This is a genomic window from Alsobacter sp. (assembly GCF_059501845.1).
The window spans coordinates 53,952-94,858 of record NZ_JCACDK010000009.1 but is presented as its reverse complement, the minus strand read 5'-3'; the positions used below and the strand labels follow the sequence as shown (position 1 = coordinate 94,858).

General features: G+C 67.9%; 38 protein-coding genes and 1 pseudogene. 16 read left to right on the top strand and 23 right to left on the bottom strand.

The genetic code is table 11. From position 1 onward, the window contains the following. From AC5JCN_RS07425 to AC5JCN_RS07375, 11 genes are all read right to left on the bottom strand, one after another. On the bottom strand, positions 1 to 544 hold a 544-nt coding region (locus AC5JCN_RS07425), incomplete at its 3' end, for an AAA family ATPase (protein ID WP_495754401.1). Positions 545 to 653: 109 nt separating this feature from the next. Then, positions 654 to 1,550 carry a hypothetical protein gene (locus tag AC5JCN_RS07420; RefSeq protein ID WP_495754400.1) on the bottom strand — a complete coding sequence of 299 codons (897 nt, stop codon included), beginning with the start codon at positions 1,548 to 1,550 and terminating at the stop codon, positions 654 to 656. A gap of 370 nt (positions 1,551 to 1,920) precedes the next feature. Next, complete coding sequence (locus AC5JCN_RS07415) at positions 1,921 to 2,043, bottom strand: hypothetical protein (protein ID WP_495754399.1); 123 nt, start codon at positions 2,041 to 2,043, stop codon at positions 1,921 to 1,923. A 1,093-nt stretch (positions 2,044 to 3,136) separates the two neighbouring features. Next, positions 3,137 to 3,385, bottom strand: a complete 249-nt coding sequence (locus AC5JCN_RS07410) for a hypothetical protein (protein ID WP_495754398.1) — start codon at positions 3,383 to 3,385, stop codon at positions 3,137 to 3,139. 149 nt (positions 3,386 to 3,534) lie between these two features. Continuing rightward, the gene (locus AC5JCN_RS07405; RefSeq protein ID WP_495754397.1) at positions 3,535 to 4,242 is read right to left on the bottom strand and encodes a hypothetical protein; all 708 of its coding nucleotides are present in this window, start codon (positions 4,240 to 4,242) and stop codon (positions 3,535 to 3,537) included. Between the two features lie 438 nt (positions 4,243 to 4,680). Then, a complete protein-coding gene (locus AC5JCN_RS07400) occupies positions 4,681 to 5,223 on the bottom strand; it encodes a hypothetical protein (RefSeq protein WP_495754396.1) in 543 nt (180 codons plus the stop codon). Beyond that, entirely contained in the window at positions 5,220 to 5,834 is a 615-nt protein-coding gene (locus tag AC5JCN_RS07395; protein ID WP_495754395.1) for a DUF6074 family protein, read from the bottom strand. Before AC5JCN_RS07395 ends, AC5JCN_RS07400 begins: the two co-directional genes overlap by 4 nt. Continuing rightward, positions 5,831 to 6,049, bottom strand: a complete 219-nt coding sequence (locus AC5JCN_RS07390; RefSeq protein ID WP_495754394.1) for a hypothetical protein — start codon at positions 6,047 to 6,049, stop codon at positions 5,831 to 5,833. The genes AC5JCN_RS07395 and AC5JCN_RS07390 overlap by 4 nt, the downstream gene beginning before the upstream one ends. Next, positions 6,046 to 6,420, bottom strand: coding sequence for a hypothetical protein (locus AC5JCN_RS07385; protein ID WP_495754393.1), 375 nt, complete (start codon positions 6,418 to 6,420; stop codon positions 6,046 to 6,048). The genes AC5JCN_RS07390 and AC5JCN_RS07385 overlap by 4 nt, the downstream gene beginning before the upstream one ends. Beyond that, positions 6,420 to 6,641: a helix-turn-helix domain-containing protein gene (locus AC5JCN_RS07380; protein ID WP_495754392.1), complete on the bottom strand. Its 222-nt coding sequence runs from the start codon at positions 6,639 to 6,641 to the stop codon at positions 6,420 to 6,422. The genes AC5JCN_RS07385 and AC5JCN_RS07380 overlap by 1 nt, the downstream gene beginning before the upstream one ends. Positions 6,642 to 6,813: 172 nt before the next feature. Next, positions 6,814 to 7,953, bottom strand: coding sequence for a site-specific integrase (locus AC5JCN_RS07375; protein ID WP_495754391.1), 1,140 nt, complete (start codon positions 7,951 to 7,953; stop codon positions 6,814 to 6,816). A 399-nt stretch (positions 7,954 to 8,352) separates the two neighbouring features. Here AC5JCN_RS07375 and AC5JCN_RS07370 point away from each other — a divergent pair, with 399 nt between their 5' ends. The 9 genes from AC5JCN_RS07370 (at position 8,353) to AC5JCN_RS07330 (ending at position 17,781) form a co-directional block, all read left to right on the top strand. Next, positions 8,353 to 9,819, top strand: coding sequence for an aldo/keto reductase (locus tag AC5JCN_RS07370; RefSeq protein ID WP_495754390.1), 1,467 nt, complete (start codon positions 8,353 to 8,355; stop codon positions 9,817 to 9,819). Positions 9,820 to 9,831: 12 nt separating this feature from the next. Then, positions 9,832 to 10,944 (top strand): ATP-NAD kinase family protein, encoded by a 1,113-nt coding sequence (locus AC5JCN_RS07365; RefSeq protein WP_495754389.1) that lies wholly within the window; start codon positions 9,832 to 9,834, stop codon positions 10,942 to 10,944. Between the two features lie 75 nt (positions 10,945 to 11,019). Beyond that, positions 11,020 to 12,444 (top strand): aminomethyl-transferring glycine dehydrogenase subunit GcvPA, encoded by a 1,425-nt coding sequence (gene gcvPA / locus AC5JCN_RS07360; protein ID WP_495754388.1) that lies wholly within the window; start codon positions 11,020 to 11,022, stop codon positions 12,442 to 12,444. Then, the gene (gcvPB, locus tag AC5JCN_RS07355; protein WP_495754387.1) at positions 12,441 to 14,033 is read left to right on the top strand and encodes an aminomethyl-transferring glycine dehydrogenase subunit GcvPB; all 1,593 of its coding nucleotides are present in this window, start codon (positions 12,441 to 12,443) and stop codon (positions 14,031 to 14,033) included. Before gcvPA ends, gcvPB begins: the two co-directional genes overlap by 4 nt. A 180-nt stretch (positions 14,034 to 14,213) precedes the next feature. Further along, complete coding sequence (locus tag AC5JCN_RS07350) at positions 14,214 to 15,023, top strand: transporter substrate-binding domain-containing protein (protein ID WP_495754386.1); 810 nt, start codon at positions 14,214 to 14,216, stop codon at positions 15,021 to 15,023. A gap of 250 nt (positions 15,024 to 15,273) precedes the next feature. Next, positions 15,274 to 15,951: an amino acid ABC transporter permease gene (locus AC5JCN_RS07345; protein WP_495754385.1), complete on the top strand. Its 678-nt coding sequence runs from the start codon at positions 15,274 to 15,276 to the stop codon at positions 15,949 to 15,951. Continuing rightward, positions 15,951 to 16,646, top strand: coding sequence for an amino acid ABC transporter permease (locus AC5JCN_RS07340; protein WP_495754384.1), 696 nt, complete (start codon positions 15,951 to 15,953; stop codon positions 16,644 to 16,646). Before AC5JCN_RS07345 ends, AC5JCN_RS07340 begins: the two co-directional genes overlap by 1 nt. After that, a complete protein-coding gene (locus AC5JCN_RS07335) occupies positions 16,618 to 17,355 on the top strand; it encodes an amino acid ABC transporter ATP-binding protein (RefSeq protein WP_495754383.1) in 738 nt (245 codons plus the stop codon). The genes AC5JCN_RS07340 and AC5JCN_RS07335 overlap by 29 nt, the downstream gene beginning before the upstream one ends. Positions 17,356 to 17,424: 69 nt before the next feature. Next, positions 17,425 to 17,781 (top strand): MmcQ/YjbR family DNA-binding protein, encoded by a 357-nt coding sequence (locus tag AC5JCN_RS07330; protein WP_495754382.1) that lies wholly within the window; start codon positions 17,425 to 17,427, stop codon positions 17,779 to 17,781. Between the two features lie 151 nt (positions 17,782 to 17,932). Here the strand turns inward: AC5JCN_RS07330 and AC5JCN_RS07325 are convergent, their stop codons facing one another. Next, the gene (locus AC5JCN_RS07325; RefSeq protein WP_495754381.1) at positions 17,933 to 18,745 is read right to left on the bottom strand and encodes a GntR family transcriptional regulator; all 813 of its coding nucleotides are present in this window, start codon (positions 18,743 to 18,745) and stop codon (positions 17,933 to 17,935) included. A 97-nt stretch (positions 18,746 to 18,842) separates the two neighbouring features. Beyond that, the gene (locus AC5JCN_RS07320; protein WP_495754380.1) at positions 18,843 to 20,006 is read right to left on the bottom strand and encodes an NAD(P)/FAD-dependent oxidoreductase; all 1,164 of its coding nucleotides are present in this window, start codon (positions 20,004 to 20,006) and stop codon (positions 18,843 to 18,845) included. A gap of 121 nt (positions 20,007 to 20,127) precedes the next feature. Between AC5JCN_RS07320 and AC5JCN_RS07315 the strand changes: the two genes are divergently transcribed. After that, entirely contained in the window at positions 20,128 to 21,087 is a 960-nt protein-coding gene (locus tag AC5JCN_RS07315; protein ID WP_495754379.1) for a dihydrodipicolinate synthase family protein, read from the top strand. A 106-nt stretch (positions 21,088 to 21,193) separates the two neighbouring features. Here AC5JCN_RS07315 and AC5JCN_RS07310 read toward each other — a convergent pair whose 3' ends face one another. Then, positions 21,194 to 21,958, bottom strand: coding sequence for an SDR family NAD(P)-dependent oxidoreductase (locus AC5JCN_RS07310; protein WP_495754378.1), 765 nt, complete (start codon positions 21,956 to 21,958; stop codon positions 21,194 to 21,196). A 51-nt stretch (positions 21,959 to 22,009) separates the two neighbouring features. Here AC5JCN_RS07310 and AC5JCN_RS07305 point away from each other — a divergent pair, with 51 nt between their 5' ends. From AC5JCN_RS07305 to AC5JCN_RS07290, 4 genes are all read left to right on the top strand, one after another. Beyond that, complete coding sequence (locus tag AC5JCN_RS07305) at positions 22,010 to 22,993, top strand: 3-hydroxyacyl-CoA dehydrogenase (RefSeq protein WP_495754377.1); 984 nt, start codon at positions 22,010 to 22,012, stop codon at positions 22,991 to 22,993. Continuing rightward, positions 22,990 to 24,756, top strand: a complete 1,767-nt coding sequence (locus AC5JCN_RS07300; RefSeq protein WP_495754376.1) for an FAD-dependent oxidoreductase — start codon at positions 22,990 to 22,992, stop codon at positions 24,754 to 24,756. The genes AC5JCN_RS07305 and AC5JCN_RS07300 overlap by 4 nt, the downstream gene beginning before the upstream one ends. Before the next feature lie 132 nt (positions 24,757 to 24,888). After that, positions 24,889 to 25,413 carry a hypothetical protein gene (locus AC5JCN_RS07295; RefSeq protein WP_495754375.1) on the top strand — a complete coding sequence of 175 codons (525 nt, stop codon included), beginning with the start codon at positions 24,889 to 24,891 and terminating at the stop codon, positions 25,411 to 25,413. A 45-nt stretch (positions 25,414 to 25,458) separates the two neighbouring features. After that, positions 25,459 to 28,041 (top strand): methyl-accepting chemotaxis protein, encoded by a 2,583-nt coding sequence (locus AC5JCN_RS07290; RefSeq protein ID WP_495754374.1) that lies wholly within the window; start codon positions 25,459 to 25,461, stop codon positions 28,039 to 28,041. Here the strand turns inward: AC5JCN_RS07290 and AC5JCN_RS07285 are convergent. The 9 genes from AC5JCN_RS07285 to AC5JCN_RS07245 all read right to left on the bottom strand — a co-directional run bounded on the left by AC5JCN_RS07285 (position 28,038) and on the right by AC5JCN_RS07245 (position 38,816). After that, positions 28,038 to 28,370, bottom strand: coding sequence for a hypothetical protein (locus AC5JCN_RS07285; RefSeq protein WP_495754373.1), 333 nt, complete (start codon positions 28,368 to 28,370; stop codon positions 28,038 to 28,040). The two genes, AC5JCN_RS07290 and AC5JCN_RS07285, sit on opposite strands and share 4 nt — an antisense overlap. Positions 28,371 to 28,473: 103 nt before the next feature. Next, positions 28,474 to 29,577, bottom strand: coding sequence for a DUF1513 domain-containing protein (locus AC5JCN_RS07280; RefSeq protein WP_495754372.1), 1,104 nt, complete (start codon positions 29,575 to 29,577; stop codon positions 28,474 to 28,476). Continuing rightward, positions 29,567 to 30,613: an imelysin family protein gene (locus AC5JCN_RS07275; protein ID WP_495754371.1), complete on the bottom strand. Its 1,047-nt coding sequence runs from the start codon at positions 30,611 to 30,613 to the stop codon at positions 29,567 to 29,569. Before AC5JCN_RS07275 ends, AC5JCN_RS07280 begins: the two co-directional genes overlap by 11 nt. A gap of 8 nt (positions 30,614 to 30,621) precedes the next feature. Continuing rightward, positions 30,622 to 31,803 (bottom strand): di-heme oxidoredictase family protein, encoded by a 1,182-nt coding sequence (locus tag AC5JCN_RS07270; protein ID WP_495754370.1) that lies wholly within the window; start codon positions 31,801 to 31,803, stop codon positions 30,622 to 30,624. Next, the gene (locus AC5JCN_RS07265; protein WP_495754369.1) at positions 31,800 to 33,281 is read right to left on the bottom strand and encodes a multicopper oxidase family protein; all 1,482 of its coding nucleotides are present in this window, start codon (positions 33,279 to 33,281) and stop codon (positions 31,800 to 31,802) included. The genes AC5JCN_RS07270 and AC5JCN_RS07265 overlap by 4 nt, the downstream gene beginning before the upstream one ends. Before the next feature lie 17 nt (positions 33,282 to 33,298). Further along, positions 33,299 to 34,585: an imelysin family protein gene (locus AC5JCN_RS07260; protein WP_495754368.1), complete on the bottom strand. Its 1,287-nt coding sequence runs from the start codon at positions 34,583 to 34,585 to the stop codon at positions 33,299 to 33,301. 301 nt (positions 34,586 to 34,886) lie between these two features. After that, a complete protein-coding gene (locus tag AC5JCN_RS07255; protein ID WP_495754367.1) occupies positions 34,887 to 35,876 on the bottom strand; it encodes a ketopantoate reductase family protein in 990 nt (329 codons plus the stop codon). A 15-nt stretch (positions 35,877 to 35,891) separates the two neighbouring features. Then, positions 35,892 to 37,439 carry a malonate--CoA ligase gene (locus tag AC5JCN_RS07250; RefSeq protein WP_495754366.1) on the bottom strand — a complete coding sequence of 516 codons (1,548 nt, stop codon included), beginning with the start codon at positions 37,437 to 37,439 and terminating at the stop codon, positions 35,892 to 35,894. A gap of 33 nt (positions 37,440 to 37,472) precedes the next feature. After that, a complete protein-coding gene (locus AC5JCN_RS07245) occupies positions 37,473 to 38,816 on the bottom strand; it encodes a malonyl-CoA decarboxylase (protein WP_495754402.1) in 1,344 nt (447 codons plus the stop codon). 154 nt (positions 38,817 to 38,970) lie between these two features. Between AC5JCN_RS07245 and AC5JCN_RS07240 the strand changes: the two genes are divergently transcribed. Next, positions 38,971 to 39,510, top strand: a complete 540-nt coding sequence (locus AC5JCN_RS07240; RefSeq protein WP_495754365.1) for an isochorismatase family protein — start codon at positions 38,971 to 38,973, stop codon at positions 39,508 to 39,510. Between the two features lie 333 nt (positions 39,511 to 39,843). Continuing rightward, positions 39,844 to 40,907 (top strand): annotated as a pseudogene (locus tag AC5JCN_RS07235) (hypothetical protein); the annotation flags it as partial.

The window sequence follows — 40,907 nt, the reverse complement described above, 5'->3', positions numbered from 1 at the left end:
CCATGAAGGCCACGACAAGCGGATGGACTCCGGCGCCCTCCGCCCACGCGCGCCATGCATCCGGATCAGCGTCCAGTGTGAAATGAGCGAAACGGTTTGCCAGTGCGAGCGGCATGCGGCCCGCACTGGAGCGGTCCGCCATGCGGTTGCCAGCCGCCACGATATGCCAGCCGGCCGGCTTGACGTAATCGCCGAGTCGACCGTCAAGCACGAGTCCGTAAAGGGCCGCCTGCATGGACGGCGCCGCATTGACTATCCCGTCAATGAAGAAAATTCCCTCCGGACCGTCGCGCGTGGCGTCCGGCAAATCCTCCGGCTGCAACCATACCGTGCGACGGGCCGCCATGTCCGGAGCCGGGAGTCCGCGCAAGTCGACCGGCTCCCGCAGGTTCGCTCGCCAGTCAATCAAGGGGAGGCTGCGGCCCGCAGCGATGGCGCGCATAAGGTCAGATTTGCCGACTCCGGGCGCCCCCCAAAGCATGACGGGAATGCCAGCATCAATGCAGGATTCGATATCGGAGCGGACTGTTGAAAACGTGGCCATGGTCGAGTCTCCAGAGTGCGCCCGGGCATGCCGGGCCGTTGAGGGCCGCCGACTAGCGGTCCGCCACGCCTCCCGCACCATGTGGCACGGGAGGCGGAACGGGCCGCCGCTAGGCCAGGAAGTCTGAAACCTCAGCTAGGATCGCCGCAGCCGCTTTCGCAGTGTCGCGGCGCAGTGCGTCGGAGTCGCGCAAGTCCGCCGCATCGTGCTGGCAAAGGTCGGACTCCATCCGTTCGGCGATACGTGCAAGGGCCGGATCGTTCGTGAGGTTCAAGCCCGGGAGGATGCTCGCAAGCTCCCGGACGTTCTCGACAAGGGAGTCGCGAAACACGTTCTCCGCCCGTCCGTTCGGGCCGCCCGGCTTGAACGCGTTCAACCTCTCAACCATCCGGCCCGTCACCTCTGCAACGCGTTGCCATGCGTCGCGCGTGGCGTTGGCGAGTGCGTCCCGTGCGGCGGACTCGATGGCGGCCCGAATCTCCGCCGCTTGCGCGTCCGCCAAATCAACCCGGAAGTCCGCCGCATCCGGAACCGGGAGAATGCGCACTCCGAACGCGAAACGGTCCGCTATCTCGGAGGCTTCCGGATAGTCCGCCGGATCAAACATGCCATTGAGGCGGACTCGAGCATCGTCCACATAGGACGGATAAGCCGCAACGAACGCCGCGACGGCAGCCTCGAATGCGTGGCGGAGGTCACGCATGGCGTTGCTGTACGCCTCGAATCCGGCAGCCGGGAGGATGCGGGCGCCCTCGTCAAGCCACGGGAGAGTCCGGGCATAGTGGAGCGAACGGGCCGCATTGGCGGCCGTGACGATTCCCGCCAACGCGTCTTTGGCCACAAGCGCCTTATTGTAGCGGCCCGCATCCGCTGCGGCGCCGTGCGAGGCGTTGACCTCGTCAGTAACCTTGCGGTCAAGGCGACGAGCGGACCATTGCCGGATTGTGAGTCCGCAAAGCATGGCACGGGAGGCGAGAACGGACCGGGAGGGAACATGCATCGACATGGTGACAGTCTCCAGTGTGTGCCCGGGCAAGCCGGGCATGGTTTCAAGGGTTGAGTGCGAGGGCCGCGACAAGCACGGCCGTGAGGAAGAGGAGGAGGGCCGCCGCATCGAAGGCGGCCCGGAAGAGGTCACGCGCGGTCACGCCATGGACTCCCCGTTTGCGGCCCGGGCGGAGCCGACAGCTCAGGCGAGAAGCCGGGCCGCCTCCCGGGAGTCGCCATGGCGAACGGCCGTGCTGGCGAGGCGAATGCAGCGCAACGCGTGGCGGAGAAGCACGGACTCGTGCTCGCACGTGGCCAGCTGGAGTCGACGCAAGGCAAAGCCCTGGAGTCGAGCGATAGCGGACGGATTCATGGTCAAGCCCTCCCGGTCACGCGTTCAAAAACGCGTGCTTTTCAGCGATGCGGATGCGACGGGCGGACCGCGTCAAGCGGCGCCGTTCTTCGCGCACGGCCCGGCGGACCTTGCGAGTTTCCTGCGGAATCGTCGTCATGGGAGTCCTCTCCGAGAGTGCGCCCGGGCATGCCAGGCGGGAACGCACCGTGCGTTCCGAGGGCCGCCCGGAACCGGGCAACCGTCGCAGCGCACATGCGGGAGAGGAGGGCGCCGGCGGAGCGGGCCGCCCGGGAGAGGAAGGAAGCGGACCGTGCCGCCTCAGAGGAGAGGGCCGGACCGGCAACGGCCGGAGCGGCATGCTGCACAACGGCGTGCTGCACTTCGGCCGCAGCGGCGGACCGGACCGGAGCGGCGGGAACGGAAGAGGCGGGAACCTGCCGGGCCGCAACCCGGGCCGCCACACTGGCGACAAGGGCCGGAACCTGCCGGGCCGCCGCAGAAGCACGCGCCACCAGCTGGCGACGGGCGAAAGAGAGGGCCGCAAGAATGCGTCCCCGTGCGCTCCAGCAATGGCGGTTAGCGAGGGACAGGGCACGGCTGAAGCAACGGATAGCGAGACGCGTCCGCCCTGCATGCAGGGCGCGCCTCCCGGTCTCCATCAACTCCGCAATCCGTTCCATCGGCCCGCCCTGTCCTCTCGCTCCGGAGGCTGGACCCGTGTTCCACCGGGCCGCCTCCCTTCTCCGCTTCCTGCCTCCGCCTCCCGCCCTAGACCCGTGTTCCACCGGGTCGGAGGGGAGGGGCTAAGCCCTGTCACGCAGGGCCGCCACGTCGGACGACGTAGGAAGAGGAAGGCGACTTGAGAGAGCAAAAGCAAAGTATCTTTAGATGTAATTCAGCGTAATCAAAGTAAGTATATCTAGTGTAGTGCGAAGACATCCGAGTAAAGTACAATGAAGCAGTGGGGATGGCCCCTTCGACTTAAAAAGATCTGCGGATAAGAGAGGACCGATGGGGTCGGTGAAATTCCTATATTAGGGAAAAGGCGAAATCCGCTTTGACGGTCGCTGATGATATCTGACGCCGGGCAAACTTCGACTGGTAGCCAGAGCCTTGGCAAGCCTCGCGCATACATCCCCAACTAGGCCGCAGCCGAACAAGTTTGGGGAGTAACGGTGGAATAAGTTTAGGTGCTTGTGGGCGAGCACGAGCAGCACGGGCTGCCGTTGCTTGGCAGGCCGCTGCGGATCCTATGTGGCGCCGATACCGGTGCAGATTGCACCGGTCTGTGGGGCTGCCCTGAGGGTCGTGGGGCCGCCGTCGCGGGCGTCGTCGAGCCTCTCGGCGGCCTTGATCAATCCGAGCGCCAGAGCCTTCAGGCGGTCCGCCTCTGCCGTCATGCCTGGTGCGTCGGCGTGGCGCTCGGCGAGCTCTTCGATCGCATAGGCGATGCTGCACAGCTGTTCGTCGGGCGTGGTGCGGGTGCTGATGATGATCACGGTCTCGTCTCCTCGACTTGGGAAATTCCCAAGTTGATCCTGCCACCGTCCGCGCTCGGAGTCCCGCGAAAAACGCTAGCAATATCAAACGCATAAGCGCGCATATGCGTGGGCAGGAAAGTGCCCCAGCCTGGGGCACTTTGAGGCGGTCATAGCGGCAGCACCGCACAGAGGTCGACCTCGTCGCGTCGTTTGTACGAGGCCAACTCCGCCATCATCGCCTCGCGCTTCTCGCGCTCGTACTTGTCGTGCGCGGCCTGCGTGGCAGCACCCGCCGGGATATGCGTCCATCTCCTCGGTGCGCGATTGAACACCACCTCCTGCTCGCTGCGGCCGTCGCAGAAGTAGATCACGCTCGCCCGCGGCATCTCGGCGGAGATGACGAGCGGCCGGTGCTTGCCGGCGAACCGATGCGCGAACCACGCCGCCACCTCAAAGGAGAGCGTCCAGGAGAGCCCCCGGACAAGAAGGCGAGGGTCGTCGCCGAGCCCACCACGATAGACCGTGATGGTTTCCGGCAGATCCGGGATCGGCACCTCAGCCGCTTTCAGCACGCTGCGCACGAGCGACACGCGCTCGCCCGCCGCCTGCATCAGATAACGATGATCATGGCCCCAGGCTGTCGAGACGATCGCCCGCAAGACTGGCGCCGGCATCCTGGCGAAGTAGGCCACAACCGCGAGCAAGCCGCGATGATGGTTCTGGGCAGCCGTGACCAGGAAGCGCGCAGCCTCTTCGTCGCCCGCGAAAGCGGGGTCAAAGTACTGTGCTGCCCAAGGTGCGTCGGCAAGCACCTGCCGGCGGGCGTACTCGACCATGGGATCTTGCCGGGTGTCCGGCTTCTCTGCGAACGTCATGATTGCTCTCCGCTCTGGTCTGCCCGCGGCCGAAGCCGCTCGCCGCGTCTGGGTGTGTTGGGTGCGAGAACGTCCCGCATGGGCTGGCCTCGCGCGTACCATTGACGCTCCGAGAGCCCGAGCTTGAGCCACGGCTTGATTGCCCTCAGGCTGTTCGCGCGCCAGAGCTCCAGAGGGATTGCACCGGCGGCACGTCGACGGCGTTGCAGGCACTGGCGGTCGCGCTCGCGCTTTTGCTCTGGTGTGAGGGGAGGGCGCCTGCTCATGCCGCGGCCCTCCCTTGTCCGAGGAGCCTGGTCCGGTGGCGGATCCGCCACCGGGGAAGGGCTGTTGCGAGCCCTCCTGAGGGCGCCGGACCTAGTACGTTTTCTGAACTAGGTTCCAGTTCGAAAAACGAACTGCGGCAGGAAAGACACACCTGCAAGTGGTTGATTTTGCTCATCCCGCTTTCCTCTCGCGGGACGTTTTGCTGGTTCGATTTTCGAACCCCTTATTATATCTTCCCTGTGGGTCTTCGCTTTCGGCCGTATCAGCTTCCCGCTCTAGCCGTGCCGAGACCGTCTTCCACTCGTTCGTTGGCCCTTGCTCCAGGGTACCTGCGAAGGTGAGCCGATAAACCGAGGGGATGGTGATCCCGCCTTCCCCTCGGCCTCCTTCCGATACGATGACGAGGAACCCGTTCTTGCAGCAATCATCGATCCCTTTCCGGATCGAGCTCCGCGCGATACCCTGCTCCTCGAAATCGTCGTAGGTGCGCTTGAGGTGCCCGTTCTTCTCCAGGCGGCCGTGAATGTTCTCGATCACGAGTCCGTCCAGGATCCTGCGGCCCACATGCGATAGGGTCTGCCACGCTTTCGAACCGAGCATCTCAGCCGAAAAGCCCTGCCAGGGTGTGTCAGGAGGTCCGATGTTCTTCCGGACGCGCTTTCCCCGTGGCGTAGCCGTGGAGCGTCCGGTCTGGTCATGCTTGCGCCCGGTCATGCGGCGCCCCCATTGCCTGACCGGCCCCGTCGAAGCGCGAGCTCCATCCTAACGGCCGCCTCCATTGCGTGGACCTCCGCCGCGATGACGGCCGGATCCATGTCTCGGACGGCGAGGGTCTCGGCGAGGCGATCGAGACGGGCCCGGAGGATGTTCTCTGCGCCCTTGGGCGTGACGCTCTCCATCTGGTCCGCGAGCCGCCGGATGATCCCGACACGGTGGACCGTTGGGAACGGCACCACCTTGGCCGAGCCGCCGATGGGCGCCTTCCGCTTCGTCAGGCCCTGGGCCTCGGCGAAGAGCTCGGCCGTGGCGTCCGCCATAGCGGCGGCCTTGACGAGCTCCATCCCGAAGAGCGGCAGGAGGTAGCGGAGAGCGTTCTGGACGGTGACTGGCGGGAGAGGTTCCCCGTCGCTGTAGGACCATATGAAGGCGGAGCGGAGCCGCTTGATCACTGGAGCAATGTGCGGCTCGCGTCGGGCCTCCGGATGGATCTTCCGGCCGGCCGTGTCGAAGGCCTCCATGAAGCGCGGGCTCCCGATCTTGTGGCCGGCGCGGACCGTCAGGAGGGCGGCCCGGCAGGCGGAGAGGAGGTGCTCGGCGTTCGTCATGCTGCCCTCCGCTGCGTTGCCTGCCGCGCCTCGGCGAGGAGGATCGCGGCCGCCCTTGCGCCGATCTGGGCCAGCGCCTGGGCGTCGTGGCCGAGGCCGGCGCTGGTGGCCTCTGCGATGAGGATCGCCTCGCTGCGCCAGGGATCCGCGGCGGCCCGCTCGCGCTCGATCCTGGCGGCCGTGCGGCGGGCGATGATGTCGATGGGGATGGTCATGGGATGGTCTCCTCCAGCCTATCGGCGGGGTGCGGATGATCGGCCGGACGGCCCTCGGCCTCCTCGGCCGCTGTCGGTCGATCTGGACGGTCGGAATCGCCATTCCGGTCGGAGGGCGTCCACGGCACCAGACGTGGCCCGTTGGGCGTCTCCTTCACCGTCAGCTTGGCGAAGCCTCCAACCGTGCCGCGCATGGCGATGATGTCGGAGCCCTTGTGCCTCGCGATGAGCTCCTCGTCAGGCGGGACGCCGAGCTCCAGGAGAGCCCGAGCGCCGGCCGTGATCGCGGCGCTGGCGGTGGCGATGACGGCGCCGCTCCATATGGCGCTGTATCTGCCACCGCCGGCAGGATGGAGGATGATCTCCGCCATCACCGCTTGCCCCTGATGGGAGCCGGCTTCATCACGTTCTGGACGTTGGAATTGACGTAGGCTTCGAGGTCGGACTGGCGGTAGCGGATCAGCCGGCCGAGCTTGACGAAGTTGGGGCCCCTGCGCTGGTAGCGCATGAACTCCAGGGTCTTCTTCTGGAGCCCAAGAAACTTGGCGGCGCCAATGGTGTCGAACAGAGGGTTGTCAGGAGAGCCGTACATGGCGGAAGCACCTCACGGTAAGTGAAAGTGCTGCCCATCATGTTCACGGGAGACCATCTAACAACAACAGATTTGTATTCGCAACGGCATATGCGCATGCGCGGAAGAATGCGCAACGACTATATCGATGCATACACAAAGCAGGTCAGCGACTTAGCCTCAATTTTTCTTGTCAATCCTTCCTGTGGATAACTTTCGCGCCGAACGCTGCGGCGCCCTCTGCGGCGGCCCTCTTCCTGCTCGCTGAGGCGTGCAGATAGCCCTGCGTGGTCCTGATGTCCGTGTGCCCGAGAAGGCTCTGGACGGCCCTCAGGTCGACGCCAGAGGCGAGCGCACCTGTCGCCGCCGAATGTCGCAGGTCGTAGACTCGGAACCGTTCCACGCCGGCCTCGGCCTGGACGCGTAGCAGCTGCTTGTTGAGCCCCACGAGCGGCTCGCCGAAGCGACGGCCAGGGAACACGTAGGGCTGGCCCTGCACTCGGGGCAGATTGGTCAGCACCTCTATCGCGGGCTTGCTCAGGTAGATTTCCCGTGGGCCGGTCTTGCCGACCACCGTCATCTTCCCGCGCGCAACGTGGACGTTCTCCCACTCCAGCGTGCGCACCTCGCCGGGCCTCAGGCCGCAGATGAGCGCGAGCCGGAAGAGGCCTGCCAACCAAGGCGACACGCTGCCAGCGGCCTCCAGCTTTGCGAGAGCCTCGCCGAAGGCGACGATCTCCTCCACTTCCAATGCGCGCGCGGTTGACTCCCGCTTCTTGAACTTGATGCCCGCGGCAGGGTTGCGATGGGTGACAGGGAGCTTCCGGTCGGACACGGCATAGTTGATGGTCTTCTTGATCAGCGCGACGACGTATTGCTTGTTCCGCTCGCCGGGAGTGGCAGCAACGATGCGTTGCACATCCGCTTCGCTCACGTCGGCGACGAGCTTCCGCCCGATCTTCGGCAAGATCAGCCTGTCCGCGCGGTCGCGGTAGTCCTCCAGCGTGGCGGGTGAGAGCTTGAGGGCGTCGACCTCCGAGAGCATGCGCTCCCAAACCTGAGCAAACGACTCCATGCCCTTCCGCTCATCAGCTGTGGCGTCCTCTCCCGCGCGGCCGGCGAGGATGATGTCTGCCGCCCGACGCCGTGCCTTGTCCAAGGTCCAGAGGGACGCGGCGCCGATCGCCACCCGCCGCCGCGTCGCGCCCACTTTGAAGTCGACGATGTAGGTGACGGCGCCTTCGGTGATCCGGATCCCGAGGCCCTTCACCTTGTCATCCCAAACGATGCGGCGAGGGCCAGGTTCGAGGGCGTTCACATCAGTCTGCTTCATGGCTCAACCCCTTGTGACACGAGATCGCGAGATCAATGGACTCCGGCCCTCAGAAGGCCCGTGTCACAACCGTGTCACTGCGAGGGTCGGAAAACAACAGAACATTAGGGTATGTCGCCAGGAGAGATGAAACGCTAAGTCATTGAAAATACGAATATGACGGGAGAAGGCAGAACGCTATGGGAGTAGATCCATCGGACTCTGACTCCGTTAATCTTGGTTCGAATCCAGGTCCCCCAGCCAAAATCTTCTTGATCAGCCGGGCTTCCCTGCCGCCTCCAGCGTCCACGTTGGGCGTCGAGCATTCTGTGCAGGCGCCGCTCGCCTCGCGTTCGAACTGGACTGCGAGCCGCTGTTCGTTCCACCCTTACGCGAGAACGGCAGGGTGAAGGGCGGCAGATGATCCAGAAGTACAGGCTCACGGACGGGCTCGAGATCCCTCGTATCCTGACCGGCCTCTGGCAGATCGCGGACATGGAGAAGGACGGGAGCACGGTCGATCCGGTGGCCGCCTCGTCCGAGCTCGCGGCCTATGCGCGCGCGTCCTTCAGCGGCTTCGACATGGCGGAACACTACGGGAGCGCGGAGGAGATCGTCGGCGAGTTGCAGCGCCGGCGGGCCGCGGGGACGGTGGATCTGGGCGGCGCGCGGCCTTTCTTCGCGACGAAGTGGTGCCCGTCGCCGGGCGTAATGGATGCCGCGGCGGTGGAAGCGGGCGTCGACCGCAGCCGTCGCCGGATGGCGATGGACCGGCTCGACCTGCTCCAGTTCCATTGGTGGACCTTCGAGCATCCCGGCTACCTCGACGCCCTCGCCGAGATCGGCAGGCTCCGCGATCAGGGCTGGGTCGGCGAGATCGGCCTCACCAACTTCGATACGGATCACCTGCGCCTCGTGCGGGGCTGGGGCGTGCCGGTGGTCACCAACCAGGTCTGCTTCTCGCTGCTCGACAGGAGGGCGGCCGGTCGCATGTCCGAGTTCTGCCTGCAGAGCGGCGTGCGGCTGCTGTGCTACGGCACGCTCGGAGGCGGCTTTCTCAGCGAGCGCTGGCTCGACAGGCCGGAGCCCGAAGGCGTCGGCGACTGGAGCAAGATGAAGTACGCCCGGTTCATTCGCGAGGTCGGCGGATGGGACGCGCTGCAGGGCGTGCTGCGCGCCGCGGCGCGCGTGGCGAAGCGGCATGGCGTCTCCATCGCCAACGTCGCGACACGCTGGGTGCTGGACCAGCCCGCTGTGGCGGCCGTCATCGTCGGCGCGCGGCTGGGGGAGAGCGAGCACCGGGAGGACAATCTGCGGACGTTCTCCTTCGCGCTCGATGCGCAGGACCATGCGGTTCTCGACGAGGCACTCGCGGCCACGACGCCGATACAAGGCGATTGCGGCGACGAATATCGCCGCCCACCCTTCCTCACCGCCTCCGGCGACCTCAGCCATCACCTCGCCGCGCTGCCGAAGGTGTACCGCGCCGAGGAGGTGCCCGGCCGGCCGGGCCGGCAGCGCCTCGACACCGGCAGCATCTGGGAGCCGGTGTGCGGTTACTCCCGCGCCGTCCGGGTCGGGGACAGGATCCTCGTCAGCGGCACCACGGCGACGCATGGGGCCGGCGCGGTGGTCTGCCCCGGCGATGCCGCATCCCAGGCCGTCTACGTGCTCGACAAGATCGCCGCCAGCCTCTCCTCGCTGGGCGGGAGCCTTGAGGACGTGGTGCGCACGCGTATCTTTCTGCGCGACGTGTCGAGGTGGGAGGAAGTGGCTCGCGTGCACGGCCGCTACCTCGGCGCGGTCCGCCCGGCGAACACGCTGGTGCAGGCGCAACTCGTCGGCGAGTACGAGGTCGAGATCGAGGCCGAGGCGCTGCTCGGCTGAGGGGCGGGCCCGATGCGTAGGATCGCCTTCGTCGTCAACCCGGTCGCGGGCCTCGGAGGCCCGGCGGGGCTGAAGGGAACGGACGGCCCCGGCATGGCCGAGCTCGCCCGGTCGCGGGGTGCGCACCCTGTTGCCCACGCCCGGGCCGCGACGGCGCTGGACGCCTTTCGGCAGGCGGGGGGGAGGGGGCTCCTGCTGACCGCCGCCGGTGGGATGGGCGAGGACATCACGAGGGAGGCGGGGCTGCCGCTGGAGGTGGTCCACCGGCATCCTGCCGCCGTCTCGGAAGCCCGCGACACGCAAGCTGCCGCAGTTGCTGCCGTCTCAAGCGGAGCCGACGCGATCGTCTTCGCGGGCGGCGACGGTACCGCGCGCGATATTCTCGCCGCCGTCGGTGGCGATGTTCCGCTGATCGGCATCCCGTGCGGGGTGAAGATGCAGTCCGGTGTCTTCGCGACGGGCCCGGCCGCGGCCGGACGCCTGCTCGCCGCGTGGCAGGCCGGCATGGCCACCCGCCAGGTGGAGGTGATGGACATCGACGAGGATGCGCTGAGGGCAGGGCACCTGTCGCCGCGTCTCTTCGGCTATGCGCGGGTCCCGGCCGTGCGGGACGGGTTTCAGCATCCCAAGGCCGGGCGTCCGCGCGACGACGATGCGGCACTGGCGGCAGCAGGCCGCGAGGTCGCGGCGGCGCTGGAGCCCGGCACGGCCGTCGTCATCGGCCCGGGCACGGCGGCGAAGGCCGTCTGCGCCGCCCTGGGCGTCGGCGGCACCCTCCTCGGGGTGGATGTGGTCCTCGACGGAGCGCTGCTCGCGGCGGACGTGTCGCGCGACCATCTGGCATCCTGCGTGGAGGGGCTGCCGCTGCGAATCGTCGTCGGCGTCACCGGCGGGCAGGGCTTCGTCTTCGGGCGCGGAAACCAGCCCATCGGACCCGAGATCGTGCGCCGGGCAGGGCGGACCGGGCTGACGATCCTCGCCGGCCGCCGCAAGCTCGCGCTGCTCCCCGATCCCTGGCTGCTCGTCGACACGGGCGACCCTGGTCTGGATCTCGAGCTCGCCGGATATTTGCGGGTGGTCACGGGTCCCGGCGAGAGCTGCATGATGCGCCTGATGGCCGCCTGAACGTGTAGACACGTTGTGTCCAAGCGGAGCGGATGCCAAACTTCCGCTGTCGACCACATGCATGACGAGGGTCCGGTGACCGCGAACCGATCGACCGCCCACCCCTGGATGGCCAACTCCGTCCCGGCGCTGAAGGAGGCCATGCTGGCCGAGATCGGCGCCGGCAGCATCGCGGAGCTGTTCGAACAGATCCCGGCCGGCCACCGGCTGAAACGTCCGCTGGATCTTCCGCCCGCCCTGCGGTCCGAGGCGGAGCTGAAGCGGCACCTCCTCCAGCTGCTCGCGCGGAACGAGACCTGCGAGCAGAACCTGAATTTTCTCGGTGCAGGCGTCTGGCAGCATCACGTTCCCGCCGTCTGCGACGAGATCGTCGGGCGCACCGAGTTCACCACCAATGTCTGGGGCTCGCCCCAGTCCGACCATGGCCGCAACCAGGCCTGGTTCGAGTATGCCAGCCAGCTCGGGGAGCTTCTCGAACTCGATGTCGTCGGCCTGCCCGTCTATTCCTGGGGCTGCGCCATCGGCCATGCCGCGCGCATGGCGGCCCGCATCACCGGGCGGCGCAAGGTCGTCGTGCCGGCCATCATGGACCCCGAACGCATGGCGGTGCTGCGCACCTATTGCGAGCCGGACGGCATGCACGGCCACATCGAGATCGTCACCGTGCCCCATGAGCCGGCGACCGGGTTCCTGGATCTCGCAGCCCTGCAGGCCCTGCTCGGGCCGGACGTAGCCGCGCTCTATCTCGAGACGCCGTCCTATGTCGGGATCATCGAGGCGAGGGCAGCCGAGATCGCGTCCATGGCGCGTGCCGCCGGGGCGCTCGTCATCGCCGGGTGCGATCCGATCTCGCTTGGCGTGTTGCGCCCTCCCGGCGACTGGGGCGCCGACATCGCTGTCGGACCCACGCAACCGCTCGGCGTCCACATGAACTGCGGCGGCGGCGCTGGCGGATACGTCGCCTCGCGCGACGGCGAAGCGTTCGTGGCGGAGTACAACGGCTTCCTGATCGGCATCGCCCAGACCGCACGGCCCGGGCGCTTCGGCTTCAACCTCGCCAACGGCCACCAGACCTCCTACGGCATGCGCGAGCACGGCAAGGACTGGACGGGCAACTCCGTCTATCTCTGGGCCATCGCCAACGCCGTCTACATGGCGCTGCTGGGTCCACAGGGATTCCGTGAAGTGGGCGAGCTCATCCTCGCGCGGGCGCACTACGCCGCGAGCCGGCTCGGCGAGATCCCGGGCGTGCGCATCGTCCACCCCTGCGGGTTCTTCAAGGAGTTCCTGGTCGACGTCACGGGGACCGGCCTCACCATGGCCGAGGTCAGCCGCCGGCTCCGGCCACACCGGATCTTCGGCGGCAAGGACGTCTCGGCGGAGTTCCCGGAATGGGGCCAGGTGGGGCTGTGGTGCGTCACCGAGATCCATACGAAGGACGACATTGACCGGCTCGTCGAGGCTTTCCGCAAGGCGGTGATCGAGGGAGGCGCGGCATGAACGAGCATCCGAAGAACGCCGGTATCGCCGCGCAGGCAAACACCGCCGGGGGGCGCGACTACCATGCCGCGCGCTGGGACGAGCCGCTGGTCATGCAGCTCGGTCATCCCGGGCGGCGCGGGCAGGTGTTTCCGGCGCCCGAGGCGGGGGTCGAGGAGACGGTCGGCGATCCCGCCGCCCTGGTCGCCCCGGCCATGCTGCGACGCAACGCGCCCGCACTTCCCGAGATGACGGAGCCGGAGGTGCAGCGGCATTACCTGCACCTCTCGCAGGAGACGCAGGGGATGATGAATGTCAGCCTCTTCGGCACCTGCACGATGAAATACAATGCCCGCGTCAGCGAGGCCGTCGCCCAGCGTCCGGAGGTGGCGGAGATCCACCCCTACCAGCCGCAGGACACGCTGCAGGGCATCCTGGAGGTCATCCACCGGTTCGACCTCATCCTGCGCGAACTGTCGGGGATGGACAGGTTCGTGTTCCAGGCCGGCGGCGGGGCCGACGCTGCCTACACACATTGCGCGGTGACGCGCGCCTGGTTGCAGCACCGCGACGAGATCGGCGTCCGCGACGAGATCGTCACCTCCATCCAGGCTCATCCCTGCAATGCCGCTACGGCGGCTGCCGCCGGGTTCAAGGTGGTGACACTGATGCTGGAGGAGGACGGGCTTCCGTCCCTCGACGCGTTGCGCGCCGCCATCGGCCCGCGCACCGCGGCCCTGATGATCAACAATCCCGACGACATGGGCCTCTACAATCCCCGGATCCGGGAGTGGGTGGAGGCCGTCCACGACGTCGGCGGGCTTTGCTTCTACGACCACGCCAACTTTAACGGCGTGATGGGCAAGATCCGCGCCCGCGAACTCGGGTTCGACGCCTGCATGTACATGCTGCACAAGACCTTCGGGTCTCCGAAGGGCGGCGGCGGTCCGGCCGTCGGCGCCTATGGTTGCTCGGCGGAACTGGCGCCCTATCTGCCGACGCCTCTGGTCGCGGAGGAGGGAGGCACTTACCGGCTCGACCAGGACCGGCCGCTCTCCTGCGGCAAGGTCCGGGAGTTCTGGGGCAACGTCCCGCAGGTGCTGCGCGCCTATGCCTGGGCACGGGCAATGGGGGCCGAAGGCATCCAGGAGGGCTCGGACATCTCCGTGCTCGCCAACAACTACATGGACGCCCGGCTCTCACGGTTGAGAGGATTGCAGAAGTCCCACCCGCACCTGAAGGGCTGGCGCATGGAGATGACCCGGTGGGGCCTCGGCCCTCTGAAGGAGGACACCGGCATCGGCACCGTCGAGGTGGCCAACCGCATGGCCGACTACGGCATCGACCCGTACTGGATGAGCCACGAGCCCTGGGTCGTTCCCGAGCCCTTTACGCCCGAGGCGGGCGAGATGTACGGCAAGGAGGACATCGACGCCTGGATCGACGCGCTTGCCGCGATCGTCGAGGAATCCTACGCCGATCCGGCGCTCGTCCGCGACGGGCCGCACCGCCAGCCCATCCCCAAGCTCGATGGAGCCTGGCTGGCCGAGCCGAAGGACTGGGCGACGACCTGGCGGGCGTACCGGCGCAAGCACGCGGGCAACACCTGAGCCGCGCAAAACGGCACGCGATCAAACTTGCATACACGCAGTATGCTATTGACCGCGCGCCATCCGCGGATGACGATGGCTCCGCTCGAGGATGCAAGGACGGCCGCGGTCGCGACGCGAGACGGGGCCGCGAGGGCGCAAGGCGCGCCTGCCTTCGAGCGCTGGCGAGGGGAGATGAGCATGGTGAGAAGATTGCTTGTGCGCTGTGCGGCCGTGGTGATCGCCGCGGGCGCGATGCTCGGTATCGCGGAGGCGCGTTCGCTCGACGACATCGTCAAGCAGGGCGTGATCCGGATCGGCATCAACCCGAACTTCCCGCCCAACAGCTCGCGTAACGCGAACGGCGAGTGGGAAGGCTTCGACATCGACGTCGGCAACAAGATCGCCGAAACGATGAAGATCAAGGTCGAGTGGGTGCCCACCGAGACGCCCCAGCGCGTGCCCTTCCTCGTCGCCGACAAGATCGACATTTCGCTCGGCGCGCTGACGCGCAACTCCGAGCGCGCCAAGCTCATCGAGTACACGGTTCCGCTGCATACCGAGGTGCTGGCAGTGCTGACGACCGACAAGGTCGACATCAAGAGCTGGAAGGATCTCGACGACGGCAAGTACACGCTGGCCAACATGCGCGGCAACTGGTCGGTCGACTGGCTGAAGCAGCAGCTGCCCAAGGCCAAGCTCGAGCTCGTCGACACGATCGCCGACACCGTCCGCCTCGTCGGGCAGGGCCGTGCCGACGCCATCGTCGAGAACATCGACTTCTTCATGGCGCAGACGAAGAACTATCCGGACATCAAGTGGAAGGTCCTGCCGGACCCGATCGACGTCTCCTACGACGCGATCGGCGTGCAGCGCGGCAACTACCCTCTGCGCGACCTCCTGAACATCGCGCTGTACAACATGCACTCGTCCAACTTCGTGAACGAGCGCTGGGAGAAGTGGTACGGCGCTCCGATGCTCGTGAAGATCGTCCCGAACCCGTACTTCTGAGAACGGGCTTCGACCGGACCAGGTCGAAGGCTAGTCCGTCCTTGCGAGCGTAGCGAAGCAATCCAGGAGTGATCGCCTTGTCCGGCGACGATCCTGGATTGCCTGTCCGCTCCGCCCCGCAGATGCGCTTTAGACAGCCCGCACGCAGAGCCTGCGCCTGTCGATCCTTCCATTCCCGGCGTGCGGCTCCACAGTCCGCCGGGCATGACATTTCAACGGCAATCGCACGCGGATCCGAGGGCGGAGGCGGATGAACTACACCTTCCAGTTCGGCGTCGCGCTCCAGAGCCTGCCGCAGCTGTTGCAGGGGGCCGTGGTCACCTTCCAGCTCGGCCTGCTCGCCTTCTGGGGCGGCGCCCTGCTCGGCCTCCTCTTCGCGGCCCTGAAGACCTTTGGCGGCCCGATCCTGAAGAGGCTGGCGGGCGTCTACGTGGTGTTCTTCACCAACACGCCGGCGCTGATCCAGATCTACTTCCTGTATTTCGGGCTGCCCGAAGTGGGGATCCGCTGGGACTCGTTCACCTGCGTGCTCATCGGGCTCACGCTGAACGCCGGGGCGTACCTCACAGAAATCATGCGGGCGGGCTTCATCTCCGTGCGTCCCACCGAGATGGAGGCGTCCGAGACCCTGGGCTTCTCGCGCCTGCAGCAGATCCGCCACATCGTGGTGCCGCACATCGCCAAGACGATCTACCCCGCTTTGGCGAACTTCTTCATCGTCGTGCTGGTGATGGGCACCTCCATCGGCGCCGTCGTGGGCGTCAATGAACTCACCGGCGAGGCCATCACGCTCGCCACCGAGAATTACCGCTGGCTGGAGATGTTCATCATCGTGGCCGCGATCTACGTGGTGCTGACCTTCGTCGCGAGCGTCTCGCTCGCTCTCCTCGGCCGCTGGGCCTTTCGCGTGCAGGCGAAGATCTTCTGATGCTGGAGCGCCTCGCCCGAGAAATCCCGCGCTTCTTCAGCGGACCCAACGTCAGGCTGCTCGCCGAGGCGATGGGCACGACGCTGACCATGACCCTGATCGGCACCGTCCTCGGATTCCTGCTCGGTTTCCTCGTCGTCTATCTCAGGCAGACGCCCGGGCTGTGGGCGACGCCGCTGCGGATCGTGGCGGTGGCCTATGTCGAGATCTTCCGGCGCATCCCGTTCCTTGTCGTCACCTACCTCGTGCTGTTCCTGGTGTCCGCCCTGCTCGGCGACGTCTCGCTCTTCGGCATCGCGGTCATCGCCATCACCATCTACGCGACGGCCTACACGGCGGACATCATTCGCGGCGGCGTCGAATCAGTGCCTCGCCAGCAGATGGAGGCTGCCGTCGCCATGAACTTCACCCGCTGGCAGACCATGACGAAGGTCGTGCTGCCGCAGGCCTGGCCGGTGATACTGCCGCCGGCCGTCGCCTTTGCGGTGAGCTTCATCAAGGATACGTCGCTGGTCTCGCAGGTCGGCGTCTTCGAGCTCACCTTCCGGGGCAAGGAGCTGAACAACATGGGCTTTTCCGGCCTGCTCGTGTTCGGCACCATCGCCCTCCTGTACTTCGTGATGTCCTATCCCCTGAGCCGCTTCGGTCTGTGGCTGGAGAGACGCCTTGCCCCATCTCACCATCGCCGGGCTTAACGCCAGCTACGGCACGGTCCCCGTGCTCCGCGACGTCTCGCTTTCCGTGGAGAAAGGCGAGGTCGTGTCCCTCGTCGGCCCATCGGGATCCGGCAAGTCGACGCTGCTGCGCGTCCTGATGGGCCTGACAGCGCCGTCCTCCGGCAAGGTCAGCGTGGCCGGCGAGCCGATCGACTACGCCAGCAAGGCGAGCCTGCGCCGCGCCCGCGACCGCATGGCCATCGTGTTCCAGCAGTACAATTTGTTCCAGAACATGAGCGTGCTGCGCAACGTCACCATCGCGCCGGTCGAGATCCGCAAGCGACAGCGCCGCGAGGTCGAGGAGGACGCCAAGACGATCCTGCGCCGCATGGGACTCGCCGAGAAGCACGCCGCCTACCCCGACCAGCTCTCCGGCGGCCAGCAGCAGCGCGTCGCCATCGCCCGCGCGCTGGCCCTGAAGCCCGAGATCCTGCTGCTCGACGAGGTGACGTCCGCCCTCGACCCGGAACTCGTCAACGAGGTTCTGGACGCCATCCGCGGCCTCGCCGCCGAGGGCATGACCATGCTCATCGTCAGCCACGAGATGGCCTTCGTGAAAGAGGTCTCGAGCAAGCTCGTGATGATGGACAAGGGCCAGGTGGTAGAGGTCGGCTCGCCCCGCGAGATCATCGATGGCCCCACGACGGACCGGGCCCGGGAGTTCTTCGGCAAGATCCTCAGGCATTGAGCGGCGGAGCGCGTGTCTTGTGCAGAGCGGGTCTGTAGACCTGCGGTCCGTGGGAGGACACGCCACCGCATGACGCCGGAACAGTTCAACGCCTTTTGCGCGGCCCTGCCTCATGCCACCCACGTGGTGCAGTGGGGCGGGGCCGACGTCTGGAAGGTCGGGGGCAAGCTGTTCGCGGTGATGTGGGCAGGTGACGACAAGCATGCCGGTATCACCTTCAAGCCGACACCGATGAGCTTCGACATCCTGAAGACCCAGCCGGGGCTTCGGCCCGCCCCCTATCTCGCCTCGCGCGGGATCCGCTGGATCCAGCGCTTCTCCGACGAGAGCATGGGCGACGACGACCTGAAGCTCTATCTCCGGCGCAGCTACGAGCTGGTTTGGGCGAGCTTGCCGAAGCGCATCAGGGCTGAACTCAGGGGATGAGGGCCTGCGCTCCTTGCGGAGACGCGCGCGCTTTGGCCCGAAACACAGCCGTGCGGGTCTGAAGACCCGCGGTCCGGCGCCTTGGACCGCGCGTCTTCAGACGCGCTTTTTCGAACCGGGCAATGGCGGGTCCGGAGACCCGCGGTCCCGCTCAGTCCAGTGCCAGCTTCGTCGTGGGCCGTTCCGAGAGGATCTGCAGGACCTCTCCGATGAGGTTCTGGGCGTCGGCGCGGCCTGCTTCCTCGGCAGCCTCGGCGTCGCCCTTCTCGATCGCGGCGATCATGGCGTGGTGCATGTTGAGCTTCGGCAGGGGCACGCGGTCGCCATAGTGGAGCATGTAGAAGCGCAGCACGCGCTGGCCCTGGTCGAGCAGGCCCTTCATCCAGCTGGCGACGAAAGGATTTCCTCCCATCGCGGCGATCTTGCCGTGAAACTCCCGGTTGAGGCTCACGACACCGAGCACGTCCATGCGCTCGTGTGCGACCTCCAGCTTCTTCTCGATGTCCTTGAGGACTGCCACCTGCGCCGGGCTGGTGTTCAGCGCGGCAAGGCGCGTGCTCAGCCGGTAGAGCAGCTGCATCGCGTCGAAATAGGCGGGCAGGGTCGAGAAATCGAACTGCGACACCATCGAGGTGCGATTGCGCGGCGTGTCGACCAAGCCCTCCGCCGAGAGCCGGATCAGCGCCTCGCGCACCGGGGACCGCGACAGGTTGAACTGCCGGCTGAGCTCGGTCTCGTCGAGCAGCGTGCCCGGCTTGAGCTCGAGATTGAGGATCTTCGCCTTCAGGCTCTCATAGACGAAGTTCGCGCCGGTGCCGCGCGGGCGCTTCGCCGAGCCGGCGCGCTTGGGCTTCACGATGGCGGGCTTTGCCTCCCGCGCGGCCGGTGAGGCCAGCGGATCGCCCTTGGACGCAACCCGGGCTGCGCGGCGCTGCACCGCTGTCTTGGCGCTCTCTCTGGGCAAGATGATCGGTCTCCGCCGGCCCTTGTTCCTCTTGGTGTGATAGCCGAGTTCGGGAGCGCCGCAAGCGCCGCACCGATCCCGGAACGCCGCTGCCCGCTCAGGCGGCGAGCAGGAAGCGCTCGAAGCCCCGCTCCCGGCTCCGGCCGAGAAGCTGGTCGGTGACGACCCGAGCCGCGCCCGGTCCGGCGCTGAAGCCGAGCCAGGGGAAAACGAGCATGTGGAAGCCGGGCATGCCGGGGACCTCGCCGAGCACCGGGCTCCAGTCCGCCGTTCCGTTGACCGTCGCGACCCATGTCCGCAGCAGGTGCACATGGGCCAGCGCCGGGACCACGCCGATGGCGCGCGCAAGATTGGCGCGCAGCGAGTCCTGGTCGACCTCGGTGCGTCCGTCGGGCAGGCGCCGACCCGGCCACCCGCCGCCGATGAGGAAGCCGCCCGCCTTGGCCTGCTTGAGGCTGAGCTTGCCCCCGGCGTGATAGACGAGGTGCGGAATGAGAGGCGCCACCGGCTCGGTGACCGAGACCTGGATGGCGAAGCCGTCGATGGCGAAGGTGAGCCCCAGCATCGCGGCGACCTCCGCCGCCTGGGCGCCGGCGGCGTTCACCACCCGGGACGCCCGGATCGTCCCGGCGGACGTCTGCGCCGAATATCCCTGGCCGTCCCGCTGCAACCCCGTCAGGGCGGTTCGCTGGACGATCCGCGCACCGAGTTTCTGCGCGGCGCGGGCCAGCGCGGGTGTCGCGACCAGCGGGTCGGCCTTTCCCTCCTGCGGGCAGAACGTTCCGCCCACCATGCGGGGGTCGACATAGGGAGCGAGCGCGCGAAGCTCGTCACGGCCGATCACGCGGATGTCGAGGCCCTGCACGCGTTCCAGCGCAGTCTTCGTCTCCAGCGCCCGCATCTGCGCTTCCGTCTCGGCGACGGCGAGCGCGCCGCCGAAATGCACGCCGAGGTCGGCGCCCATCTCCTCACCGAGCGTGCGCCACAGGGCGAGCGAGTCGATGAGGAGCGACACCATGGGCGCGTAGAACCGGGCCCAGTCCTCGCCGAGCTGATGGAACTCGGCGTGCGGGATCTGCGCATGCAAGCTGCCGGCATTGGAGCCGGATGCGAGCGTGTTGAGGCCCCTGGCCTCGACGAGAACCACCTCGACCCCGGCCCGCGCGAGCATCCAGGCCGCGCAGCAGCCGGCCAGGCCGCCGCCCACGATCAGCACGTCAGTGCGTGAGGGAAGGTCACTCCTGGCGGGGATGTCCGACATGCGTTCCGTGCGGCGGCCGAGGCTGGAAAGCTTGTATACGTGGTGCTAGCATCATGTCGACACAGTGTTCGCACGTTTCGCGCCGCGGCGTCGGACACCCCCTCCAGCGAGGACAGCGCCCATGGTCGAGACCTTCCGCGGCAGCTACGCCGTGACCATCACCCCGTTCACGGAAGATCGCAGCCGCATCGACCTGAAGGCCTGGCGCCGCTTCGTCGACTGGCAACTCGCCAACAAGGTGCCGGGCATCATCATCCTTGGCACGACGGGCGAGTTCCTGACGCTGACCGACGACGAGCGGGCCGAGTTCGTCTCCGAGACCGTGAAGTATGTGGACCGCCGCATGCACGTGCTGGTCGGCACGATGAACGCCTATACGCCCCGAGCCGTACGCTACAGCCGCGAGGCCGAGGAGATGGGCGCGGACGGGCTGATGATCATCCCGCCCTACTACTACACCCCCACCGAGGACGAGATCTTCGCCTACTACAAGGCGATCTGCGAGAAGGTCTCGATCCCGATCATGCTCTACAACAACCCGTACACGTCGAACGTCGACATGTCGGCGAAGTTCGTGGCGCGCCTGACCCGCTCCTTCGAGCAGATCCGCTACATCAAGGAGGCGAGCCAGGAGATGGCCCGCGTCTACGACATCGTCGAGGAGACGGAGGGGGTCATGAACGTCTTCGCCGGCCAGCGCATCGTGGAGAGCTACCTCTACGGCGCCGTCGGCTATGTAAACCCATACGGAAACTACATCCCGCGCGCCTCCACCCGCATCTGCGACCTCATCGTCGAGGGCCGGGTCGAGGAGGCCAAGAAGATTGAGCGCCTGATCAACAAGATCTACGGCATCATCCAGGAAGGGCACCCGACCTACGGCCACCAGTGCTATTCCAAGGCGCTCTCGGCCGCCTGCGGCTACCCCGTCGGCGACGTGCGCGAGCCGCTAACCACCTTCGCCGAGCTGGGCAAGGATGGCGAAAAGCGGGTGCAGGAGGTGATGGCCGTCATCGGCGAGCTCGACCGGCTGATGGACCGGATCGACGGCAAAGCCGCCTACGAGGACGCTGCCGAGTAAGCCTCCGTCCAGGCGAGGATTGGAGCGACGAAGCAATGCCGTAGCCGAACGAGGCCGGATTGCTCCGCTTCGCTCGCAAGGACGCGGGGGCGGCTCAGCTCGCGCCCTATCGGATATAGCTCGAGCCGTTCACGTCCAGCGTCGCGCCGGAGAGATGCCGGCAGGCGCCGCTGACCAGGAAGGCGACGAGCTCCCCGATGTCGGACGGCGGCACCCACTCCTTCATGGCGAGGCCCGCTGCCACGGCCTGCGCGCCGCCCATCGCCTCGGCAGCGACCTCCGACATCCGGGTGTGCACCACGCCCGGCGCGATGACGTAGCAGAGGATGCCGCGGTGGGCGTAGTTGCGCGCCATGGTCTTGGTCGCAGCCATCACGGCCCCCTTCGAGGCCGAGTAGGCCAGCATGCCGGGATTGCCGGAGCCACGCTGTGCCGCCCAGCTCGACAACGTCACGACAGTGCCGCCATCGCGGTCGAGATAGTGCCGCGCGGCGTGACGCATGAGGCGCATGGGCGCCGCGACGTTGACGGCCATGGCGCTCTGCCAGGCTTCATCCCAGTCGGCGTCGCTGTCCTCCACGCCTCCCTTCATCCCCATGACCGCGGCATTGTTGACGATGGCATCGACCCGGCCCCTCCACGAGACGGCCTCGTCCCAAAGCCGGTCGACCTGGGCGAGGTCGGCGAGGTCGGCGCCGACGATCAGCCTGCGCCCTTCCGCCGCACCGGCGGTCGCCTCCTCGGCGCCGGCCCGGTCGCCGCCGTAGTGGGCGATGACGTGGGCGCCCTTCGCGCACAACGCCTGGGCGATGGCCGCACCGATCCCCTTCGACGCCCCGGTGAGCAGGACGGTCTTCTCAGAAAGGTCCATGATGCGCTCCTTCGCCATTCCAGACGGCGATTATTCTCGTATACTTGTTGAATGCAAGATCGCAGCGCCGACCATCCGCAAGCCGTGCCGCCCGTCTCGGGGTCCATCGCCGTCGTCGGCGCCGGGTCGATCGGGACCGCATGGGCGACGGTCTTCGCGGCTGGCGGCTTCCCCGTAAAGCTATCGGATCCCGATCCGGAGCGCCTGGAACGCGCACTGGCCGAGGCGACCGGCGGACTCCACAGGCTGTCGGAAGCCGGCCTCCTCGACGGCGATCCCGCGCGGGCAGCCGCGCGGATCACGGGCGAAAGCCGCATGGAGGATGCCGTTCGGGACGCGAGTTACGTGCAGGAATGCGCGCCGGAGGACGTCGCGCTGAAGGCCAGCCTGTTCGCCGCGCTGGACGAGGCCTCGCCGGCGGACGCGGTGCTCGCCAGCTCGTCCTCCTTTCTTCCGGCATCGGCCTTCGCGTCGGAACTGCCCGGCCGGGCGAGGATGCTGGTCGTCCATCCCGGCAACCCGCCGACCCTGCTGCGGCTGGCGGAGATCGTTCCCGCGCCCTTCACCGACCCGGCCTGTACCGGCCGCGCCAAGGCCCTGCTCGAGGCATGCGGCCTCTCCACTGTCGTCGTCCGCCGCGAGGTGGAGGGTTTCGTCTTCAACCGTCTGCAGGGCGCGCTCCTGCGCGAGGCCTGGGCGCTCGTCGCCGACGGAGTGGCGGAGCCCGACGAGATCGACCGGATCGTGCGCGACGGGCTCGGCCTGCGCTGGGCGGTGATCGGTCCCTTCGAGACATCCGACCTCAACACGCGTGGCGGAATCGCGGCCCATGCCGCGCGGATGCTGCCTGCCTACGCCCGCATGGGCGCCGAGCGCGGCATGGCGGAACCGCCCTGGACGCCCGAGGTGGTCGACCAGGTCGTCGCCGACCGCCGGGCCCGCCTGCCCCTCGAGAACTGGGCCGACCGAGTCGGGTGGCGAGACCGCATTCTTGCCTTGCTGCTCGTGGCGCGCCGGAAGGGGAGCGGCAGGTGAGACCCGCGGGATCGGAGCTGCAGGCGCCCGAGACGGTAGCAGTTACCTTCGAGGGTCGCGTCCTGGCGGCCCGGCGCGGTGAAAGCCTCGCTGCCACTCTCGCAGCTCATGGCATCACGGTGCTCCGCGAGACACGCAGCGGGGCCGGACGCGGGCTGTTCTGCGGCATGGGCGTGTGCCAGGACTGCCTCGTCACCATCGACGGCAGCCCCAACCTGAACGCCTGCATGACCGTCGTCGACAGGCCGATGACCGTGGCGCGGCAGGTGTTTCCGCCCACGCTTCACACACCGGTGGAGCCGGCACACCCGGGTCATCCCGACGCCCTGCCGGATCCTGACATTCTCGTGGTCGGCGCGGGGGCGGGCGGTCTCGCCGCCGCGGCGGTCGCGGCAGAGGCGGGCGCCCGCGTCCTGGTGCTCGACGAGCGGTCCAAGCCGGGCGGGCAGTATTTCAAGCAGCCCGGTCCCGGGCTCGATTCCCGCCCGGGCACGCCGGACGACGGGCAGTTCGCGGCCGGGCGCCGGCTGATCGCCCGGGCACGCGCGGCCGGCGCAGGCTTTCTTCGCGCTGCGGCGGTGGGGTTCGACCCCGGGCTGGGCCTCCTCGCCGCAACCGAGTCCGGAGCGGTGGTGCGCCTGAAACCGAAACGCCTGATCGTCGCGACGGGAGCCTATGAGCGTCCCCATCCCGTGCCGGGGTGGACGCTGCCGGGTGTCATGACGACCGGCGCTCTCCAGACTCTCCTGCGGACCGACCGCGTTCTCCCCGGGCGGCGCATTCTCGTGGCGGGCAACGGTCCGCTGAACCTGCAGGTCGCGCTGGAACTGGCCAGCGCCGGGGCGGAGGTCGTCGGCGTCGCAGAAGCGGCCCAGCCGCCGGCGGTCCGGCAGTTCGGGGCATTTGCAGGAATGGCGCTCTCCTCGCCGCTGCTGCTCGGCCGCGGAGGCGCCACAGTGCTGGGGCTGCGAAGGCTCGGCGTGCCCGTGCTGTGGGGCAGCGTGGTGACGCGAGTCGATACCGTGCCGGGAGGATTATCGGTGACGCTGGCCGGACCCGGCGGGGCGATCAAGAATGTCACAGCCGATGTCGTCGGCCTCGGCTATGGTTTTCTTCCCGCCTGCGAACTTATTCGCCTGCTGGGCTGTCCCCAGACCTACGACGCCGGCCGCGACCAGCTCGTGACCGCCCGCGACGCGGACATGCATGCCGGCCGCCCGGAGATCTTCGCGGTCGGCGACTGCTGCGGGCTTGGCGGGGCACCCGCCGCCATGGCGGAAGGGATCATCGCCGGTGCGGTCGCCGCGACCGAAACCGGAGCTGTGCTACCGCAGCGGCTCGTGGGTGAGGTGGCCGCCGCAAGGCGAAGCCTTGGGCGGCATCGGCGCTTTCAGACGGCGCTCTGGCGCCTGTTCGCTGCACCGCGTCCCAACCTGAAAGACGTGCCCCCGGATACGGTCCTCTGCCGCTGCGAGGAAGTGACGCGCGAAAGCATCGAGCAGGCCATCGACGCTGGCGTCTCAGACATCGGCAGCCTGAAGCGTGCGACACGGCTCGGCATGGGCCGCTGCCAGGGGCGCTATTGCGGCCCGCTCGCCGTCCGGTTGCTTGCAGAGAACGGGAAGGCGGATCTCGACGCATCCGCCTTCTTCGCCCCGCGGCCGCCTGTCCGGCCCGTCAGGCTCGGCGCCCTCGCTGGGCTCGTCGACAATGACGAGATCATCCACGCGGAACAGGGTGAGCAGGTCACGCCACGCGCGTAAAAATCGACTACAACTAAGTATACAACCTATAGTAGAGTAGATCTGAGAGTCATAAGTTCTGCAGTTTACGATTGTGCAATCGAATTCGGCTACTGCTTTCTCATTGCCGGAAAGTTGTTCGGGAGAACTCTTTTGTCCAAGCGCTTCATGCAGGCCACTGCCGCGATCGCCTTCCTGTTCACCGCCATTCAGGCAAGGGCAGCCGACCTCGACGGGTATTTGAGCCTCGCCCACATGACTGTCAGGGAACTCGTGTCCGGAGAACTCGCCGACCCTCGGGCCACACAGGACCGGCTCAAGAAGATCATGCAGATCGGCATCGAGACCTGCCGCGACCGTGCCAAGTCGAATCCCGACGAGGCCAGGCTACTGGAACTCGTTGTTGCCGAGGCCCCGAAGATGACCTCCATGAAGCCGGAGGCACTCGAGGACGCTTGGGGCGATGACGGCACCGCCGGGGACGCAGCCGGCGTCCCGCTGTCGAGTCTCGACCAGTTCGCCGACGTCCGCAACTACCTCGACCTCGTGGTGCATCCGGCGCGAGCGCACGATTACATCGAGACCTACGTGCAGACGAAGGACCGTCAGGCCCTCGTCCAGGCGAAGGGAGAGCTCGTCGAGGTCATCGAGCACGTGACTTTGCTTCGCAAGCCCTGACCGGTGCACAGGCGCCTATTTCCCTGATTAGCCAACGAGGCGTCCATGTCGTCGGTCCATTCTATCGGCGGAAAGCTTTCTGCTGCTTTCTTGCTTGTCCTTCTCATTGCCATGGCGCCCCTCGCCGTCACGTATCTGACGTCGAGCCGGGTTGTGGAAAACCTTCACGACATCACCAGCCACAACGTGCCGGTGCTCCAGGCATCCGCTGAACTCGAGACGCTCAACCACAGGCTGATCGCACTCGTGCAATCGTCCCTGCGCTCGACCAGGCCTGATCCGCTCGCGAGGCCCGACGTGGCCGTCGTTCTGGCCGCGATCCGGGAAAGGGCGGATTCAATCGCCTCCGACGGTGACCACGAGGTCTCCCGGGCCGCCAAGGCGGCGGGTGATACCCTGACCAATGTAGCGGCTGCGGTGGATGGCGCCTTGTCAGCGCACGAAAGCAGGATCCGCTTCAGCTTTGACATTGGTGCATCCACCTACACGATCGAGACATTCGCGGTCCTGATGCGGGTCCGGCTCGCCCGGCTTCTCGAGCAGGTCCAGGAGCATGTCAGGTTCGATGCGCCGGTGGCGTTTGAGCTGGAACTCGAGAAGGCCGACATGGCATTCCTCGACACCTTGTCTCCCCAGCTCGACGACAAGCTCCGCGAACTCGTCGCGCAGTACCGCAAGCTGAACGCCAAGGTCGTCAAGGCCGTCACACAGATCGCCGGAGCCACGGACAAGGAGATGAAGGAGGCGATCCTGGAGAAGCAGCGGGGCAACGCCTTCCAGGCGGCGGCGCACCAGCTCGAAATGATCGTGGACTATGCCGCCCCTCTACAGGCGCAGCTTGCCGATGCCGAGCAGAAGGCGTTCGCAGAACTGGAATCTTCCGCCCGCGCTACGGTGAGCGCGACAGCAGAGGTGAAGCGGATCGCCGATGCGAGCCTTCGCAGCAATCGGGATGCCGCCGAACGGTCCAGCGCCAACGGACGCCTCGCTTCACTGGCTGCGGCTGCTGCTGCGCTCGTGACGGCTGGGCTTGCCGCGATGCTCGTCTCCGGGAGCCTGTCGCGTCCTATCGTGCGCATGGTTTCCGCCATCGGGGGGCTTGCCGCCGGCGACCGGAACACCGTTGTCCCCGACCAGTCGCGCAGGGACGAGATCGGTGCGATTGCCCGTTCGCTTCAGCAGCTCAAGGCCATGAGCGATGCCCGCGTGCTCATCGAAGCGACGCTGCGTGGGACGCCCCAGATGCTGATGATCTGCGACGCCGAGCGCCGCATCGTGTTCATGAGCTCCGCCCTCATGTCGTGGCTGCAGATGCTGACGCCGGACCTGACCCGCTCCGATACCCGCTTCGACGTCGGCAAGCTCCATGGCAGCGACATCGACAGCCTTATGCGCAACGACGCCTTCCAGCGTGGCGACGAGCAGACGGACGGAATGCGCAGCGTGGTCCGCCTCACGATTGCACGCCGGGCTGTGCTGGTATCGATGACGACGGTCATCGACGCCGGCAAGCGCATCGGTCAGACGCTCGACTGGCGCGACCTGACCGAGGAGATCGTCGGCGAGGAGGAGATCGCCACCCTCGTCAAGGCCGCCTCCGCGGGCGACTTCACCCTGACTGTCGGTGTCGAAGGCAAATCCGGCTTCGTGCGGCAGCTCGCAGAGGGTCTGAACGAGGTCTCCGCGACGGTCCGCAACGCCTTCGGGGAATTCCTTCCGGCGCTGCAGGCCATCGTGGCGGGCGACCTCAGCCGTCGGGTGCGCAATGACTATCGGGGAATGTTCGGCGAGATGAAAATCGCGGTGAACCAGACGATCGACGAGCTGGCCAGGACCATGGCCGATATCCAGGCGGCCGCAAGCGACGTGTCCGATGCCGCCCGCCAGATCAGCGGGGGGGCCAGCGACCTGTCACGACGGACGGTGGAGCAGGCATCGGCGCTCGAGGAGACTGCTGCCACGACGGAGCAGCTGGCCGCCTCGGTCAAGGAGACGGCGCGCGGCTCGGGCCGGGCGGCGACCATGGCCGGTGAGGCCACCGGCATCGCCGAGCGTGGCAGTGCGATCGTGAGCGATGTCGTGGAGGCCATGGAGCGGATCGAGGGCGGAAGCCACAAGATCTCGGAGATCACCACCGTGATCGACGAGATTGCGTTCCAGACCAACCTGCTCGCCCTCAATGCGGCCGTGGAGGCGGCCAGGGCAGGGGAGGCGGGCAAGGGCTTCGCCGTCGTGGCCGCCGAGGTGCGCACCCTCGCCCAGCGTTCGTCTGTTGCGGCGAAGGACATCGGCTCGCTGATCAGCCTGTCCAACGCCGAGGTGGGCAACGGAATGGAGCTCGCACGGTCCGCGGGTGAGGCGCTGGGCGCGATCGTCCAGTCCGCGCAGACCGTCTCCGGTACGATCCAGGAGATCTGTACGGCGACCGGCGAACAGGCGAACGGCATCGACGAGATGAGCCAGGCCGTGGCCGAGATGGACGGGATGACGCATGAAAACGCCACGCTCGCTGCGCAGAGCGCACATGCTGCGACGGCGCTGACCGAGCAGATCGACCGGCTCAACGCCATCGCGACCCGCTTCCGGACGGATGAACGGAGCGGGCGCGAGAGGAGGGCCGCCGCCTAGACGGCCCTTGCCTCGGCCCGCCAGCGGGCCAGGGCCTCCGGCCATCCCGGCGGATCGTCGGCCTCGAAGCCGAGTGTCTTGCCCCAGCCCAGCGATCGGTAGGCGCGCATGGCATCCCCGTGCGCGCCGGCCCTGAGGTAGCTGACCATGGCCTGTCTGCCGGTCCAGACGGTCAGCGTGTGGTAGAAGCCGTCCGCCGCACGCATGCTGGTCGCGAGGTTCCCGGGGGCAGTCCGGGCCTGCCGGGCGGCGCGCAGGGTAAGCCACCAGAACCGTGGCTGCTGCCAGATGCTGCGCACCTGAAACCCTGTCACCGACACATAGACCATCGCCCGGATGCCTCTGCGGGCCCCGTCGGCCCGTTGGTCATACGAGACGGTAGCTTGGCTGGATCGAGCGGACGCGGGATGGGGCCGGCCCCGAGGACCGGTTTCACACCACGCGCAGGTGATTGTCCCAGACCCAGCGGTCGAGCGCCGAGCCGCCGAGGCGGGCGAGATCGGCCTTCGACGGCGCGACGAACCGGACGCCGGCATTGCCCGAGGTGATCACGAAAAGCCCCGACTCGGGGGGTGCTGCAGCGATGCCGCATCCGTCGGGGTGGCGACGGGACCCGAGATAGCGGCCCTCCCGGTTCCAGAAGGCGACGCGGCCACCGCGCGGACAGGCCGCTGCAACGACCTGGTCATCGCAGTCGAAGGCGACAGCGCCGACATAGTTGGCGAGGGCGGCGAGGTCCTCGTCCGGGATGTCGAAGAGCCGGACCGCGCCGTCCGGAGACACGATGCCGACCAGCGAGGGCGCGTCATCCGACTCTCCTTCGAACTGGCAGCCGAACGCGATCGCCCCGTCCGCGGCCACCGCGATGTGCCTGATGCTGGAGAGATGCATGCGCGGCCCGAGGTCGAAGCTGGCGCGCACCGTCCCGCCCGAATCGACCAGCGACAGGTTGGGCGCCATCGCGTCCTTGTTCAGGATGTCGCGTCCGGTGGACGGGTGCGTCTGGATTCCCCCGTTCGCGACCGCGATGAGGTCGCGCCCCGGCATGCGCGCGACGTCGTGCGGCCCGACGCCATTGCTTTGGAACTCGCCGACGCGGCGGAAACCGTCCGTGGCGTCGTAGACGCCCACCATGCCCCGGCCGCCGTCGTAGTCGTTCTCGGTGGCGTGCAGCAATCGCCCGTCCGGCGTGAACACGCCATGGCCGAAGAAGTGGCGGCCCGGCGCGGAGAGAATGGTGTGCCGGACGTTGCCGTTGCGGTCGACGGCCACCGCCCAGTTCCCGGGCCGGCGGGCGAAGACGACCAGCATCTGCCCGTCCGGCGAGCGGGCCATGTCGTGCCCGCGCCCCGGCAGGTCGGTCGCGAAGATCTCGGCACCGCCGGCGTCGAACACGGCGAGCGAGGCCTTGCCCGCCGCATCCATGCGCGCGCCGGCAAAGACGGTCGGCGCTGCCGCCCGTGCCCGGCCGCCGATCAGGGACAGCGCCGCGGCCGAACCGAGCGCGGCGACGAGGGTACGCCTGTCAATCGCCATCGAGAGAATTGAACCCCAGTGTGATGCCGAGTGCCGCGGGCAGGACCATGGAGGCGGTCTGCCGCGCTGACCGCACGGCCGTGAGGAGGAGCTGGATGCGGCGCCGCGCCTTGTCGTCCTGGGCGGTCGGGCCGATATCCGCCGGCATGCTGCCGGCGATGGAGGCTGCGCCGTCGGCGGTCTCGACAGCCGTATCCGCGCCCTCGGCCCCGCCGATCATGACGCGGGTGAGCTCGGCCACCGACGCGAGGTTGAGTTCGATCGTGCGGGCGCTCCGGCCGGATCGCCAGTACTCGGCGGAGGTCGGCTTCGCCGCTTCGGCGGTCTCTCCGAAGACCGGCTTCAGCTTTGCCTCGTCGGTTTCCTGCAGCATGGCCAGCAGGTCGGTCGCGATGCGGGTGACGGCCTCCTTCGCCTGACCGGGGTCCTTGAGCGTCGCCTGCATCGACCCCTGCCAGCCCGCCAGCGTGTCGCCCGCGACAGCCGCGATACCGCCCGCGATTGCCGTGCCGACTGCGCAGCGGCGCACGGCTGCCGGCGTCGCTGCCGTCAGCGCAGCAGAAGGATCCTCGCCGTCGTAGAGAAGCCGTTCCATCGCCGAGAGGCCCTGCACGGCGACGCTGGACTGGCGGAACTTCGATGGCGCGAGATCGTCGGGACCGCTGCCCAAGAGCAGCGCGGCGACGCCCTTCCCGACGGCGTTCTTGCGCTCCGGCCAGTGCTCCATGCGCTCGTAGCGATCATCCTGGGCGATCGGGCCGTAGCGCACCACCTCGACGGACGCCCACGCGTCGGCCGTTTTCGCGAAGGCGGCGCGGAGGTCGGCGAATCCGCCGGGAGCCCGTGTCGAGCAGAAGCCCTTCCAGGCCGCCTCCTGCGACTGCGCCGCATCGGCCAGCGCGCGATACCGTGGGATGGCGAACTGTTCGGCGACGCGCGTCGCGACGGCCACGTCGTCCGCGGCTCTCGCGGGCGGTGCCGGGATGGCGAGGGTAGCTGCGGCGAGAGCGGCGGGGAGGAGCAGGATTCTGGACATGCCGGATCCTAGAGGCTGGCGAGATAGGCGAGAAGCGCTGCGCTGTCGCGGGCTGACAGAGCGCGGTACCGGTCGCGGGCCCGTTCGGCCTCTCCACCGTGCCGGTCGATAGCCTCGGCAATCGTGGCCGCGCTGCCGTCGTGAAGAAGTCCCTTGGCCTCGTTCTGCCCGAGACCCCAGAGGGGAGCCGTCCGCCAGTCCCGTCCCGAGGCCTCCCCGTCGCCGGAGTATCCGTCGAGGCCGGGCCCCATGTCGTGGAGGAGCAGGTCGGTAAGGGCCCGCACCGGCGCGCCGTCCCGGCCGGGGAGGACCGGCACATGGCATGTTGCGCAGCCGGTCGACGCGAAGAGTGCAGCGCCCCTGCCGCCCGCGCTGGTCGAGGCGGGCGCGGGAAGCGCCGCCACATGGGCGCGGAGCGCGTCGACGATGGCGTCGCCGATTTCGGGGCCGCCCTCGGACATCTCCGCGCGGGCGCCATGAGGCGCATCGATGCAGGCTCTCTCGGCGAAGGTGCAGTCTCCCCAAGGGGCGGGAGCGCGCGAGGTCGACAGGCCGAGGTCGATCGAAAAGGCGGATGCGATCTGCGCCTCGATGGTGGGCTGGCCCGCTTTCCAGCCGAAACGTCCGATGCGCCCGTCCGGCAGGCGGTGGACGCGCCCGCGCACGCCATCCGGACTCACGGCCTGCGCCGCAGCGATCGCCTCGATGGCGGCGTCGGGTACGCCCTCCAGCAAGCCGAGCCCGTGCAGGTCGGGCGCCACGCGAAAGCTGGCGCGGGTCCCGGCATCGAGTGCACCATAAGCGAGGCCGGTGATGTCCGGTCGCCGGCTCGAGCGGCCGACGATCGCTTCGGGTGCGACGCCCGGTACGGCCTGTGTCTGGATCTGGAAGCCGTAAACCGGGTCCGGACGGCCCTGCGCGTCGCCGAGGCGGACGACGAGGCCGGCGGGGAGCCGGTGGGCGCCCGCGTCGGCCCGGCCGCCACCCTCATGGCAACCGGAACAGGAGCGCGCATTGTAGAGCGGACCCAGCCCGTCATTGGCCTTCGTTGAGGACGGAGCCGGCACCCAGGCACGATCGAACAGGCGGCCACCGATGGCGGCGCCGAGGTCGCCGGCCGCGGCAGGCACGCCTTGGGCGATAGCCGCCGCCAGCATGACCACCGGCAGGAACACGGCCCTGGAAGTCATGCCTCGACCCTCAGCCACCCCATCATGCCTGTCTCGAGGTGCTCGAGGATGTGGCAGTGGAACATCCAGGCGCCGGGAGCGGCGACGAAGGCGATCTCGACCCGCTCCTTGGGAGACAGCAGCACCGTGTCGGCGTGAAACTCCGGGAGTTTCGTCCGCGATGTCGAGAGCACTTTGAACACGTGCCCGTGCAGGTGGATGGGGTGCGGGTGTGGCGTGGCATTCATCAGTTCGAAGACGTAGCTCCTGCCCGCCTTCAGCACCGCGACGGGAGGCGGCACGTTGAGGTGGCCGCCGGCCGGCCACGAGGCCTTGTTGATGGCCCAGTAGGTCTCGTCCCGCACGCACAGGCTGTCCATCAGCACCTTGGTGAGCGGATCGGCCGGGTCGAGGCCTTCCGCGAAGCTGGTGATCGACGAGGACGCAGCCGAGAAGGCGAAGGGCAGGCGCTCGGCACGTTTCATATCCGGCACCAAGATGTCGGCTGCCGAGAGGATCAGGGGATCGAAGCTGCGCCTCGCGCCAGGCCGCGCCTCGCCGGCGCTTTCGAAGCGGGCAATCTCCCAAGGCTCCGCGGAGAAGTAGTCGACGATCCGAAGGGCGCCACCGGCGGGCGGCACGCGCACCAGCAGATCGACACGCATCGCCGGTCCCATGCGCCACGTCTCGACGCCGGACGCGTCGAGAGCGACGGGTGGCAGCGGGTGGCCGTCCACGGCGATCAGCGCCGCCTCTCCGCCCTCGACGCCCACCTCCAGCACGCGGCTTGAATCGAGATTGAGCAGACGCACCCGGATCTCCGATCCCGGCCGCGCAGCCTGGACGAAGCCCGGACGGCCGTTGACCTGACGGACGGTGCCGAAGGTCCCCGCCCTGGCCGCCCCCTGCGGCGTGACGAACTCCATCCAGGTGCCGTCGGGGTTCAGCCGCCAGTCCTTTACGGCAAGAACGATGTCGGCGTCCGGTGTCCGGACCTCGTCGCCCTCGACCACCAGGACACCCGCGAGGCCGTGCCCGACCTGGCCGCTCTCGTTGCAGTGCGGGTGAAAAAAGAACGTCCCGGTGTCGGCAAGGGTGAAATCGTAGTGGAAGGACTCGCCCGGCTGGACCGGCGGCTGCGTCAGATACTGGACGCCGTCCATCGCATTGGGCAGCCGCAGGCCGTGCCAGTGGACCGAGGTGTGTTGCGGCAGTTCGTTGCGGAGGGTGACCGACATCCGGTCGCCCTGCCTGGCGCGCAGCACGGGAAAGAGCTCGTCCGTGTAGGACCAGACGGCGGTTTCCGGCCCATCGGGTCCGAGCAGGCGGGCCTTGCGCTTGGCGGCGCGGAAGACGAGATCGTGCGTCCGCGCCGCCTCGCGCTGCGGCCGGCGGCGGGGGAGAATCGCCGGCCGTGGGGGGGAGGGAAGGGCGCTCCCCCCGATCACGCTGGCAGCCGCCCCGGCCAAAAGGCCGAGTGCACGCCTGCGAGACAGCATGTGGGTCCTGCCCGGGCTCACTCGGTCTTGACCTTGGCGGGGTCGTCCAGGCTGTCCGATCCCTCGACCTTGATCTTGAGGCCGAGCTTGCCGACGACGCTTTCCAGCGCGCGGGCCTGTGCGACGAGCCCGTCCACGCCGTCCATGATGAGCTTGTTGCCCTCTTCGTTGCCGCTCGCGAGCATCTGGTCGTAAGCCATCCCGCCCGTTTCTGCCTTGGCCTTGATGGCGGCGAGCCTGTCCAGGGTCGTGGCCATGGCCTTGTCCAGCGCCGCTGCCTGCTCCGGGACCTTCGCGGCTGCATAGGCGGCAAGGCTTGGTCCCTCGACGACGCTGCCGTCGAGACGCCTGTAGCGCGCGTTGTAGAGCGCGATCATTCCCACCTCGTCGAAGTAGTGCGAGTTGTGGGTGTTGTCGGAAAAGCAGTCCTGCTCCTCCTCTGGGTCGTGCAGCATGACACCGAGCTTCATCCGCTCGCCGGCAAGCTCGCCATAGCTGAGCGAGCCGATTCCGGTCGCGATCACGGCGAGGCCGTCGGTGCCCTTCTTCTTCGACAGTGCCTTGCGGGCGGCACCGTCAGGCTTCCAGTTGGCCGCCATTTCGGCGAGGTCTTTGACCAGCAGGTCCGTCGCGGCCTTGAGATAATCCCGGCGGCGATCGCAATTGCCATGTGTGCAGGACGCGGTGTCGTAGTCGCTCGCGGGACGGGCGCCGGCACCCGGGCCCGTTCCGTTGAGGTCTTGTCCCCACAGCAGGAATTCGATGGCGTGATAGCCGATCGCCACGTTCGCCTCGACGCCACCGGCTTCCTGCAGGCTCTCCAGCAGCTTCGTGTCGATCGTCGTCGCGTCCACCTGCTTCTTGCCGATGCGGATGCTTTTGCTGGCGACGACGTTGGCCCGGTACAGGGGATTCTCGTCGGATGTCTCGCCATAGCTGCCGGTATCGACATAGTCGATGAGCCCCTCGTCGAGGGGCCAGGCGTTCACGCGCCCCTCCCATTCGTCGACGATCGGGTTTCCGAAGCGAAGGCCTTCCGTCTGCATGTACCAGGGGCGCGCGTCGATCCACGCCTTGCGCGCCGCGGCGAGTGTCGCGTCGTCCGGCTTGGCGAGGAAAGCCTCGACGGCTGTCTGCAGCGTCTTGGCTGAGGCGAGGGCGTCGTCAAACATCGCCTGCGCGATGTCGGCGTACTGGGCCATCACGGCCCTGGGCTCGGGAGCCTTCGTGGCGGGGGCCGCCAACGCAGCGGCGGAGCAGGACAGGGCGAGCGACAGGACAAGGGTTCGCAGGCGGCGCGGCACGGCTATCTCCGGACGAAGCAGTGGGAAGATCTTGGCGGGAGGGGGCAGGGGGTCAGGGTCCCCCGACGCCTTCGCAGCAGCATTGGCGCGCACGCGCGCACGGCGCCCGGAAGCGCTGGAGTGTCATGGCACAGTCCTTTCAATCCGCAGGATTCAAGGTCCTGCAATCGGGACGGGACTCCGTCGCCGCGGACACAACCATGTATCGGTGTGTCGTGCAAGCAAGAACGACAATAGAAGCTAGTCTGAAATCATTCCAATCTACGTAGTTTGAAGTACTTCCAGAGTAGACTCGGTCCGTTCACGCCGTGCCCCACCTGGGGCCGCGCGCGTCGGCCCTGGCCGCAGCCTCGCGCTCGGCCTCCGGCCTCGCGTCGGAATGGGTAGCGGCCTCCCGGCCCTTCACGGCCGCGACAACGGCCTCGTTGACCGGCGTCGGAATCCCGAGCCGCCGGCCATGCGCCACGAGGGCACCGTTGAGCGCGTCGATCTCCGTCTTTCGCCCGCTTTCGACGTGCTGCAGCATCGAGGGGCGGTTGTAGCGCTCCCAGCAATGGTCCCGGATGTGCTCGCGCGGGTCGTCCTCGGGCAGCCGGACCCCGGCGGCCGCGACGACGGCCAGCACCTCGTCCAGGACGAGGTCCACGAGCCGCGACGCCCCTGGATCGCGCGCGATCTCCCCCGGGCGCAACCCGGTGATGGCACTGACGGGGTTGATGGCGCAGTTGTGGACGAACTTGCTCCACACCACGCCCACCACATTATCCGACACCGTCGTGGGCAGGCCACCCGTGCTGAACAGGCGTGCCACCTGCAGGCACCGGTCGCTCGGCCTGCCGTCGATCTCCCCGATCTCCGTGGACCCGAGGTTGGTGTGCAGGACGTGCCCCGGGCCAAGGCCCGCGCCGCTGTTGTAGGTCGATCCAGCGATGACCCTGTCCCGCCCCAGCACCGCGGCCAGAGCCTCCCAGTTGCCGATACCGTTCTGAAGCGTCAGCGCATAGCCGCCTGGTTTCAGGCAGAACTTCGCGATGTTGGCAGCTTCGGTTGTGGCGGCGGAGTCCACCTGCACGAGCACCATGTCCGCGAGGCCCAGCGCGCCGGGGTCCGTGCTTGCCTCGAACGGCGTCACGCTCTCGCCCAGCACACCTTCGAGCGTCAGCCCGGGATGGACGAGGGAAGCCGTGACCTCGGGCCGGACGTCGCAGAACGCGACTTCGCATCCCGCCCGCGCCAGGGCCGCCCCGAAGATGGACCCCATCGCGCCTGCGCCGACAACGATCACCCGCATTGCGTATTCCTCGTCTCAGTGCCCGGGGCCATCCTTTGCCGGGTCCGGCTCGGCGTAGAGATCCCGCCACGTCTCTCGCAGCGCGTTCTTCTGCACCTTGCCCATGGTGTTGCGCGGCAGGTCGGGCACGAAGAGCACGCGCTTCGGCAGCTTGAACTTGGCAAGCCGCGGCCGCAGGGCTTCGAGAATTTCGTTTTCCCCGAGATGCGAACCCGGCTTCCGGACAACCGCCGCCGTCACGCCCTCGCCGAAGTCGCGGTGCGGCACGCCGAACACGGCGCTTTCGACCACGCCGGGTATGGCGTCGATCTCCGCCTCGACCTCCTTCGGGTAGACGTTGAAACCCCCGGTGATCACCAGGTCCTTGCTGCGGCCGATGATCGTCACGTAGCCGCGGGCATCGATGAGGCCGAGGTCGCCGGTGATGAAGTAGCCGTCCTTGCGGAACTCGGCCGCCGTCTTTTCCGGCATGCGCCAGTAGCCGCGGAAGACGTTGCGCCCGCTGACCTCGATCACGCCGATCTCGCCCTGCGGCAACACCCTGCCGCTCTCGGGCTCGGCAACGCGCAGGGAGACCCCAGGCAGGGGAGGGCCGACAGTGCCCGCCACGCGCTCGCCCTTGTAGGGATTGGAGGTGTTCATGTTGGTTTCGGTCATCCCGTAGCGCTCGAGGATGGCGTGGCCCGTCCTCTCTCGCCACTCGCGATGCGTCTCTGCCAGCAGCGGGGCGGAGCCGGACACGAAGAGCCGCATGTGTGCGGTCGCGGCCCTGTCCAGCCCGGGGTGCTGCAGCAGGCGCACATAGAAGGTCGGCACGCCCATCATGGTGGTGGCGCGCGGCATCAGCCGCATCACCGTGTCGGGCTCGAAGCGCGGCACGAACAGCATCGACCCGCCGGCCAGAAGGACGGTGTTCGTGGCCACGAACAGTCCATGCGTGTGGTAGATCGGCAGGGCGTGCAGCAGCACGTCCCGCTCGGTGAAGCGCCAGGCTTCCCGCAGCACCTCGGCGTTCGAGGCGAGGTTGTCGTGGGAGAGCATCGCTCCCTTCGACCGCCCGGTCGTGCCCGACGTGTAGAGGATGGCGGCGAGGTCGTGCGGCTGGCGCACCACGTCGCTGAAGGAAGGCGCCTCCCGGGCGGCGCGATCCGGGAGCGTTCCGGTGCCGTCCGCGTCCATCGTCTCGACACGGGCGCCGTGCGGCAGGCCCGGAAGCGTCTGGGCCGCCTCACGACGATCCGATCCGACGACCAGGAGCCGCGGTTCGGCATCGCCGACGAAGTAGTCCACCTCCGGGAGCGTGTAGGCGGTGTTGAGGGGCAGGTAGATGGCACCGGCGCGCAAACAGGCGAGGTAGAGGATCAACGCTTCCGGCGACTTCTCGACCTGGACCGCGACGCGGTCTCCCGGCGCCACGCCCAGCCCCTCGATGGCTCGGGCATAGCGGGCCGTGGCGTCGAGCAGGCCGCCATAGGTGAGGACGCGGCCCTCGTCGGTCTCTAGGAAGACGGCATCCCGGCCTGGCATGCGGGATGCGATCAGCCCGAACAGGTTTCCACTCATCGGCCACAACCTTTCTGGCGTGCTCGGGCGGCCTCAGGCCTGCGCGGCGTCCTTGCGCGCTCGCCGGCGGATCAGGCTCCGGACCCCGGGCGCCGCGGCGATCTCGCCCCGGTTGCTGTACGCCTCGTGGTTCTTCTCGATGTCGGCCAGCGCATAGAGGTAGTTGACCATGAAGCCATAGGCCTGTGCCAGCCCCCGCGGCGACGGATCGCCAAGCAAGTTGACGCGCTCCAGCCGCGCGCCGTTGCCGAGGTGGAACCGTGCGACGGGGTCGGCAGGGCGGTTCCCCGCTCCCTTTGCCTGCAGCAGGTATTGTGCAGCGGCCGCCTGGAGCACTCGCTGCAAATCGTCGGATTCGCCGGCCTCGGCCAGCCATGCGGGATCGTCCAGCACCTCGAGCGTCGCCCGTTCCGCCGGCCCGAGGAACGTGTTGCTGTCGCCGCGCCGTTCGCGGTCGAGCCAGCGCGCGAAGCCGGGCAGGGGGGACAGCGTAACGAAGGTGCCGAGGCTCGGCACCTGCCGGGCGAGTTCCTCCGCCACCTGCTTGATGAGGAAACTGCCGAAGGACACGCCGCGCAGCCCGTCCTGACAGTTCGAGATGGAGTAGAAGACGGCGGTCGTGGCGTCCTTCAGGGCCAGCGGACGGGTGTCTCCCGCGAGCAGCGGTCCGATGGCGGACGGAATGCCGGGGGTGAGCGCCACCTCCACGAAGATCAACGGCTCGTCGACGATCTGCGGGTGGAAGAAGGCGAAGCAGCGCCGGTCCACCGGCTCCAGCCTGCGGCGCAGGTCGTCCCAGCTCTCGATGGCGTGCACGGCCTCGTAGCGGATGATCTTCTCTAGGATGTTGGCGGGTGTCTGCCAGTCGATCGGGCGCAGGACGAGGAAGCCGCGGTTGAACCACGATGCGAAGAGATGCTGGAAGTCGGCATCGAGCGCCTGCAGGCCCGGCTCCTCGCTCAGCATGAGCAGGAGATCCTCGCGCATCCGGACGAGGCGCAGCGTGCCGTTGGGCGACAGGTTCAGCCGGCGGATCAGCTCCTGCCGGCGCGGCTCGGATGCATTGTGCAACTCCATCAGGCTGCGGTGGTCCGGCGTCTCGCGATAGGCGGCGATGGCCTTCTCCAGCCGCTCATGCTCGGGGCCGAAGCGCTCCGCCATGGTGACGAGGGCGTCGCGCCGGCCGGCCGGGTCCAGCGCCTCGTAGCGGTCGAGGATGTCGCGGGCCAGCGCGACCCCCGAGGCCTCGCCGCGACCCGACAGCAGCGCCTCGTAGAGCTGCTCGAACGGTCTGCGCGATCCCGTGGCGCGGCTGGGACCGATCATGGCCCGGCCCCGATCTGCGATGCTCTGCAGAAGTTCGTTGAAATAGGTCATCGGCACGGGCGAGGTCACTCCTTGCGGCAGAACAGGCGGGCGCGAGCCTGCTGGCCGCCCGACCATGCTGCCGCCGGGTGCGCGCCTTGTCAGGCCCAGCGATAGTATGCACCGTCCATCACGGCCGTTCCGCGACGTCCCGGAGATCCGACAAATGCCAGCCACCATCGACCGCCGCCGTTCCGCCCTGCTGCTGATTGATTTCCAGGCACGGCTGAGGCCGGTCATCGACGACGCCGACAGCACCTTGAGAGAAGCGGCACGCGTGTCATCCGCCGCGCGGCTGCTGGGTGTCCCCGTCGTCTACACGGAGCAGAACCCGGCGCGGCTCGGCGCGACCGCCGAGGAGCTCCGGCCGGCCGGAGGCGACGCGGTGCTGGCAAAGATGACCTTCGACGCGTGCCGCGCCGACGCCTTCACCGGGGCATTGGGGGACGTGCGGGACGTGGTCGTGGGCGGTTGGGAGACCCATGTCTGCGTGCTGCAGACCGTCCTCGGCCTGCTGGACCGCGGCCGGCGGGTCTTCGTGCTCTCCGATGCGGTCGGGTCCCGCACGCCGCAAAGCCGTGCGGCGGGCATCGATCGGATGCGCCAGAACGGGGCGGAGATGGTGACGGCGGAAATGGCGATTTTCGAATGGTTGGAAGCCGCCCACCACCCCCGCTTCCGGGAGATTCTGGCCCTCGTTCGATGAACCGTGAAGGACATGAGCTTAACAGCGGGCAGAATTGAAAGCGGTAGAGCTTAAGGGTTAGGACAAATCCAAAATCTCGTCAAACCAATGAGAAATATTGCTAATTTGGCTTGGAAGCCTTGGCTGTGAGTTGAGCAGATTAACATTAATAAGACTACAATATAGGCAAGTTTAATAAAAAGAGGTAGTCCCTTCTTCATCGAGTGAGGCACGTCCGACATCGACGCCGGCACCGGACATCACGGGCCGGAAGCCGCGAAGGCCCTCACGACCATCGAATTCGCCGGGAGGCGACGCGCACCCCATGGGTCGCGCGAGAAGGAGGATTTTGCCATGCGTAAGGTGTTCGCCCTCGCTTTCATCCTGAGCGCCTCGACCGCCCTCGGGACGACGGTTGCGTCGGCCAGCAACAACAATGACTGCCGCTACGTTGCCGGAGAGCAGCGCGGAGGCTGCTCGGGGTTCCAGACGGATCCCCGGGGCGGAGTACGATTCATCGCTCCGGCCTCGATCCCCACGCCGCCGCGGGTTGAGCGCCCGGTTGCCCCAAGCCCCGAAAAGCCCAGCACGGTCGTGACCAACCCGGCCAATGGCGGCGGCAAGGGCAATGACGGCGAAGGCGGTAACGGCAAGGATCGCGATCACGGCAAGGGCAAGGACCAGAGCGGCCGTGACCACGGCAAGGACGGCCACGAGGGCCGCGACCATGGCGACAAGGGCCAAGGCGATCACGGCGACCGCGATCACGGCGACCGCGATCACGGCGACCGCGACCATGGTGGCCGTGATGGAAAGGATCACGGCGGCAAGGGCGGTGACCGCGGTGGCGACAAGGGCGGCGATCGCGGCGGCGGCAAGGGCGGCAAGGGCGGCGACAAGGGCGGCGACCGCGGTGGCGACAAGGGCGGTGACCGCAGCGGCGACAAGGGCGGTGACCGCGGCGGCGACAAGGGCGGCGATCGCAGCGGCGACAAGGGCGGCGATCGCAGCGGCGACAAGGGCGGCGATCGCGGCGGCGACAAGGCTGGCGATCGCGGCGGCGACAAGGGCGGTGACAAGGGAAATTGTGGTTGCGGCGGCCAGTCTGGCGGCAACCAGGGTGGTCAGCAGGGCGGAAGCCAGGGCGGCCAGTCCGGCGGCAACCAGGGCGGTCAGCAGGGCGGCAACCAGGGTGGCCAGCAGGGCGGCAACCAGGGCGGTCAGCAGGGCGGCAACCAGGGTGGCCAGCAGGGCAGCAACCAGGGCGGCATGTCCGGCGGCAACCAGGGTGGCCAGCAGGGCGGAAGCCAGGGCGGCCAGTCTGCCGGCAACCAGGGTGGCCAGTCGGGCGGAAACCAGGGCGGTCAGCAGGGCGGCAACCAGGGTGGCCAGCAGGGCGGCAACCAGGGTGGCCAGTC

What these genes read in the sequence shown, in the direction of transcription:
- AC5JCN_RS07415 (WP_495754399.1), bottom strand. Translation starts at nt 2,043, where the DNA reads ATGACGACGATTCCGCAGGAAACTCGCAAGGTCCGCCGGGCCGTGCGC.
- AC5JCN_RS07345 (WP_495754385.1), top strand. Translation starts at nt 15,274, where the DNA reads ATGAACTACACCTTCCAGTTCGGCGTCGCGCTCCAGAGCCTGCCGCAG.
- AC5JCN_RS07275 (WP_495754371.1), bottom strand. Translation starts at nt 30,613, where the DNA reads ATGTCCAGAATCCTGCTCCTCCCCGCCGCTCTCGCCGCAGCTACCCTC.
- AC5JCN_RS07265 (WP_495754369.1), bottom strand. Translation starts at nt 33,281, where the DNA reads ATGCTGTCTCGCAGGCGTGCACTCGGCCTTTTGGCCGGGGCGGCTGCC.
- AC5JCN_RS07270 (WP_495754370.1), bottom strand. Translation starts at nt 31,803, where the DNA reads ATGACTTCCAGGGCCGTGTTCCTGCCGGTGGTCATGCTGGCGGCGGCT.
- AC5JCN_RS07365 (WP_495754389.1), top strand. Translation starts at nt 9,832, where the DNA reads ATGCGTAGGATCGCCTTCGTCGTCAACCCGGTCGCGGGCCTCGGAGGC.
- AC5JCN_RS07310 (WP_495754378.1), bottom strand. Translation starts at nt 21,958, where the DNA reads ATGGACCTTTCTGAGAAGACCGTCCTGCTCACCGGGGCGTCGAAGGGG.
- AC5JCN_RS07395 (WP_495754395.1), bottom strand. Translation starts at nt 5,834, where the DNA reads ATGACGAACGCCGAGCACCTCCTCTCCGCCTGCCGGGCCGCCCTCCTG.
- AC5JCN_RS07330 (WP_495754382.1), top strand. Translation starts at nt 17,425, where the DNA reads ATGACGCCGGAACAGTTCAACGCCTTTTGCGCGGCCCTGCCTCATGCC.
- AC5JCN_RS07420 (WP_495754400.1), bottom strand. Translation starts at nt 1,550, where the DNA reads ATGTCGATGCATGTTCCCTCCCGGTCCGTTCTCGCCTCCCGTGCCATG.
- AC5JCN_RS07375 (WP_495754391.1), bottom strand. Translation starts at nt 7,953, where the DNA reads ATGAAGCAGACTGATGTGAACGCCCTCGAACCTGGCCCTCGCCGCATC.
- AC5JCN_RS07255 (WP_495754367.1), bottom strand. Translation starts at nt 35,876, where the DNA reads ATGCGGGTGATCGTTGTCGGCGCAGGCGCGATGGGGTCCATCTTCGGG.
- AC5JCN_RS07240 (WP_495754365.1), top strand. Translation starts at nt 38,971, where the DNA reads ATGCCAGCCACCATCGACCGCCGCCGTTCCGCCCTGCTGCTGATTGAT.
- AC5JCN_RS07340 (WP_495754384.1), top strand. Translation starts at nt 15,951, where the DNA reads ATGCTGGAGCGCCTCGCCCGAGAAATCCCGCGCTTCTTCAGCGGACCC.
- AC5JCN_RS07280 (WP_495754372.1), bottom strand. Translation starts at nt 29,577, where the DNA reads ATGGCGATTGACAGGCGTACCCTCGTCGCCGCGCTCGGTTCGGCCGCG.
- gcvPB (WP_495754387.1), top strand. Translation starts at nt 12,441, where the DNA reads ATGAACGAGCATCCGAAGAACGCCGGTATCGCCGCGCAGGCAAACACC.
- AC5JCN_RS07305 (WP_495754377.1), top strand. Translation starts at nt 22,010, where the DNA reads ATGCAAGATCGCAGCGCCGACCATCCGCAAGCCGTGCCGCCCGTCTCG.
- AC5JCN_RS07400 (WP_495754396.1), bottom strand. Translation starts at nt 5,223, where the DNA reads ATGACCGGGCGCAAGCATGACCAGACCGGACGCTCCACGGCTACGCCA.
- AC5JCN_RS07385 (WP_495754393.1), bottom strand. Translation starts at nt 6,420, where the DNA reads ATGGCGGAGATCATCCTCCATCCTGCCGGCGGTGGCAGATACAGCGCC.
- AC5JCN_RS07380 (WP_495754392.1), bottom strand. Translation starts at nt 6,641, where the DNA reads ATGTACGGCTCTCCTGACAACCCTCTGTTCGACACCATTGGCGCCGCC.
- AC5JCN_RS07290 (WP_495754374.1), top strand. Translation starts at nt 25,459, where the DNA reads ATGTCGTCGGTCCATTCTATCGGCGGAAAGCTTTCTGCTGCTTTCTTG.
- AC5JCN_RS07320 (WP_495754380.1), bottom strand. Translation starts at nt 20,006, where the DNA reads ATGTCGGACATCCCCGCCAGGAGTGACCTTCCCTCACGCACTGACGTG.
- AC5JCN_RS07245 (WP_495754402.1), bottom strand. Translation starts at nt 38,816, where the DNA reads ATGACCTATTTCAACGAACTTCTGCAGAGCATCGCAGATCGGGGCCGG.
- AC5JCN_RS07315 (WP_495754379.1), top strand. Translation starts at nt 20,128, where the DNA reads ATGGTCGAGACCTTCCGCGGCAGCTACGCCGTGACCATCACCCCGTTC.
- AC5JCN_RS07250 (WP_495754366.1), bottom strand. Translation starts at nt 37,439, where the DNA reads ATGAGTGGAAACCTGTTCGGGCTGATCGCATCCCGCATGCCAGGCCGG.
- AC5JCN_RS07370 (WP_495754390.1), top strand. Translation starts at nt 8,353, where the DNA reads ATGATCCAGAAGTACAGGCTCACGGACGGGCTCGAGATCCCTCGTATC.
- AC5JCN_RS07390 (WP_495754394.1), bottom strand. Translation starts at nt 6,049, where the DNA reads ATGACCATCCCCATCGACATCATCGCCCGCCGCACGGCCGCCAGGATC.
- AC5JCN_RS07350 (WP_495754386.1), top strand. Translation starts at nt 14,214, where the DNA reads ATGGTGAGAAGATTGCTTGTGCGCTGTGCGGCCGTGGTGATCGCCGCG.
- AC5JCN_RS07285 (WP_495754373.1), bottom strand. Translation starts at nt 28,370, where the DNA reads ATGGTCTATGTGTCGGTGACAGGGTTTCAGGTGCGCAGCATCTGGCAG.
- AC5JCN_RS07405 (WP_495754397.1), bottom strand. Translation starts at nt 4,242, where the DNA reads ATGACGTTCGCAGAGAAGCCGGACACCCGGCAAGATCCCATGGTCGAG.